General features: G+C 39.8%; 48 protein-coding genes, 9 tRNA genes, 4 rRNA genes and 1 pseudogene (2 of these 62 only partly in view). 30 read left to right on the forward strand and 32 right to left on the reverse strand.

All coding sequences use genetic code 11. The features are described from left to right. Positions 1–592, forward strand: the 3' portion of a protein-coding gene (locus tag AVFI_RS13220; protein WP_188863800.1) for a hypothetical protein. 977 nt of this gene lie to the left of the window's left edge; 592 of the gene's 1,569 nt are visible here — the last part of the coding sequence; its start codon lies beyond the left edge, outside the window; its stop codon occupies positions 590–592. A gap of 67 nt (positions 593–659) precedes the next feature. Here the strand turns inward: AVFI_RS13220 and AVFI_RS13225 are convergent, their stop codons facing one another. Next, on the reverse strand, positions 660–1,523 hold the full coding sequence (locus tag AVFI_RS13225; RefSeq protein WP_054775881.1) for a hypothetical protein: 864 nt from the start codon (positions 1,521–1,523) through the stop codon (positions 660–662). 227 nt (positions 1,524–1,750) lie between these two features. Between AVFI_RS13225 and AVFI_RS13230 the strand changes: the two genes are divergently transcribed. The 10 genes from AVFI_RS13230 (at position 1,751) to AVFI_RS13275 (ending at position 12,519) form a co-directional block, all read left to right on the forward strand. Continuing rightward, a complete protein-coding gene (locus AVFI_RS13230) occupies positions 1,751–4,522 on the forward strand; it encodes a hypothetical protein (protein WP_188863801.1) in 2,772 nt (923 codons plus the stop codon). Positions 4,523–4,847: 325 nt separating this feature from the next. Continuing rightward, positions 4,848–5,195: a transcriptional regulator gene (locus AVFI_RS13235; RefSeq protein ID WP_011262859.1), complete on the forward strand. Its 348-nt coding sequence runs from the start codon at positions 4,848–4,850 to the stop codon at positions 5,193–5,195. A 1-nt stretch (position 5,196) separates the two neighbouring features. Further along, positions 5,197–5,559, forward strand: a complete 363-nt coding sequence (locus AVFI_RS13240; RefSeq protein WP_005421476.1) for a glycine-rich SFCGS family protein — start codon at positions 5,197–5,199, stop codon at positions 5,557–5,559. 6 nt (positions 5,560–5,565) lie between these two features. Further along, the gene (locus AVFI_RS13245) at positions 5,566–5,862 is read left to right on the forward strand and encodes a DUF4312 family protein (protein ID WP_005421477.1); all 297 of its coding nucleotides are present in this window, start codon (positions 5,566–5,568) and stop codon (positions 5,860–5,862) included. Between the two features lie 56 nt (positions 5,863–5,918). After that, the gene (locus tag AVFI_RS13250; protein WP_005421478.1) at positions 5,919–6,695 is read left to right on the forward strand and encodes a DUF4311 domain-containing protein; all 777 of its coding nucleotides are present in this window, start codon (positions 5,919–5,921) and stop codon (positions 6,693–6,695) included. A gap of 18 nt (positions 6,696–6,713) precedes the next feature. Further along, complete coding sequence (locus AVFI_RS13255; RefSeq protein ID WP_012534360.1) at positions 6,714–7,364, forward strand: DUF4310 family protein; 651 nt, start codon at positions 6,714–6,716, stop codon at positions 7,362–7,364. Between the two features lie 57 nt (positions 7,365–7,421). After that, entirely contained in the window at positions 7,422–8,558 is a 1,137-nt protein-coding gene (locus tag AVFI_RS13260; RefSeq protein ID WP_188863802.1) for an amidohydrolase/deacetylase family metallohydrolase, read from the forward strand. Continuing rightward, positions 8,542–9,645 (forward strand): DgaE family pyridoxal phosphate-dependent ammonia lyase, encoded by a 1,104-nt coding sequence (locus AVFI_RS13265; protein WP_188863803.1) that lies wholly within the window; start codon positions 8,542–8,544, stop codon positions 9,643–9,645. The genes AVFI_RS13260 and AVFI_RS13265 overlap by 17 nt, the downstream gene beginning before the upstream one ends. Positions 9,646–9,657: 12 nt before the next feature. Beyond that, positions 9,658–10,398, forward strand: a complete 741-nt coding sequence (gene dagF / locus AVFI_RS13270) for a 2-dehydro-3-deoxy-phosphogluconate aldolase (protein WP_054775882.1) — start codon at positions 9,658–9,660, stop codon at positions 10,396–10,398. 198 nt (positions 10,399–10,596) lie between these two features. After that, positions 10,597–12,519 carry a BglG family transcription antiterminator gene (locus AVFI_RS13275; protein ID WP_065639772.1) on the forward strand — a complete coding sequence of 641 codons (1,923 nt, stop codon included), beginning with the start codon at positions 10,597–10,599 and terminating at the stop codon, positions 12,517–12,519. Positions 12,520–12,577: 58 nt separating this feature from the next. On the opposite strand, the gene AVFI_RS13280 is transcribed toward AVFI_RS13275, so the two are convergent. Continuing rightward, positions 12,578–12,850, reverse strand: coding sequence for a hypothetical protein (locus tag AVFI_RS13280; RefSeq protein WP_080562697.1), 273 nt, complete (start codon positions 12,848–12,850; stop codon positions 12,578–12,580). Then, on the reverse strand, positions 12,825–13,721 hold the full coding sequence (locus tag AVFI_RS13285) for an SPOR domain-containing protein (protein ID WP_054775883.1): 897 nt from the start codon (positions 13,719–13,721) through the stop codon (positions 12,825–12,827). Before AVFI_RS13285 ends, AVFI_RS13280 begins: the two co-directional genes overlap by 26 nt. A 175-nt stretch (positions 13,722–13,896) precedes the next feature. On the opposite strand from AVFI_RS13285, the gene AVFI_RS13290 reads away from it, so the two are divergent. Then, a complete protein-coding gene (locus AVFI_RS13290) occupies positions 13,897–15,777 on the forward strand; it encodes a DUF294 nucleotidyltransferase-like domain-containing protein (protein WP_005421488.1) in 1,881 nt (626 codons plus the stop codon). Positions 15,778–15,786: 9 nt separating this feature from the next. Continuing rightward, positions 15,787–16,503, forward strand: a complete 717-nt coding sequence (locus tag AVFI_RS13295; protein ID WP_012534398.1) for a 3'-5' exonuclease — start codon at positions 15,787–15,789, stop codon at positions 16,501–16,503. A gap of 90 nt (positions 16,504–16,593) precedes the next feature. Here the strand turns inward: AVFI_RS13295 and AVFI_RS13300 are convergent, their stop codons facing one another. The 10 genes from AVFI_RS13300 to AVFI_RS13345 all read right to left on the reverse strand — a co-directional run bounded on the left by AVFI_RS13300 (position 16,594) and on the right by AVFI_RS13345 (position 24,981). Further along, on the reverse strand, positions 16,594–18,174 hold the full coding sequence (locus AVFI_RS13300) for a BCCT family transporter (protein WP_012534348.1): 1,581 nt from the start codon (positions 18,172–18,174) through the stop codon (positions 16,594–16,596). Positions 18,175–18,412: 238 nt separating this feature from the next. After that, a complete protein-coding gene (locus AVFI_RS13305) occupies positions 18,413–19,354 on the reverse strand; it encodes an ABC transporter permease (RefSeq protein WP_005421492.1) in 942 nt (313 codons plus the stop codon). 2 nt (positions 19,355–19,356) lie between these two features. After that, positions 19,357–20,334: an ABC transporter permease gene (locus tag AVFI_RS13310; RefSeq protein ID WP_155662841.1), complete on the reverse strand. Its 978-nt coding sequence runs from the start codon at positions 20,332–20,334 to the stop codon at positions 19,357–19,359. A 144-nt stretch (positions 20,335–20,478) separates the two neighbouring features. Then, complete coding sequence (locus tag AVFI_RS13315) at positions 20,479–22,032, reverse strand: ABC transporter substrate-binding protein (protein WP_012534369.1); 1,554 nt, start codon at positions 22,030–22,032, stop codon at positions 20,479–20,481. A gap of 72 nt (positions 22,033–22,104) precedes the next feature. Beyond that, positions 22,105–23,820, reverse strand: a complete 1,716-nt coding sequence (locus tag AVFI_RS13320) for a dipeptide ABC transporter ATP-binding protein (RefSeq protein WP_054775884.1) — start codon at positions 23,818–23,820, stop codon at positions 22,105–22,107. Between the two features lie 558 nt (positions 23,821–24,378). Continuing rightward, positions 24,379–24,455, reverse strand: a tRNA-Pro gene (locus AVFI_RS13325). Between the two features lie 73 nt (positions 24,456–24,528). Beyond that, a tRNA-His gene (locus AVFI_RS13330) sits at positions 24,529–24,604 on the reverse strand. A gap of 41 nt (positions 24,605–24,645) precedes the next feature. Then, positions 24,646–24,722: transfer RNA gene (locus AVFI_RS13335), tRNA-Pro, on the reverse strand. A gap of 72 nt (positions 24,723–24,794) precedes the next feature. Continuing rightward, a tRNA-His gene (locus AVFI_RS13340) sits at positions 24,795–24,870 on the reverse strand. 34 nt (positions 24,871–24,904) lie between these two features. Beyond that, positions 24,905–24,981 (reverse strand) — tRNA-Arg (locus AVFI_RS13345). A 278-nt stretch (positions 24,982–25,259) separates the two neighbouring features. Here AVFI_RS13345 and AVFI_RS13350 point away from each other — a divergent pair. Further along, positions 25,260–25,667, forward strand: coding sequence for a c-type cytochrome (locus AVFI_RS13350; protein WP_017019818.1), 408 nt, complete (start codon positions 25,260–25,262; stop codon positions 25,665–25,667). A gap of 68 nt (positions 25,668–25,735) precedes the next feature. Here the strand turns inward: AVFI_RS13350 and rep are convergent, their stop codons facing one another. Further along, positions 25,736–27,751, reverse strand: coding sequence for a DNA helicase Rep (gene rep, locus AVFI_RS13355; protein WP_012534349.1), 2,016 nt, complete (start codon positions 27,749–27,751; stop codon positions 25,736–25,738). 187 nt (positions 27,752–27,938) lie between these two features. Between rep and AVFI_RS13360 the strand changes: the two genes are divergently transcribed. From AVFI_RS13360 to ubiK, 4 genes are all read left to right on the forward strand, one after another. Next, entirely contained in the window at positions 27,939–28,505 is a 567-nt protein-coding gene (locus tag AVFI_RS13360; protein ID WP_017019819.1) for a TetR/AcrR family transcriptional regulator, read from the forward strand. Positions 28,506–28,523: 18 nt separating this feature from the next. Then, positions 28,524–29,630, forward strand: coding sequence for an efflux RND transporter periplasmic adaptor subunit (locus tag AVFI_RS13365; protein ID WP_005421499.1), 1,107 nt, complete (start codon positions 28,524–28,526; stop codon positions 29,628–29,630). Between the two features lie 11 nt (positions 29,631–29,641). Beyond that, positions 29,642–32,713, forward strand: coding sequence for a multidrug efflux RND transporter permease subunit (locus AVFI_RS13370; protein ID WP_012534378.1), 3,072 nt, complete (start codon positions 29,642–29,644; stop codon positions 32,711–32,713). 110 nt (positions 32,714–32,823) lie between these two features. Continuing rightward, positions 32,824–33,075, forward strand: a complete 252-nt coding sequence (gene ubiK / locus AVFI_RS13375; protein ID WP_005421501.1) for a ubiquinone biosynthesis accessory factor UbiK — start codon at positions 32,824–32,826, stop codon at positions 33,073–33,075. A 130-nt stretch (positions 33,076–33,205) separates the two neighbouring features. Here the strand turns inward: ubiK and ilvC are convergent, their stop codons facing one another. Beyond that, positions 33,206–34,690, reverse strand: a complete 1,485-nt coding sequence (ilvC, locus tag AVFI_RS13380) for a ketol-acid reductoisomerase (protein WP_188863972.1) — start codon at positions 34,688–34,690, stop codon at positions 33,206–33,208. A gap of 126 nt (positions 34,691–34,816) precedes the next feature. Between ilvC and ilvY the strand changes: the two genes are divergently transcribed. After that, the gene (ilvY, locus tag AVFI_RS13385; RefSeq protein ID WP_011262877.1) at positions 34,817–35,701 is read left to right on the forward strand and encodes an HTH-type transcriptional activator IlvY; all 885 of its coding nucleotides are present in this window, start codon (positions 34,817–34,819) and stop codon (positions 35,699–35,701) included. A 47-nt stretch (positions 35,702–35,748) separates the two neighbouring features. Here ilvY and rrf (AVFI_RS13390) read toward each other — a convergent pair. The 8 genes from rrf (AVFI_RS13390) to AVFI_RS13425 all read right to left on the reverse strand — a co-directional run bounded on the left by rrf (AVFI_RS13390) (position 35,749) and on the right by AVFI_RS13425 (position 41,299). Next, a 5S ribosomal RNA gene (gene rrf, locus AVFI_RS13390) occupies positions 35,749–35,864 on the reverse strand. Between the two features lie 17 nt (positions 35,865–35,881). Continuing rightward, positions 35,882–35,958: transfer RNA gene (locus AVFI_RS13395), tRNA-Thr, on the reverse strand. Positions 35,959–36,021: 63 nt separating this feature from the next. Then, positions 36,022–36,137, reverse strand: a 5S ribosomal RNA gene (gene rrf / locus AVFI_RS13400). A 95-nt stretch (positions 36,138–36,232) separates the two neighbouring features. Next, positions 36,233–39,123, reverse strand: a 23S ribosomal RNA gene (locus AVFI_RS13405). A gap of 267 nt (positions 39,124–39,390) precedes the next feature. Then, positions 39,391–39,466: transfer RNA gene (locus tag AVFI_RS13410), tRNA-Val, on the reverse strand. 31 nt (positions 39,467–39,497) lie between these two features. Further along, a tRNA-Lys gene (locus AVFI_RS13415) sits at positions 39,498–39,573 on the reverse strand. A 2-nt stretch (positions 39,574–39,575) separates the two neighbouring features. After that, a tRNA-Glu gene (locus tag AVFI_RS13420) sits at positions 39,576–39,651 on the reverse strand. A gap of 95 nt (positions 39,652–39,746) precedes the next feature. Continuing rightward, positions 39,747–41,299 (reverse strand): 16S ribosomal RNA (locus AVFI_RS13425). The 16S, 23S and 5S rRNA genes sit together here with 4 tRNA genes alongside, the layout of an rRNA operon. Before the next feature lie 489 nt (positions 41,300–41,788). Between AVFI_RS13425 and AVFI_RS13430 the strand changes: the two genes are divergently transcribed. After that, on the forward strand, positions 41,789–42,331 hold the full coding sequence (locus tag AVFI_RS13430) for a gamma carbonic anhydrase family protein (RefSeq protein WP_026029196.1): 543 nt from the start codon (positions 41,789–41,791) through the stop codon (positions 42,329–42,331). On the opposite strand, the gene AVFI_RS13435 is transcribed toward AVFI_RS13430, so the two are convergent. The 3 genes from AVFI_RS13435 to AVFI_RS13445 all read right to left on the reverse strand — a co-directional run bounded on the left by AVFI_RS13435 (position 42,324) and on the right by AVFI_RS13445 (position 44,038). After that, the gene (locus AVFI_RS13435; RefSeq protein ID WP_017018070.1) at positions 42,324–42,587 is read right to left on the reverse strand and encodes a DUF1488 family protein; all 264 of its coding nucleotides are present in this window, start codon (positions 42,585–42,587) and stop codon (positions 42,324–42,326) included. The genes AVFI_RS13430 and AVFI_RS13435 overlap by 8 nt on opposite strands. Continuing rightward, complete coding sequence (aroE, locus tag AVFI_RS13440) at positions 42,587–43,408, reverse strand: shikimate dehydrogenase (RefSeq protein WP_065622375.1); 822 nt, start codon at positions 43,406–43,408, stop codon at positions 42,587–42,589. Before aroE ends, AVFI_RS13435 begins: the two co-directional genes overlap by 1 nt. Positions 43,409–43,480: 72 nt before the next feature. Continuing rightward, entirely contained in the window at positions 43,481–44,038 is a 558-nt protein-coding gene (locus AVFI_RS13445) for a Sua5/YciO/YrdC/YwlC family protein (RefSeq protein WP_012532755.1), read from the reverse strand. A gap of 199 nt (positions 44,039–44,237) precedes the next feature. On the opposite strand from AVFI_RS13445, the gene purE reads away from it, so the two are divergent. Continuing rightward, entirely contained in the window at positions 44,238–44,723 is a 486-nt protein-coding gene (purE, locus tag AVFI_RS13450) for a 5-(carboxyamino)imidazole ribonucleotide mutase (protein WP_005421516.1), read from the forward strand. A 2-nt stretch (positions 44,724–44,725) separates the two neighbouring features. After that, positions 44,726–45,837, forward strand: a pseudogene (locus AVFI_RS13455) (5-(carboxyamino)imidazole ribonucleotide synthase). Positions 45,838–45,874: 37 nt separating this feature from the next. Here the strand turns inward: AVFI_RS13455 and AVFI_RS13460 are convergent. From AVFI_RS13460 to AVFI_RS13475, 4 genes are read right to left on the reverse strand one after another with little or no spacing between them, the layout of a single operon-like run. Continuing rightward, complete coding sequence (locus tag AVFI_RS13460; RefSeq protein WP_005421518.1) at positions 45,875–46,444, reverse strand: DNA topoisomerase family protein; 570 nt, start codon at positions 46,442–46,444, stop codon at positions 45,875–45,877. Positions 46,445–46,454: 10 nt separating this feature from the next. Continuing rightward, positions 46,455–46,928, reverse strand: coding sequence for a DUF494 family protein (locus tag AVFI_RS13465; protein ID WP_188863544.1), 474 nt, complete (start codon positions 46,926–46,928; stop codon positions 46,455–46,457). A 2-nt stretch (positions 46,929–46,930) separates the two neighbouring features. Further along, positions 46,931–48,034, reverse strand: a complete 1,104-nt coding sequence (gene dprA / locus AVFI_RS13470; protein WP_188863545.1) for a DNA-processing protein DprA — start codon at positions 48,032–48,034, stop codon at positions 46,931–46,933. A gap of 14 nt (positions 48,035–48,048) precedes the next feature. Beyond that, positions 48,049–49,119, reverse strand: coding sequence for a LysM peptidoglycan-binding domain-containing protein (locus AVFI_RS13475; RefSeq protein ID WP_188863543.1), 1,071 nt, complete (start codon positions 49,117–49,119; stop codon positions 48,049–48,051). Between the two features lie 117 nt (positions 49,120–49,236). On the opposite strand from AVFI_RS13475, the gene def reads away from it, so the two are divergent. The 5 genes from def to AVFI_RS13500 all read left to right on the forward strand — a co-directional run bounded on the left by def (position 49,237) and on the right by AVFI_RS13500 (position 54,998). Then, positions 49,237–49,746, forward strand: a complete 510-nt coding sequence (gene def / locus AVFI_RS13480) for a peptide deformylase (RefSeq protein ID WP_130049249.1) — start codon at positions 49,237–49,239, stop codon at positions 49,744–49,746. A 70-nt stretch (positions 49,747–49,816) separates the two neighbouring features. After that, on the forward strand, positions 49,817–50,764 hold the full coding sequence (fmt, locus tag AVFI_RS13485) for a methionyl-tRNA formyltransferase (protein ID WP_188863542.1): 948 nt from the start codon (positions 49,817–49,819) through the stop codon (positions 50,762–50,764). A gap of 104 nt (positions 50,765–50,868) precedes the next feature. Then, positions 50,869–52,149 (forward strand): 16S rRNA (cytosine(967)-C(5))-methyltransferase RsmB, encoded by a 1,281-nt coding sequence (rsmB, locus tag AVFI_RS13490; RefSeq protein WP_054775570.1) that lies wholly within the window; start codon positions 50,869–50,871, stop codon positions 52,147–52,149. Positions 52,150–52,173: 24 nt separating this feature from the next. After that, positions 52,174–53,550 carry a Trk system potassium transporter TrkA gene (gene trkA / locus AVFI_RS13495; protein ID WP_005421528.1) on the forward strand — a complete coding sequence of 459 codons (1,377 nt, stop codon included), beginning with the start codon at positions 52,174–52,176 and terminating at the stop codon, positions 53,548–53,550. Positions 53,551–53,552: 2 nt separating this feature from the next. Continuing rightward, positions 53,553–54,998, forward strand: coding sequence for a TrkH family potassium uptake protein (locus tag AVFI_RS13500; RefSeq protein WP_005421530.1), 1,446 nt, complete (start codon positions 53,553–53,555; stop codon positions 54,996–54,998). A 51-nt stretch (positions 54,999–55,049) separates the two neighbouring features. Here the strand turns inward: AVFI_RS13500 and trhA are convergent, their stop codons facing one another. Both trhA and AVFI_RS13510 read right to left on the reverse strand, forming a co-directional pair. Further along, on the reverse strand, positions 55,050–55,697 hold the full coding sequence (gene trhA / locus AVFI_RS13505) for a PAQR family membrane homeostasis protein TrhA (RefSeq protein WP_005421533.1): 648 nt from the start codon (positions 55,695–55,697) through the stop codon (positions 55,050–55,052). Positions 55,698–55,795: 98 nt separating this feature from the next. Beyond that, complete coding sequence (locus tag AVFI_RS13510) at positions 55,796–56,584, reverse strand: sporulation protein (protein WP_012532874.1); 789 nt, start codon at positions 56,582–56,584, stop codon at positions 55,796–55,798. Positions 56,585–56,824: 240 nt separating this feature from the next. Here AVFI_RS13510 and AVFI_RS13515 point away from each other — a divergent pair, with 240 nt between their 5' ends. The 3 genes from AVFI_RS13515 to ccoG form a co-directional block, all read left to right on the forward strand. Beyond that, the gene (locus AVFI_RS13515; protein ID WP_005421537.1) at positions 56,825–56,992 is read left to right on the forward strand and encodes a hypothetical protein; all 168 of its coding nucleotides are present in this window, start codon (positions 56,825–56,827) and stop codon (positions 56,990–56,992) included. A 150-nt stretch (positions 56,993–57,142) separates the two neighbouring features. Then, a complete protein-coding gene (locus AVFI_RS13520) occupies positions 57,143–57,406 on the forward strand; it encodes a YihD family protein (protein ID WP_005421548.1) in 264 nt (87 codons plus the stop codon). 211 nt (positions 57,407–57,617) lie between these two features. Continuing rightward, positions 57,618–57,671, forward strand: partial view of a cytochrome c oxidase accessory protein CcoG gene (gene ccoG / locus AVFI_RS13525; RefSeq protein ID WP_188863540.1) — the start only. The gene runs 1,365 nt beyond the window's last position; 54 of the gene's 1,419 nt are visible here — the first part of the coding sequence; it begins with the start codon at positions 57,618–57,620; its stop codon lies off the right edge, out of view.

Here is a 57,671-nt window from a genome sequence, read left to right on the forward strand (position 1 = left end):
TGAATCTAGTTTTAATAAAGGTGAAAGCCTACTTACCACAATTCATAATGGAAAAGAGTTTGAGACCTACACAATATTAAAAAATAAACGAGCAATGGAGTCTCGTTTAAATGTCGTTACTGGGCAAACCCCTTATCAAATGGAAAAATTTGAATATTTCTTCCCTACAGACAAACAAGGAAACTACATTAAAGGCACAGCGGGAATGTATATGATGGATTCTAGGTTGGTTAATCCAAACTGGTTCGAGCTAGATTCTGATCTCAATATTCATTCAGATACGCATAACATGACGTGTGATTTTGTAGTCGCTTTTTATCAAAGTTCAACCATGGCTGGTCAAGGAGCAAGTGGTATAAGTATAACGTCGAGTTCCGTAGCTCCTAACTATATTGACCCACTAGAATGCGAAGAAAGAATTAATCCAGATAATGGCAAACGCTATGCGTACCTTGACTTAGATTACTCACCTTATGATGAGTTTGTTGATGGGGGGATCTATAGCTACATTTTAAAACCCAAACCAGAATACGCTCATTTAGTAGAAGAGTTTAAAGTTAACTTAATCTATCACGCACCAAATTTAAGTTAAAAATCATAGTGATAAAACAAAAAAAAGAGCGAAATGCGTCGCTCTTTTTTGTTTGGCCTGCGATAGGCTAAAAACTCCAGAGTGCCTGTAGACCGGTACTGAATATATGAGTATCTGCCTCTGGCAGCGTTGCATAGCCATTTTTGGTTTCGCGCTCTGTACAAACCCCATCCACCATGGTGACGCACGTTTCAACCAGCACCGCTTGCTTGTCTGTCTCAAAGCGTTTTTCATAACCTAGCATTGCATACCAACCAAGGTGTAACCCTTTCATGACTTCGTAGCTAATGGTTCCTTCAATTGAAGCTCTCATCCCAAAATCATTAAACGTATTATCTTCGAACTTAGTATTTTGAGTCACACTATAAATTGGAAGACCTAATACTGCACGTCCGCTCACTTTCCATTTCTTATCACTAAACAGTAAGCCATTATCGTAAGCCACACCCAAATCAACAAAAATATCGGTCGAGGTTTCTTCCCATGTGCCATAAAACGCTTTATTGGTGAACCCATTATGGTTTGTCATACCGTAGCGAGTATACGTTTGGTAAGTAAGGGCTGGGCCACCGATAACTCGCCACTCATCAGTAAGTTTGTAGTGCAGTTGAATGTTGGTCGCCGTTTTTAAATATTCAAACTTATTGGTTTGCATTAATTGACCATAATACTTCCAATCTTCTTGCGCACTTTGAGGAGAAAATGAAGCTAAGGCATCAATAGAAAAATCAAACTTATCGTTAATGTAATACAAGCCACCACTGTTCAAAACAGGGTTTGTGATCGTCACCTTAGATTGTGTTCCACCATAATATTCTTGATACGTTACGTTCTCTAAACCAAACGTAAAGTAAGAATACCCATAGTTTTTATCTCCCTCATGCGCCATTGCAAAACACGGCAATAAACCTAACCAGTATATTTTTTTCATTTTTCGTCCCTAGATGTATTTTTGGGTGCGAAATATGAGTGATTCATTCCAAAAAACCAATAGTGCTATTGATAAAAAAATAAAATAAATTTTACGGTTTTTTTCCTATTTTCCGTGTCTTGTTTTGTTTTTTGAACCAGCGTAAAAGTGTCGCACTTTTGAGTTTTACAAATAAATAAACACTTATTGAGGGAAAGGCTACCCTCATCAAAAAGGATTGAGACAGAATGAAAAAGGTAAGTTTATTAGCAGCGTCAGTGGCACTAGCATTAGTAGGTTGTGGCGGTTCTGATGGTGGTTCAGATACCAATACTGGTACACCTTCAGCTGGCGGTATTATTATTACTGGTTTTGATGGCTACTTTAAGAATGCGGTTGTGTTTGATGATATGCCTGTAGCAACACGCACATCAACAGTTGGCAAACTAGATTCTAATGATGTTATTTTTGGTTTAACTGATGGAAATGGTAAAATTACCCTTCCAAAAAATACTGAAATAAAAGGTACTCTGAGTTTACAAACCATTACTCCTAATGGCGATGTACAAAAGATGCTTATCGCTCGTGACCCAAGTAAATTTGCTGGCGTCTATACCATTGATATGGATCATCCAACTCAAGCAATGGCACACGAAGTTTCTTTCCGTACTCTTCCTGGTGAGAAAATCATCTCTCCTTTAACAGACCTTGTAGCAGCCAAAGCGGGTACAAATCCAACACAAACTCAAATAAAACAAGCTAAAAAAGAAGTAAATACAGCTCTTGGATTGGATGCAGAAAACACTGATGTATTTTCTGATGTCATTGCTGCTGGCGATCATGTTCTACACAAAACAGCACAAATCTTAACTGAATCAAAAGTAGAAGCAGGTAATAACTATACACCAGCAGCAGCTATCGCGATTGCCGAAAAAGCGACAGAAATAGTAAACGATCCTGAAAATGCAGATAAACTTGATCAACCTAACTTCAAACCAACGATTCCTGTAGACAATACAGGAACAGTCGGTGAAGTGATTATTAATAATAAGTTAGTCGTTAGCAAAACTATTTATGACAACCTTATCAAACAAGTAAATAGCGCAGATAAATTTACTGATGTTACAGAAATTTCTCTAATCGATTTACCTATCGCTGAACTATTTGTAGATGCTGATAATAAAAATGAAATTATCCCAGAAGTAAAAATCAGTACCGTAAATGGTAGCGATGTTACTGCAGAATTTAACATTACTAAAACAGCGACAGAGTTAACTATTTCAGCAAAAAATATCACAACTGTACGTGATACTTATATTGTGACATTAAGCTCTACAGATATTGCTGTTAATGATAAAAACATGGGGGTAGTCAGTACGACTTTTGAAATCAAAGTTGATCTAGAAAATTCAGCACCAACATTAAACCTACAAGTTAAAAGTACATTACAAGAGTGGTTAGGAAGTTTAGAACTACAACAAAATGTTGCTGTATTTGATGAAAAAATGCGTATCAGCGACTTATTTGAAGATGAAGACAAGTTAACTTATAGCGTTTATAGCTCTGTTGCAGGTTTAGAGTTTGCACTTGCTCCTTTTAATGATGGCGGTACTGAACTTGAAATATTAGGTAAGCCAAGCCATGCGTACCCAGCAGGTGAAACGATTACAATTTCTGCGACTGATGGTATTAATACTGTTTATGAAGAATTTACATTAGCTGCAATTGCAGAAGCCGGCATTACGATTAATGAAATCAAATATGTGGCACTACAAGAAAAAATTACTGATATAACCTTGAAAAAAGGTACCCCTGTAATAGAGGCTCAATTAAATATTACAGAACTGTTCAATACTGAAAGCGTAAACGGCTTAGGTGCTATTGAATATTATGCAGGCTTAGAAGATAAAGCTCCTGGACCTAATGGTGAGAACCTTCATGAAGGTTTCACTACTGTAGATGGTGTTAACGTTAGCGTTGATACTAATGGCACCCTTACTATTTCTGGTGAACCAAACGAGATTATTAAAGGTGGTTACTTCTACCTTATGGCAGGTGTAAATGGTGACACCTCAGACGAAATTTCATCTAAAATGGTGAAAATAACTTTATCTGATGTTCAACCTGCGGATGGTGGCGAAATAATTCCACCAGAGACAAGCCTTAACCTACAAGATAAATATTTATATAAAATAGAAAGCGGAAATTTCAATGGCGTATCAGGTTTATTCTGTGACATTCGCTATTATGATTCTTCTAATAAAAAGTTCTATATGAATATAAGAACAGAAATCAATAAAGAACTTTGTACTGTTGTAAACACAACTCTTTCACCAAGCAACCAACCAGAATTATTTGAAGAAGTTGCTGAATATACACTTCAAAATGGAGTTTTCACTTTTAGTTATAATGATGGTTCTGAGCAATTTACAACCACTCATTCACCTTTACAATTTGATATAGGTTATGACTCTCAAGTATCACCATTTAGCCACTATGTTGTTAGAGCTAATGAGGTTGGGATCGATAATGATGGTGAATATGAAAGTGCTGAACTTTACTCTCTATATCTTGGAGCAGAAGCAGTTGAGGAGGTTATTGCAGTAAAAACTACCCATCAAAGCGGCAATGACCATACAACTGAACCATCAAACTTCAGAAATCAACTGATACATTACACAGATAGCAATGAAGTGTCTGAATTCAAAGTCGAAGCTCAAATGCGATCTTTGGATTTCTGTGATGGAACTTTAGGTGGATCAATGTGCGAACAAGGTTTGGCTGATGCTGACCTTATTATCAAAGATATGAGCTGTTCTGAATTTCAAAATGCCTACAACACTCCATATGTGAACGGTGAACACTTCATTAATGAAGGTTATATTGAAAACGGTATTAATAAGTGTGGTATCGATTTTTATAGTGAGAGTGCTATTACATCAGGATTTTATACTTTCCGTGCTTCACCTAAAAATGAAAATACTCATGAAGAAATTAACTTCAGTTTCAAAAAAGACTAAATGTGATTAACTAACATCAAGCCCCGCAATCGCGGGGCTTTTTATTTTCCATTTCCACTTTCCTCCCCACTTCCAATTAAAATCCAACTCACATCACAAAAAACTCACCTCAAATTTCCATTTCCACTTTTATTTCCACTGTAGGCAAATCTGTAACCTTATAATAAGTAAGAAAATAACAAAAAAAGTATGATCTATATCTCCTCAAGTATTCCAATTTCCACTTCAAAGTGGAAAAACTCTCTCTGTTCACTTTTTCTTTCCACTTATATTCTTTCATCATCAAGTTACGTATTAAAAATATTATTTAGAGGGAATAAAAAACGTGAATAGTAATACTCTAGAAATAAATGAAGAGTTATTCACTGATGAAGTAGATTCAACGTTCAATAAAGTTATCGATATTTTACGAGCTGAGAATATATTTCCAGACAGTGTTCAAAAACAAATGCTTTATTCTCATTTAAAAGCAATGGTAATTCGTTCTCATACTAATGAACCATTACCAGAAGTTGAAATTGAAATGTTTGATGAAATATCTAAGTCATCACACAAATTAGCTGAAGATGTCGTGAAATGGTTTCCGGCATTAGCATACGAAGAAACATATTTATTATCTGTTCACTTTGAAGTGGCAAAAGAAAACGAATTAACTGAAGAATTAGGAGCTTAATATGGCTGATGTAAAAGTAGTTATCGGTGACCGTCTAGGTAAAGGACAAAAAGTAGGTATGGGTGTTGAGGCTGCAGGTGGTTCTGTAACAGTAATCCCAGGCATGGCAGCAGATATGAAGCTTGGTGACATCATGAAACAAGAAGAAGCTGACTTCGGTATCTCTTTTTGTGGCAGTGGCGGTGCTGGTGCTATCACGGCTCAAAATAAATACGGCTACAAAGCAAAATATGGTATGCGCTCTGTAGAAGAAGGCGTTACTGCAATTAATGAAGGTTATAACGTTCTTGGATTTGGTTTTATGGACCAAGAAGAACTAGGTAAAAAATTAGTTGAAGCCTTCGTTAAAAAATACAGAAGTTAATTATTTATGAAAGAATCTATTACAACAACCGTAACGGTCAGTGGTAATGGAAATACAAAACAATCAGCTTTCAGCTCTGCATTAAGTAATATTCAAAAAACCATTTTAAAAGATAACGAACAAGTTATTTTACGAATTGAACCTGTTGATGTGAAATTAATTAATGCAGAGAAAAAAGAAAGAATTGAAAAGTTTATGTTTTTCTTTTTACCAAGAAATAAAACAACCTACTCAGTCACAATTGATGTCACTGTTAATGTCACAGTAATTAATATTGACCAATTGGATTTTAAATCAATATAAACACCTATTTATTTAATTAGCACTTAATTAAATATACTAACGGAAGGTATATATAGATGTTCTTAATAATATTAATAAAGTCCCTCATTATTGGGGCTTTAGTTGGCGTCGGCGTTGGTGTCGGTGCAGCTCGAATGTTCCATGCTCCAACAGTTCAAGGGATGGGTGCATTCCGTACTCTTGGAGAGCTTAATTCTTGTGAAGGTGACCCTGCTTCTCACTTCTCTTTTGGTCTTGGTTTCTTCTTTAACGCATGGGCATCATCTGTTGCTGCTGGTGCATTCACTCAAGACGTTGATCACCGCATCATTCCTAACTGGGGTGCCGCTGCTCTAATGGTTAAAAACCGTGATGTAGCGACAACCATGCACGACCCGAAAAAAATGGGTATTGCTTGTGGCATCATCGGCATGATCGTTGTTGCTTTCTTAAATACAACAGCATCAGCCGTTCCAGAAAGCCTACAAATCACAGCCGTTAAAGTACTTGTTCCTGCAGCTAACCTTCTTGTAAACATCGCGATGCCGGTTATTTTCTGGCTTGCAGCTATTGATGCGGGCCGTCGTTCAGGTTTTTGGGCAACTATCTTTGGTGGTCTTGCTCATATGATCATGGGTAACGCCGTTCCAGGTCTTGTTCTGGGTATCTTAATTGGTAAAGGTGTTGAAGATGGTGGCTGGAACCGTGTAACCAAAACGATGTTAACTGCGGTAATTGCACTGTTTGTTCTAAGTGCCTTCTTCCGTGGATTTGACCTTGAGCTTCTAGAATCTTTCCGACTCACTATCCCTACATGGTTAGAGAGTGTTCATACAAGCATTAGTGGCAAATAGTAAGTCTGGAGTTTTAAAATGGATGACAAATTAAAGAATAACTTTTGGTACGCAGATTGGTCTTTTCCATTCTTCGTAGGTCTGCTTTCTTCAGGCGTATTTGCTGGTACTCACATGTATTACCTATACGGCATCGGCGCATTTAACGAAGTTGCTTTCGTTTCAATGTTACGAGCAGGTATGGACACAGGTGTTTATGGTGCGGTTGCTGCCTTTGGTGCGAGTTTCTTATTCGCTCGAATCATTGAAGGTTCACTAGTTGGTATCTTGGACATCGGTGGTGCAATTCAAACCGGTATTGGACTGGGTGTACCAGCTCTACTTCTTGGTGCTGGTATTGTTTACCCGCTAGAAAACTTTGTTGCCTCATTAATTGTTGGTTTCTTCTTAGGCGTGGCAATTGGTTACATCATCATTATTGCTCGTAAATATACCGTTGGCCAAAGTAACTCTACCTACGGTGCTGACGTCATGATGGGGGCTGGTAATTCATCAGGTCGCTTCTTAGGTCCTTTGATTGTTCTATCTGCAATTGGTGCTTCAATTCCAATTGGTATCGGTTCATTAATTGGTGCCCTAGCATTTTACCAATGGCAAAAACCAATCACTGGTGGCGCAATTTTAGGGGCAATGGTTTTCGGTTCATTATTCCCAGTAGCCATCGGCTAACCCATATTGGTAATGCTCTTCAATCAAGAAGAGCATTACATAACGCAGGTAAGAACTATGTATGACTTACTCATTAAAAATGGAAAATTAGTCAACGGTCATTTTGTTGATATTGCTATTCAAGCAGGAAAAATTGCCAAAATTAATACCAATATTATCGAAGATGCTGAAAAAGAAATTGATTTAAAAGGACTTCATTACATCAGTGCTGGTTGGATAGATTCTCACACTCACTGTTATTCCGCCTCCCCTATTTATAACGATGAGCCAGATTTAATTGGTGTCGCTCATGGTGTAACCACTGTTATCGATGCTGGTAGTGTTGGTGCGGATGATATTGATGATTTTTATCAACTAACTCAAAAAAGCTCAACTAACGTATACAGCATTCTGAATATTTCTCGAATTGGTTTATTACGACAAGATGAGCTTGCTGATATGAGTGATATTGATTTGGATATCGCTAAAGAAACCATCAACAAACATTCCAATTTTGTGGTTGGCATTAAAGCGCGAATGAGCGGCAGTGTTGTAAAAGAAAATGGATTAAAACCTTTGGTTAAAGCCAAAGAGATGCAAGCTCAAAATAACCACCTACCTTTAATGGTACATGTTGGAAATAATCCACCAAATTTAGATGATATTGCTGAATTATTAACAAAAGGCGACATCATTACACACTGTTATAACGGTAAACCAAATCGCATTCTAACTCCTGAAGGTGAGCTAAAAGAATCGATGAAAAAAGCCATTAAACGTGGCGTTATTTTAGATGTTGGCCATGGCGGTGCGAGTTTCAGTTTTGACGTTGCTGAACAAGCGATTAAAAAAGGGATTTACCCTGACACAATAAGTTCTGATATTTACTGTAAAAACCGAATTGCAGGACCGGTACGTAGCCTACCTCATATCATGTCCAAGTTTTTAACCATTGGTTTATCTCTTGAGCAAGTAATCAACTGTGTCACGATAAATGCTGCAAATGCACTGCAAATGGACACAAAGGGTCAATTAGAAGTGGGGAAAGATGCCGATCTAACCATTTTTAACATCCATCACGAACCATGTACTTTTGTCGATTCTGAACAAGGAAATCGTCAAGGTAACGAATCATTTTTACCTTTGGCAAGCATTGTTGCAGGTCAAATTATCACGACACAACACGGAGAGAACACTGATGTCTTCAATTCATGAGAAGTATGGTCTAACTGAAGTAATTAATGCATCTGGTCGCATGACGGCATTAGGGGTTTCAACGCCAAATGAAGACGTTGTAAATGCAGTAAAAGAAGGGCTTGGACAATATTTTGATATGAAAGATCTCGTTATCAAAACGGGTGAATATATTGCTAACCTTCTTAATGTTGATGCTGCAATTGTTGTCTCTTGTGCTTCTGCTGGCATCGCTCAGTCTGTAGCTGCAGTTATTGTTAAAGACAGCCAATACCGTTTAGAAAACCTACACGCCCATGCTCACGATGTTCCATCAGAAATTGTACTGCCAAAAGGCCATAACGTTAACTTTGGCGCCCCTGTTGGCACCATGGTAACTCTCGGTGGCGGAACCATTAAAGAAGCGGGATACGCGAATGAATGTTCAGCAGAACAACTTGAAGCCGCTATCACTAAAAATACAGCAGCGATTTTGTACATCAAATCTCACCACTGTGTTCAAAAAAGTATTTTAAACGTAGAGCAAGCGGCAGTTGTAGCTCAAAAACATAACCTACCATTAATTGTTGATGCCGCAGCAGAAGAAGATTTAAAAGGCTATTTTGCAATGGGTGCTGATCTCGTTATTTACAGTGGTGCAAAAGCCATTGAAGGACCGACAAGCGGATTAGTTGTAGGTAAAACTCAATATGTAGATTGGGTTCGCAAACAATCTCAAGGCATTGGCCGAGCAATGAAAGTCGGCAAAGAAGGTATCTTAGGTTTAACTCACGCTATCACTGATTACTTAACTGTTGAAAAAGAATCAGGCCAAGAAATGGTCGCGAAGATGGAAAAGTTCATCGCTGATATGAACACCATTCATGGCGTAACGTCACGAGTCGTATGGGACAGCGCAGGACGTGATATTGCAAGAGCTGAAATTGCTTTTAACCATGAATCCCTAGGTACAACAACCAATAATATCGTTAAGCAATTAAATAACGGCAATCCAGCGATTTACTGCCGTGGCTACAAAGCTAATGAAGGCATTATTGAGATTGATGTTCGCAGTGTTAACACCACTCAATTAAACACTATTTTCGAAAAAATTAACGCATTATTTTAAGAGAGATATTCCATGAGTTTAAAAGCTAACTTCTATAAAAACCGTGTATGCCTAAACGTATTAGCAGGCTCTGTTGATAATGCGGCTGATATTTATGACGCAGCAGAAGGTCATGTTCTTGTTGGTGTTTTATCTAAAAATTACCCAGATGTTGATACTGCAGTTGAAGATATGAAGAAATACAGCGAAGTAACAAATAATGCTGTATCTGTTGGCTTAGGTGCAGGGGACCCAAATCAATCAATGATGGTTTCGCTTATTTCACAACACGTACAACCGCAGCACATTAACCAAGTATTTACTGGTGTAGCAACAAGCCGAGCTTTAGCTGGGCAAGATAAAAGTATCGTGAATGGTCTTATTTCACCAACTGGCACTGTAGGAATGGTGAAAATCTCAACAGGTCCGTTAAGTTCTCGCTCTGAAGACGCAATTGTTCCGGTAGAAACAGCTATTGCCATGCTAAAAGACATGGGTGGTAGCTCTGTAAAATACTTCCCGATGGGCGGTTTAGAAACACGTGAAGAATTTGCTTGTGTTGCAAAAGCGTGTGCTGAACAAGATTTCTGGTTAGAGCCGACAGGTGGAATTGACCTTGAAAACTATGAGGAAATTATGCAAATCGCATTAGATGCAGGAGTTAGCAAAATCATTCCTCACATCTACAGTTCTATCATAGATAAAGCAACGGGAAATACTCGCCCTGAAGATGTAAAAACACTGTTAGACATGACAAAAAAACTGCTTAACTAAGTTTGCTCCAAAAGGCCAATTATTCGCCCCCGGATATTGGCCTTTTTTATTAAAAATAAGAAGGAAATTGTATATTTTTCAATAAAATAAATTACATCCACATATACATCACATATTGAATAAATACCATTACCCTAACGTTTTCGTTGGTTGATATTATTGTCAATATAAACACTTATTAACTGTTCTGGTTTTTCTATGATCCAACTGCCTTATCCTCGTCTTAATGTCATTTTTGAAGCGCTTAGATATGAAGCCCTTCCTCAACAAGAGCTTGCTCAACGTTGTGATATTTCAACACGAACAATTCGAACAGACATCTCTGCCTTGAATGATATTTTGGCCTCTTATGGTGCCCAAATTCAGCACCAGAGAGGAAAGGGCTATCACTTTGATATCTATGATGAGACCCGTTTCTTGGATATTGAAAAACAAACGAAAAAAATGAAATCCTCACCTCGTAACGCTAAAGATCGCATGGTGTATTTGATGATGCGTCTATTATCTCAAGAGGAAGAATGTAAGTTAGATGATCTTGCCAATCAGTGGTTTGTCAGTCGAACTTCATTACAAGCCGATATGGGAGAAATTCGAGAGCAACTTGAACAATATAATTTAGAGCTAATAAGCAAAGCACATTGTGGATTACGCCTGTTTGGTGAAGAGCAAGCTATTCGAGCTTGTATCGCCCATATTTTATTTCAATTTAAACCAAGCGATCATACGTTTATTGATGTATGTGAATATTTTTTCCCAGAGATTAACCACCCGTCCTTGAGAGCCGATTTACTTGAGCTAATTAATAAAAATCACATCAAGCTTACTGACGAAGGTTTGCATCATTTAGTCGTCTATTGTGGTATTGCCCTACATCGCTTAAAACAAAATGCGAGTATTCATCATGTGGATCAACCAAACCTCAGTGAAGAAGCACAAAAAACGGCAACAGAGTTAAGCCAAACCATAGAAAGTTTACTTGGTGCACCTTTACCTCAAGCAGAAATAGATTATCTAAGCATTCAAATTGCGGCACGTCGAGTTACTGGGGTTCCTGAAATCGACATTCAAAAACCAACAGAGCAATTAGAGCTAACTCAATATTTATTGAATTATGTTAATACGCATTACAACTACGATCTGCGTAATGATGAGCAATTAAAACGAGACTTACTCTGCCATATCACCACCATGATCTTACGAGTTAAGTATCAAATTACCATTCCAAATCCACTATTTGATCATATTAAACGCTATTACCCATTAGCCTATGATATGACTGTAGCTGCCGTTTCTCATTGGGGTAAGCATTTAATTCCAGACGGTGAGATCGGTTACTTAGTCATGCATATTGGCGTTGGATTAGAGCGTAATTTTTCACTTGAAGAGCAACTGCCACCAAAAGCGTTACTTGTTTGTGACTCAGGCACATCAATCGTGCGTTTACTTGAATCACAACTTATGCGCTCACTGCCTCAACTCACAATAGAGAAAGTAGAGAGTCTTAGAGATTATGAAGAACTATCAAAAGTAGATGCCGATTTCGTTATCTCGACAGAAAAAGTATCACAAAAAAACAAACCGACAATCACGGTATCTCCGATACCAACAAGCTTCCAATTAGAACAAGTAAATAAACTCATTCTAATGAATCGCTCACACCCATATATGTTGGATAAATTTTTTGATCACCGTTATTTTTCTGTTCTGGATGAACCAATGACTCAAGGAGAAGTGCTTAAAAAATTCAGTTCTCATTTTACAGAAGATAACATCACCCCTATTGAGTTTTACGACTCTGTTATTGAGCGAGAAAGCATTACATCGACGATTTTAGGGGAAGGCATTGCAATTCCACACTCGTTGGGATTACTCGCTAACGAAACAAAAGTATATACCATCATTTCTCCACACGGCGTAGATTGGGGGAATGGGAAAATAGCTCATGTGATTTTTCTTTTTGCTATTAATAAAGACGATTATGAAGAAGCGATGAGCCTTTACGATTTATTTGTGACCTTCATGAATGGCAAAGCCGTCGATACCATTTTAGGCTGCCACTCTTATGACGAATTTCAATATGTAGCTAAAGAATGTTGGTTTAATCGCAAAAAAGATTGGTAAATAAAAAACCCCGGAACATGCCGGGGTTTTACATATCAATTAAATTGAACAATAAAAATTATCCGCGAGGCTTAAACTCAAGCACTGGTGCTTTCTCTCCATCATTCACATCTTTTGGATTGTTAATAACTAAAAAATCCAAGGCGCGTCCTGTAGGACTAAGTAACGCAAGCTCTTCTCTATGTTCATCTTCCAAACAAATATTTAATGAGATATTTGAAAGCGCCTTAACACCAAATTCATCTTCTAATGTCTCTAGTGCTTCTTGTAGGTTTTCAGCAAGAGACTTACTGTCCCAGCGACCTTTAAATTGGATTTCCAACGACTTCATCCTCTACTTTCTTAGTACACATCACATTTAGCATGGAGGTGTTTTTTAATTTTCTGGCCGCACCATCTTTAAAGAGTCCCAAATTATCAGCACCCCAATAAGGCAATAATACAGGCCATTTGTCTTTGGTCATTATCGTTGAATCAAGCAAGATTTGCCATTGCTCTTTAGTAACCAAATCCATATCTATTTGCTGACAAATTTCTTGAGCATGTAGAGATGTAGCTCGAAGCCATGGCAAACTATTTTCCATATAAAAACCTTCACTAGTGTCATCTGTAAATGGAACTACAAAATGAAGATTATTTATCTTTGTTTGCTTGCGAATAGTAATAGGATCAGGTTCTGGCTCGCTTACCGCCTCAGGAGCTCTTTCAATCGGTTCTTCAACTTGAGGCAACAAAGCTAAGTTCACCTCCCTTAATGCTGCATGTTTAAATAACCGATCACTTTGTAAACGTCTTAATTGCTTTTGCGCTGTAGTGAAATCTTGATAAGGCCCAATCAAGCAACGCTTAGCTTCTCCCTCTAATTTAAAGTTAATCGAGGCATCCACTTTCTTTTGAATATGATTTACTTTTTCTTTCGTCAGATCTTGATTAAACACACCACATTGAATCCAAAACTCGCTCTTTCCTTTTTCTAATTTTGGTTGTTGATTTCCCCATAAACCATCACCAATTGGGCAAGCATCTAACAACACATTTTTCGCATCAGAATGCGCAGCTTTAGAAAAACAAATCGAGGTAAGTGCGCTTTCCTTTTTAACCACATCATCATTTGAAGCATCATTGGCATAAGCATGCGTCATAACAAGAACACTACTTAATACTCCCAATGAAATTTTTGTTATTTTTATTAATTGAGTCATCAAACTTCTCCAAACAAGCACTTACAATATTATCAGCATAGCAAAAGTTATGTTTCAAATCCGAGAACCTCATTCTAATGCGCTTATATTACTCATTTTCATAGAATAAAATGGCTATCCATAAGCCGATAAACTAAAATTATTTTTCCCCTTCTCTATTTATGTCGAGTAACACATGGAAGTTGAACTGTTAGAAATACAGCATTTTTTATCTCAATACCCTCCGTTTAATTTACTTCCAGAGGAAGCGATAAAAGAAGCGGCGCAAAGTGTTGAAATATCTTATTACCGAGCAGAAACCATGGTGATTGGCTTTGGTGATGAGATCAAAGATCTCTACATGGTTCGCAGTGGTATCATCGAAGTATATCGTCGAAATGGAGAGCTTTATAACCGTCTTGATGAAGGTAGTATCTTTGGCCAAATGGGACTATTAATGAACAATAAAGTTCGTTTCCCAGCCAAAGCCCTAAAAGATTCCCTACTTTACTGTATTCCTGAAGCCGTTTTTGATGATTTCTGTGAACGCTATGATGAGTTCTCTGACTTTGTTGAAGTAGAAGATGCCACTCGTCTAAAACAAGCGGTTGAAAACACAGAAGACGATGCAAACGACTTAACAACATCTAAAGTGAAAACGCTGATCACCCGTGAAGCCGTAATGATTGAAAAAAATCAAACCATTCAATCTGCTGCAAAAACCATGGCTGAAGAAAACGTATCAGCGGTATTAATCACAGATCCCGACATCGATATCGAAGAAGAAGATAATAACTTTGTTGGTATTATTACCGACCGAGATTTATGCACCAAAGTATTAGCGTGTGGTTTGGATTTTGAAACACCAGTGTCTGAAGTAATGTCGACAGAATTAATCTCTCTTGATCACAATGCTTATGTTTTTGAAGCCATGCTGATGATGCTACGCTACAACGTCCACCACCTTCCTGTACTAAGAAATAAACAACCTATTGGCGTTATTGAAGTTTCTGATATTGTTCGCTACGAATCACAAAACAGTCTGTTGTTTGTAAGCAGTATTTTCCAGCAACAAACCATTGAAGATTTAGTGATACTTTCCACTCAACTGAAAGACTGTTTCTTACGCATGGTCAACGAAGACGCCAACTCTCACATGGTTGGTAGCGCAATGTCTGAAATTGGACGTAGTTTTAAACAACGCTTATTAGAACTAGCAGAAGAAGAGCTTGGTGAACCTCCGGTACCTTATTGTTTCTTAGCTCTTGGTTCTATGGCTCGTGACGAACAATTAATTGTTACAGACCAAGATAATGCGATCATTTTAGATAATGAATACAACGAGAAAGAACATGGTGAATACTTCAAAGCGCTATCTGAATTTGTTTGTGATGGTTTAGCAGCTTGTGGCTATAAATATTGCACTGGCGATATCATGGCAACCAACCCTAAATGGCGTAAGACACAATCAGAGTGGGAAGAATGTTTTGCCGATTGGATTGATAACCCAGATCCTCAAGCACTATTAAATAGCTCTATTTTCTTTGATTTAAATGGCGTCTATGGTCGAACTAAATGGGCTGAACAACTTAATGGCTTCATTGTTCGACGTGCGAAAAAGAATAACCGCTTCTTAGCTTGTTTAGCACGAAACGGCTTACGTCGAACACCACCTCTGGGTTTCTTTAAAGACTTTGTAATGGAAAAAGATGGTCGTCATAATAATTCCATCAACCTAAAGCGTCGTGGTACAGCTCCACTAGCCGATTTAATTCGTGTTCACGCATTGGCCATTGGTTCTCATGCTCAAAACTCATTTGAACGTTTAGATGACATTATCGAAGCTGGTATTTTACCTAAATCCAAAGGCCAAGATTTGCATCATGCAATGGAATTAATCTCACTGGTTCGATTACGCCACCAAGCATTAGATGTCGAAGCTGGTATTGAACCTGATAACAATATCGAACCTGAAAACATGTCAGACTTTGAACGCCGTAATTTAAAGGATGCATTCCAAGTACTAAGTAACGCTCAAAATTTCTTAAAATATCGCTATAACGCGAATAAATTCTAGGAGCTAATGATGATCCCACATGCTCCTCAAGAAATTTTAAACTGGCCTTCCTTTTTCAAACATAAACAGGAGATCAGTAAAGATAAACGGCTAAAAAACTTCTACAAGACAGGAACGTACGAAGAAGAAACACCACTGAGTGACATTGAATTTGTAGCGCTTGATTTTGAAACTACAGGATTAGATGCGAACCAAAATAGTATTATCAGTATTGGTTTAGTACCTTTTACATTAGAACGTATTTTTTGCCGTCAATCGCAACACTGGTTTGTGAAGGCACAAGACAGCTTAGAAGAAAATTCAGTGGTTATTCATGGTATCACTCATTCTGATCTACAGGGTGCTCCAGATTTACGCCGGATTTTAGAACAGGTATTAGATGCACTCGCAGGAAAAGTCGTGGTTGTGCACTATCGTCGTATTGAGCGAGACTTCTTTGATACAAACCTTCGTAGTTTAATTGGTGAAGGGATCGTTTTCCCTGTCGTAGATACCATGCAAATTGAAGGGGATTATCAACAAGAACAAGCGAAAGGCCTTATCAATTGGCTTAAAGGGAAACGTCCTGAATCAATTAGATTGGCCAATACGCGGTTGCGTTATGGATTACCTTCATATCCTCCTCACCACGCATTAACCGATGCAATAGCGACGGCTGAATTGTTTCAAGCACAAGTGAGATACCACTTTTCAGCTAACGACCCAATTCGTAAATTGTGGCTATAACGCTTTTATTTATATTGCGATGAAATATAAAAAAGCCGATGAAGATAAAACTTCATCGGCTTTTATTTACCCGTAATAATCTAAAATAAATTAACTACGGTTATATTTTTCTGTTCTCATACCCATAACTAAACTTACACACATAGCAAGTAAAATCAGAGTAAATGGTAGAGCCGTTGAAATTGCACCTGCTTGTAATGCTTGGATAGCTTCAGTACCACCAACCCATAGTAGAGCAACAGCAATCGCACCTTCCATAAACGCCCAGAACACACGTTGTGGCATTGGTGCATCCACTTTACCACCAGCAGTAATACTATCGATAACCAATGAACCTGAATCCGATGAAGTGATAAAGAACACAAGCACCAGAACAACGGCAATCATAGAAAGAATATTACCCATAGGCAGAGCATCAAACATTTCAAACATAGCTAAAGAAACATCTGTCAGGCCTTTTGAACCTAATGTGCCAATGTTATTTACAACTTGATCAATCGCAACGCCACCGAAGATAGACATCCATAATACGGTAAATAATGTAGGTACAATCAATACCGCAGTAATAAACTCACGAACCGTACGACCGCGAGATACACGCGCAATAAACATACCTACAAATGGAGACCACGAAATCCACCAAGACCAATAAAACACAGTCCAACCATGCATCCATGCCTCATCTACACGACCATGAGGATTACTTAACGGAATAATATTTTCCACATATCCCATAATCGTTGTTGGAATCGTACCCATAGATATAGCGAAAGTAACAAGAGCAACAAAAGCCAATAGTACAATGGCAATTAGCATATTGATGTTACTAATGACTTTTACACCACCATCAATACCACGCATTACCGATACAACAGCAAGTAAAGTAACAACAAAAATAATCGCAACTTGAAGACCTAGACCACCATCCATACCAAATACATGATGGAAGCCACTCGCAGCTTGTTGAGCACCTAAACCTAATGACGTTGCTAGACCAAATAAAGTAGCAAGAACCGCTAAAATATCAACAACGTGGCCAGGCCATCCCCATGTACGATCACCTAAAATTGGATAAAAGATAGAACGCATTGAAAGAGGCAATCCTTTGTTATAAGCAAAGAATGCTAATGACAAAGCAACAACGCCATAAATAGCCCAAGGGTGTAAGCCCCAGTGGAACATAGTTGCACCGAGTGCTAATTTCGCAGCTTCTGGAGTATTTGCCTCAACGCCAAGCGGCGTTTCAAACCAACCAGTAAAATATGCGACAGGCTCAGCTACGCCCCAGAACATCAACCCAATACCCATACCTGCAGCAAATAGCATTGCTATCCAAGAGACCATTGAGTAATCCGGTTTGGCTTTATCACCACCCAGACGAATTTTGCCAAATGGCGATACAATCAATGCTAAACAGAAAATAACAAAGATATTAGCTGACCACATGAATAAACCATCAAATGCATTGATGATCTTCCATTTAAAACCATCAAGAACGGTTTTGGCGCTTTCGGGATCAGTTACTGCTACAGCAACTAAGAAGAGTGCAATCAGACCTGCGCTGATGCCAAAGACGGGATTATGTACATCGAATCCCCATTTCTGAACGTTATCCTGTCCAACAGTATAATCCGTATTATCTATACTGTACTTATCCTTATTTCTACTCATTATTCCTCACTTCGAGCCTTGGCTCTCTGTTTTGGTTTAATTCAAATACTCGCTTTAAAATATTTAAACACACCTAATGATCTTAACAACTGAGCATATAATTGCCAGTAAAAGCAGCGAATTAGCCTAATAAAACAACAAATAAAGGGGGATTATCCATATTGTGAAACACAATATCTGTTCTACAAACAAAAAAACGGTGAATAATTCACCGCTTTTTTATTGGTTAAAAAATAGATTATCCTTTATAAATTTTAGGATTAAACACATCCCTTAACCAGTCACCCAGTAAGTTAATCACTAAAACTAAGGTAACTAAAACAAGTCCAGGGAAAGCGGTTATCCACCACGAACCAGAGAAAATGTAGTTAAACCCGATACTAATTAACGAACCTAAAGAAGGTTGGTCAACCGGTAAACCCAATCCTAAGAAAGACAGTGCTGCCTCTGACATAATCGCATTAGCAATTTGAACCGTTGAGATAACCAAAATAGGCGATAAACAGTTAGGAAGTATATGGCGGAACATGATGCGAGGAGAACGGAACCCCATGACTTTTGCAGCCTCCACATACTCTTTTTTCTTCTCAGCAAGCACAGATGCGCGAATGGTACGAGCGTATTGTGGCCACTCTGCAACCCCGATGATCACGACAAGCATCACCACAGCATACTGACTGAAAAACTCAGTCCCAAAACTGGCTTTAAAAATAGCCGACACAATGATTGCCACCATCATTGTCGAAAATGACAACTGCACATCGGCAAATCGCATTAAGAAACTATCAATTCGACCACCAAAATAGCCTGCTGATAACCCAATAATGATGCCTAAAGTAAGCTGTACCGCTACCGCTAAGAAACCAATCGTTAATGACAAGCGCGAACCATAAAGAATCGTCGACAGCACATCTCGTCCTTGGTCATCAGTACCAAGAAGAAATCGTTCATCTCCCTCTTCCATCCAAGATGGAGGCAATTCCGAATCCATAATATCAATCGAACTTAAGTCGTATGGATTAGTTGGTGCAATAACAGGGGACAGCAGTGCTCCTAATACAAAAACCAAAAACACAGCAAAGCTGAACATCGCAACTTTATCGCGTAAAAAATAATACAGAAAATCAGATGATTTAAATCGTTCCCAGCGCGTTGGAACGTGAGTCGTTGTCGTATTCATGATTACGCTCCTTTACCTGTGATATCAACGGTTGGGTTAATTAATCCATATAACAAATCAACAATGGTGTTTGTTACTACGAAGATAAGACCAACAAAAATAACGTAAGCGGTAATTAATGGCGTATCGACACGGTTAATTGCTTCTAAAAATAAGAACCCAGTTCCCGGCCACTGAAAAACAGTTTCAGTAAGAATGGTATAAGCCACCATGGTACCGATTTGAACCCCACCAACCGTTAACACAGGTAACATGGTATTTTTTAAAGCATGTTGATAATAAATTTTATTGGTTGCGATCCCTTTTGCTTTTGAGAACTTGATGTATTCAGAACTTAATACTTCTAGCATTTCAGAACGAACCAAACGAATAAATAGAGGAAGCATAATTGAAGCAAGAGAAATACACGGCAAAATCAGATGCGCTAAGCCATCAACAGTAAAAAAGCCGGACTCCCAACCAAGTAAATTATACGTTTCTCCTCGCCCATAAGACGGTAACCAATTAAGTTCAATCGAGAAAACATACATCAGCATAATCGCGGTAAGGAAAACCGGTATTGAAATACCAATACTGCTGAATGCCATAATGGCTTTAGTAAAAATACTTTTTGGATTAATCGCAGAATAAACCCCAAGAGGTATCGATAAACAAACAATAATAATTGCTGCACCAAACACTAATTCTAGCGTTGCGACCAACTTATCAAGAATGACTTCTACCGCAGGTTTTTTAAAGAAATACGATGTGCCAAGATCACCTTGTAGCGCATTAGTTATAAATCGAGAATATTTGGTAATAAATGGGTCATTTAGACCTAAATCATCACGCAGAGCCTGACGCTCAGCTTCAGAAACCGACTGACCAACTAATTCACGTAACGGGTCACCCAAATTATCTTGGATGGAAAACGCAACCAGACTGATCACAAACATCACTATCAGTGCCTGAAACAGGCGCTTGACCAGAAACGTAAACATTCCTTGTCCCCTTTCTTTATCCTAAAAATGACATGAGAAAAGCATCTCTATGTCTAACAAATTGTTGGTATTACTTTTATTAAGAAATGAATGACATAAATGAGGTTGCTCTAACACCATAGAGCAACCTGTTCATTTATGTTTTTATTTAACCACTAGGTCACCAAAGTATGGATATTCCATTGCGTTTACGATTGGCTTGATATCTATGTTTGATTTTGCACCCCAAGCAAGGTTCTGCCAGTGTAGAGGAACAAATGCCGCATCATCATATAAGGTCTTTTCAACCGTTTTCAGGATTTGACTGCGCTTCGCAGGATCCGTTTCTACGTTAGCCGCTTCAACCATCTTATCTAGCTCAGGGTTAGAGTAATGACCACAGTTGTACTGACCTTTACCTGTTTCTTCATTACGCGTCATAGTTAGGAACTCAGAGAAGTTCGCTGAATCTTCTGTATCTGAGTGCCAACCAATCATCATCATGTCAGCAGCACATAGGTCAAATTCAGGCCAATATTGCGCTTTTGGTAGTGTTTTAAGATCAACTTTAATACCGATTTTCGATAGCATCGCAGCCGCAGCTTGCGCTACTTTTGCATCGTTAACATAACGGTTATTTGGCGCCATCATGCTAAGTTTAAAGCCATCTTTATAACCCGCTTCGGCCATTAGCTGTTTAGCTTTTTTCAAATCGTAACGAGGAACAAGCTCTGCATCATAACCTGAATAACCTGATGGGCCTTGTTGACCAGCGGTAGTCGCAAAACCTTTCATGATTTTTTTAACGATGCCTTCGTTATTAATAGCATGAACAATCGCTTGACGAACACGCACATCTTTCAGGGCTTCATTGCTGTTTTGGTTCATTTGGAATGTGATAATACGAGTACCAGGAAGTGTAACTAAATCAATACCTTTCGTATTTTTAACTCGCTTATGATCATTTGGCGCTACCGGAGCAATAATATCTACATCGCCAGAAAGAAGTGCCGCTACACGAGTCGCATTTTCTTTAATTGGTACTAACGTTAACTCATCTACGTTACCAGGCGAGCTCTTATCCCAGTAATCATCAAAACGATCAAATACCACTTTCACGCCTTGCTCACGTGATTTAACAACAAATGGACCAGTACCTGAGATGTGTGTCGATGCGAAAGAATTACCGTGTTTTACGATTTCAGACTTATCTTTACCGTCTTCAGTCTTACCCGTATAGAACTTGCTATCCATTGGGAAGATATAAGTAGCGGTTTGAAGTACAAGTGGGTAAGCACCTTTAGAAACCAGTTCAACCGTATAATCATCAATTTTAACTAGCTTTTCATACGGTTCAAAAATCGCTTTAAAATCTGGAGAATCCTTTAAACGATTGAATGTCCATACAACATCATCAGCCGTCATTTCATTACCAGAATGAAACTTCACGCCTTTACGTAAACTAAAACGGAAAGTCTTATCATCAATACGTTCCCATTTTTCAGCTAGACGAGGTTCAAAATCGAACGACTGCGTGTAACGCACTAGGGGGTCAAATACCATATGAGAAAGTTGTAGCGTACCGCCAGATAGCTGCTCATGTGGATCGAGTGATACTGGATCTGCATCATAGGCAACAGTAATATCTGCAGCTGCTGCACTAAAACTTAAACCTGCAGCCATCAATGCGATAGCTAATTTAGTCTTCATGGTTTTCATTGCATAACTCCTTATGCGGGACTGTATCCCTAGTTTGTTGTTTTGTTGTGTTTGTATTTATTATTTGATGGTTTATACCGATGTGGTGTGTTCCCTTAAACCCTTAAATTCCGGCATAAGAGAAATTAACTGTTTGCTGTATTCATGCTGAGGATTGGTATAAAGATTCTCTGTTGGTGCTACTTCTAGTAACGTTCCCATCTGCATTACACCAACACGATCACACATCTGACGAATCACAGGTAAATCATGACTGATAAACAACATGGTTAAATTCAATTCATCCTGTAAATCTTTCAATAAATTGAGAATTTGAGCTTGAACCGATACATCTAAAGCAGAAGTTGGTTCATCACAAATCAATAAACGTGGACGTGTTGCTAATGCACGAGCGATAGAGATACGTTGACGTTGACCTCCAGAAAACTCATGCGGATACTTCAAGGCTGCCATTCGCCCCAAACCAACGTGATCTAAAAGATCATTAACGATCTGTTGCGTTTCTGATTCTGAGCGTGTGAGTTTATGAAAACGAATCGGCTCAGCAATAATGTCGAAGATTTTCATGCGCGGATTCATTGATGTATATGGGTTTTGAAATACCATTTGCATTTGACGACGCATCGGACGACGCTCTTTTTCCGATTTTAGAGCCGTAAGATCAATGCCTTCAAATGTCACTGAACCAGAGTTTGGCGGGTATAAGCCTGCGATAACACGAGCAATGGTTGATTTACCTGAGCCAGATTCCCCCACCAAACCAAAAGTTTCACCTTCATGAATTTCAAAGCTTACATTATTAGAAGCTTGGACATATTCACGACGGCTTTCAAAAAAAGAATCTTTGGTTACGAAGCGAAGATTTACGTTCTCAACTTTCAATAAAGGGCCAGCGTACGCACGCTGATCTTGGCTTTGACCTAACCAGTGATTTTTTACATCAATAGGTTCATGTTCAACCGCTTCTTCGATATAACTTACTAATGGAAAACGATCTAATTTAATGTCCGATCGGGGAACCGCAGAAATTAAGCTACGGGTATAAGAATGGTCAGGGTCACCCAACACTTTTTCTGTTTTTCCAAACTCTACAAGATCTCCACGATACATCACTGCAACTTTATCTGTCACATTAGATACCACACCCATATCGTGAGTAACCAACATGCAACCAACGTTATTTTTAACACACAGTTCGCGAATTAGATTTAGAATTTGATCTTGAATCGACACATCCAGTGCCGTTGTTGGTTCATCAGCAATGATCAGATCGGGTTCACCAGCTAATGCGATAGCAATAACGACACGTTGACGCATACCACCTGAAAATTGATGCGGAAACTGTTTTAATCTATTTTCTGGCTGAGGGATGCCAACTTGTTCCATTAAAGATAATGCACGAGCATAAGCTTCTTCAGGAGAAACAGATAAATTAGCATGAATGGTTTCCGTTAATTGCTGCTCAACGGTAAATAGAGGATTTAATGAGGTCATTGGGTCTTGGAAGATAAAACCAATTTTAGAACCTCGAACCTTACGCATTTCTTCAGCGGTTAATCCTGATATTTTTTCTCCATCAAGAAACACCTCACCATCAGCAATAACGCCAGGAGGGCTTAATAAATCAATAACAGCATTACCTACTGTTGATTTACCTGCACCTGATTCACCAACAACGCCTACAATTTCACCACGCTCAATTGAAAATGACAGTGATTTAACAGCGGCATGAACACCATGACGTGACGGATATTCAATACGTAAATTTTTAACTTCTAAAAGTGACATTCTCAGACTCCGACTACTCGGCAGCATCCTGCCCTGTCTGCACATTGATTCCATTCGTAACAATTTATGTAACTGTTACTTGTTTAGGACACCAATGTAGTCAATTATTCACATAAAAGCAACAATTAAAGAGCAATAAGCTGTTTAATGCTTTTTAAGTGCATAAAAAATCATAAAATGGCAAATGAATATAAAGTCTCATTTTTTAAAATAAAGTTTAAACCAATAAAAAACATAAACTTATAATTAACAAGAGATTAAAAACATGACCATCATCACCATTGGTAATAATGTAAATAAAACATAAATAATCTTAACATTTATACCAGCGTAAAATATCGATAAAAAAAGATTAACAGGTCTATTGTTTGCCTAACCAAGCAATAAACCACGATAAAATCAGACAACCAGATAAAAATAGGATTAAACACTAAGGTAAATTAGAAAAATAAAAAGAAAGGTAAAACCAGATAAAATGATGATAATGTGATGAGGATAAGAAGATTCTATTATTCAGAAATGAAAAAAGCCTCGTCATTTCTGACGAGGCTTTAAATGTGGTCGGTGAAGAGGGATTCGAACCCCCGACCCTCTGGTCCCAAACCAGATGCGCTACCAAGCTGCGCTATTCACCGATGTTTTATTTTAACTCTTGGGAAAAATGAGTTAAAAATGGAAACCTAAACAATGAGGTTACCCGCAAATTAATGGGGTGGCTAACGAGATTCGAACTCGCGACCACCGGAATCACAATCCAGGGCTCTACCAACTGAGCTATAGCCACCACAAATTTGGTATTTACTGCCTTAGCAATAAATGAAATAGTGGTCGGTGAAGAGGGATTCGAACCCCCGACCCTCTGGTCCCAAACCAGATGCGCTACCAAGCTGCGCTATTCACCGACTTGTTTTCGTTTCAATTCTTGGGATGTTGCTTGAATCAAAACTGGAAACTCATACAAGTTACCAAAATAATGGGGTGGCTAACGAGATTCGAACTCGCGACCACCGGAATCACAATCCAGGGCTCTACCAACTGAGCTATAGCCACCACTACTTTTTGTGCCTTTAATTTATATTCCGGATGGCACGCCCGAAAGGATTCGAACCTTCGACCTTTGGCTCCGGAGGCCAACGCTCTATCCAACTGAGCTACGGGCGCATACCCTATCGGCGGAGAGGAATAATACGGATCTGTGTGACTCACGTCTAGTGTTTTTTTTACTTTTTTTGTTGTTTGGTCTCTTTTTCAACAATTCCTTAGTGTTTATCCGCATTTTCTTTAGGCTTAGTGGTTTATTGCAACAATTTAAGCAGATATAATCACTCAATATTTACACGATATTAACGTTCTAGTTTTATCAGTTCGTTAAAAACTCGGTAAATACAATAAAATCGGCTGAAGCCAATAATAATAACTGGGAGTGTAAAGTGAACTTTATGGAAAAATCTGTTCGTAACATCATCATTGCAATAGTTGCTGTATTAACTTTTTCAACCACCTCTTTTGCAGCCAATAACTCTGATGATGCTATTGCTGAGCGAATTAAGCCAGTTGGTCAAGTTTATCTTGCGAGTGATGTTCCTGTGGTTGAAGAGCCAACAGGCCCTCGTTCTGGTGAGCAAGTTTATAATACTTTCTGTATTGCCTGCCACGCAACAGGAGCTGCTGGTGCACCAAAAACACAAAACGCTGAAGATTGGGCCCCTCGAATAGCAAAAGGCATGGACACACTAAAAGATCATGCTCTTAATGGCTTTAATGCAATGCCGGCAAAAGGATCTTGTATGAATTGTTCAGATGATGAAGTTATCGCAGCGGTAGAGCATTTAATTAAAGGTTTATAAAAATAACCTACTTACTAAATAAAAATGCCCATAGAATTTTCTACGGGCATTAACGTTATCTATAAACTCTATTTTTTGAGCATCGCTCTGAGGTTTGCAATATTCGCTTTTCCTCTCTCCATTCGCTCTTCTTGGGTTGGTTTAGGTTTCTTCATTTCCCAATCCAAATCATCATGAGGCAACTCTTCAAGAAAACGACTAGGCTCTGGACGAATTAACTCTCCATACTGACGACGCTCTTTACATAATGTAAAGGTCAGCTCTTTTTGAGCTCGCGTTATCCCCACATAAGCTAATCGGCGTTCTTCTTCTACATTATCTTCATCAATACTCGTTTGGTGAGGAAGAATTCCTTCTTCTGCTCCAATTAAATAAACGTATGGAAACTCTAGGCCTTTAGAAGCGTGTAAGGTCATTAATTGAACTTGGTCAGCACCATCTTCATCTTCTCCACGCTCCATCATGTCACGTAAAGTCAACTTCTGAACCACTTCTTTTAATGTCTTCTCTTCATTGTCATAGTTATCCCCCTCTAAATCGGCAACAATCCATGAATAAAGGTCTGAAACATTTTTCATTCGCATTTCAGCAGCTTTAGCACTAGTTGATGTCTCATACAGCCAGTCTTCATAATGAATGTCCTTTACTAGAGAACGAACCGCTTCAACGGTATTGCCTCGCTCAGCATTCTCAGAAATAGACACAATCCAATGACAGAAACGGCGAAGAGACTCTAGCCCTCGTCCAGAAAGCGTTTGCTCTAAACCTATTTCAAAACTGGATTCAAACAAACTCTTTCCACGCATATTGGCATAACTACCGAGCTTCTCTAGCGTCACAGGACCAATCTCACGACGAGGCGTATTCACTACACGTAAAAATGCGTTATCGTCATCTGGATTAGTTAATAAGCGTAAATAAGCCATAATGTCTTTAATTTCTGCACGAGCAAAGAAAGAAGTTCCCCCAGAGATCTTATAAGGCACTCGGTTTTGCACTAAAGATTTTTCAATCAAACGAGATTGATGGTTGCCACGATATAAAACCGCGTAATCTTTATAATCTGTTCGATTCAAGAAACGATGTGCAATCAATTCACCTACAACTCGTTCTGCTTCATGTTCATCGTCTTTGGCTGTTAAAATTTTTATTTGCTCACCATCAGGAATTTCAGAAAACAGACGTTTTTCAAACGCGTGAGGGTTATTCGCAATAAGAATATTCGCTGCACGCAGAATTCGACTGGTTGAACGATAGTTTTGTTCAAGCTTTATGACACGTAAGTTTGGGTAATCTTCATTCAATAACACTAAGTTTTGTGGTTTTGCCCCACGCCATGAGTAAATTGATTGGTCATCATCACCCACCACGGTTAATCGACCTCTTTCACCCACCAATAGCTTAACGAGTTCATATTGACTCGTATTGGTATCTTGATATTCATCGACAAGTAGATAACGGATTTTCATCTGCCAACGTTCACGCACTTCTTGGTTGGTACGCAGCAGCAATACAGGCAGTGATATCAAATCATCAAAATCAAGTGCGTTATACGCCTTCATTTGGTTTAAATACATTTCATAGCAAAAAGCAAAAAGCTGATCTTGCTCCGAACGAGCAAACCCTTTGACTTGTGCCGGCGTTAACATGTCATTCTTCCAATTAGAAATACTACTTAGAAGTTGACGTAATAAATCTTTATCACCATCAATCTGTTTTTCTGTTAACTCTTTTAACAGTGCCAGTTGGTCTTGATCATCAAATAATGAAAAACCAGCCTTTAGACCAAGAACCTTATATTCACGACGAATAATATCTAAACCCAATGAGTGGAAGGTTGATACCATCAACCCACGAGACTCTTGCTTACCTAATGTTTGTCCAACACGCTCTTTCATTTCACGAGCCGCTTTATTGGTAAAGGTTACAGCTGCGATGTTTCTCGCTTTATAACCACATTGCTGAACTAAATAAGCTATTTTATTAGTGATTACACGCGTTTTACCCGACCCTGCACCAGCCAATACTAAACACGGCCCAGAGACAAATTTAACGGCCTCATCTTGCTGTGGATTAAGTTTCATGAATCACCTATAAAATCGATAATGAATTATTTGCGTCTATAATAAAGCTGTCAGGTAATGAATACCATGCAAACGATAAAGTAAAAAATGTGATCTTTACGTTTCTTGACACAAAAACAGATTACATTTCAAACAGAGTCACCTAAAATAATGAATGAACGTTCATTCATTTCATAAGGACACATTTATGAAGGAGAAACGTCAGCTTATTTTAGAATCGGCCGAAAAACTATTAGCAACTGATGGCTTTCATGGCTTATCAATGCAAAAAGTTGCCAATCAAGCAGGCGTCGCAGCGGGTACTATCTATCGCTACTTTGATGACAAAGAAGCATTGATTGAAGAAATCAAGCTGAACATTATGCAACGTGTAGCAACTGCCATTCAAAAAGACATAGATGATAGCGATCCTATCAAGGTTCGATTTAGAGCTATGTGGCTAAATATTTGGCACTTTGCTATTTCAGAAAAAAATACTTTTTTAAATCGAAATCAATATGAAGCACTCCCGTCTTCGAATTTAATTAAGTTAAAGGAACTAGAGAAAAAAATATTTGCCCAAGTGAATCAACTCTTTATTGATGGACTTGAACAAGGCGTATTTAAACCTCTCAGTGTAGAAATCCTTATAGGGTTAAGCTTAGAAGCAAGTGTTTGCTTAGCAAAAAAACATTCTCAAGGCTTTTTTACATTAACAGATGATGATCTCAATTCGGCGATTGAAGCCAGTTGGGACGCAATTATTAAACACTAATTTGGAGTTCTAATCAGAATGAAAAAGTGGACTTTCTTTATGTTGCTTCTTGCACTACTTCTTTTTGGTAGCGTAATTGGTTTCAACATGTTCAAACAACAAAAAATAGCTGAATACATGGCTAACCGCCCTGAAGCTGAATTTCCAGTCACTGTAGAAACAATTAAACCGACACTTTGGACTCCAACCATTGAAGCAATCGGTTTTATTGAACCTAATCAAGGTGTAACGCTAACAACTGAAGTTAACGGCATTATTGATAAAATTTCATTTGATTCGGGTAGCCAAGTTAAAAAAGGCCAAGTGTTAGTTTCTCTTGATTCAAAAGTAGAAAAAGCAAACTTGAAGAGTACTCAAGCTCGCTTACCTGCAGCAGAAGCAAAATATAAGCGTTATAAAGGCCTATACAAAAAAGGCTCGATTTCAAAAGAGGCTTACGATGAAGCTGAAGCTAATTATTTCTCTTTAGCTGCTGATATTGAAAGTATGAAAGCATCTATTGATCGTCGTGAAATCAAAGCTCCTTTCTCTGGTGTTATTGGTATTCGTAATGTTTACCTAGGTCAATATTTACAACCAAGCACTGATATTGTTCGTTTAGAAGATACAAGTATTATGCGTCTACGCTTTACTGTTCCTCAAACGGATATTTCTAAGATCAACATTGGTCAAGAAATTGATATTTCTGTGGATTCATACCCAGAAGATACTTTCCGAGGTTCTATCAGTGCAATTGAACCTGCAGTAAACATTCAAAGTGGTTTGATCGAAGTTCAAGCAGATATTCCTAATAATGGCGGTAAGCTGCGCAGTGGTATGTTTGCACAAGCAAAAATCATTCTTCCAACTTTAGAAAACCAAGTAGTTATCCCTCAAACAGCAATTACTTTCACTCTATATGGTGACAATGTTTATATCGTTTCTGAAAAAGATGGCGTAAAACGAGTTCAACAACATGTAGTTAAAGTAGGTGAGCGAACTCAAGATATTGCACACATCTTAGAAGGCGTTAAAGCTGGCGATATGGTTGTAACAACTGGCCAAGTTCGTCTAAGTAACGACGCTAAAGTTCGTATTGTGGAAAGTAATGCCACAACACCACCTGCTGAAACACCAATGCTGTAATCGGAGGCATTATGCGCTTTACTGATGTTTTTATTAAACGTCCAGTTTTAGCGGTATCGATCAGCTTTTTGATAGCTTTGCTTGGTATCCAAGCAATTTTCAAAATGCAGGTTCGTGAATACCCTGAAATGACAAATACCGTTGTTACGGTAACAACAAGCTACTATGGTGCGAGTGCCGACTTGATTCAAGGCTTCATCACTCAACCCTTAGAGCAAGCGGTCGCACAAGCCGATAATATTGATTTCATGACATCTCAATCAGTAATGGGTCAATCGACTATTACTGTCACTATGAAATTAAATACGGATCCTAACGCTGCACTTTCTGACATATTGGCAAAAACTAACTCTGTTCGTTCTCAACTTCCTAAGGAATCTGAAGATCCAACAGTAACCATGTCAACTGGCTCTACTACGGCGGTTCTTTATATTGGTTTTACAAGTGATGAACTAGTATCAAGTCAAATCACCGATTACCTTGAGCGAGTGGTTAACCCACAATTGTTCACTGTTAATGGTGTATCAAAAGTTGACCTTTATGGTGGTATGAAATACGCGCTTCGTATCTGGTTAGATCCTGCACGTATGGCTGCTATCAAAATGACTGCAACTGATGTTATGGGTGTACTTAATGCCAATAACTTCCAATCAGCAGCAGGCCAAGCTACAGGGGAATTTGTTCTCTACAATGGTAGTGCTAATACACAGGTTTCTGATGTTGAAGAACTAGAAAACCTAGTGATTAGAACTAATGATGGTGAAGTTGTTCGTTTAAGTGATATAGCTAAAGTATCACTAGATAAGAGCCACGATGTATACCGTGCAAGTGCAAATGGTCAAGAAGCCGTTGTTGCTGCGATCAATGCCGCACCAAGTGCAAACCCAATCAACATTGCAGCAGATGTTCTTGAGTTACTTCCTCAATTAGAGAAAAACTTACCAAGCAACATCAAAATGAACGTAATGTATGATTCAACGATTGCTATCAATGAATCCATTCATGAAGTAATCAAAACGATTCTTGAAGCGGCTTTAATCGTATTAATCGTTATTACATTATTCCTAGGTTCATTCCGAGCAGTTATCATCCCAATTGTCACTATTCCACTATCACTTATTGGTGTGGCAATGGTAATGCAAGCAATGGGATTCTCTTGGAACTTAATGACCTTACTTGCCATGGTACTTGCTATCGGTCTTGTAGTGGATGATGCCATCGTTGTTTTAGAAAACGTTGACCGTCATATCAAGTTAGGTGAAACCCCATTTCGCGCTGCGATTATAGGTACTCGTGAAATCGCTGTCCCTGTTATAGCAATGACACTGACACTCGGTGCGGTATATGCTCCAATCGCAATGATGGGTGGTATTACAGGTTCTCTATTTAAAGAGTTTGCATTAACACTAGCAGGTTCGGTATTCGTATCAGGTATCGTTGCACTAACACTGTCTCCAATGATGTGTTCAAAAATGCTCGTGGCAAATGAAGAGCCAAATCGTTTTGAGAAAAAAGTTCATCACATACTAGATGGTATGAGTGAACGTTATGAACGTATGCTTAACGTGATCATGACTCGTCGTCCTGTCATCATTGCTTTTGCTGTTATTGTTTTTGCAAGTCTACCGCTATTGTTCAAGTTCATTCCAAGCGAACTAGCACCATCGGAAGATAAAGGTGTTGTTGTACTTATGGGTACCGCACCATCAAACGCGAACTTAGACTACATCCAAAATACAATGGATGATGTAAACAATATTCTGTCAGCACAGCCTGAAGTTGAATATGCTCAAGTATTTAATGGTGTTCCTAACTCAAACCAAGCGTTTGGTCTAGCAACACTTAAAACTTGGAGTGAGCGTGAAGCAAGCCAAGCAGAAGTAACTAAACGAGTTGGTGGATTAGTTTCTGATATCCCTGGAATGGCGGTTACTGCCTTCCAAATGCCAGAGCTTCCAGGTGCTGGCTCAGGCTTACCAATTCAATTTGTTATTACTACACCAAATAGCTTTGAGAGCTTATTCCAAATAGCAACCGAAGTATTAACTGGTGTTAAAGGCAGTCCATTATTTGTTTATTCAGATCTAGATTTGAACTTCGATTCAGCAACAATGAAGATCAATATAGATAAAGATAAAGCAGGTGCTTATGGTGTTACGATGCAAGATATCGGTATCACACTAAGTACGATGATGGCTGATGGTTATGTAAACCGAATTGACCTTAATGGCCGTTCATATGAAGTAATTCCTCAGGTTGAACGTAAATTCCGTTTGAACCCTGAATCAATGAATAACTACTATGTACGCTCAGCAAATGGTGAAGCAGTACCTCTTGGTAGCTTGGTTTCGATTGATGTGATTGCAGAGCCTCGCTCATTACCGCACTTTAACCAATTAAATTCAGCAACAGTTGGTGCTGTTCCATCACCAGGTATCGCTATGGGTGATGCAATTAATTGGTTTGAAGATGTAGCAAACAACAAGCTTCCAAGTGGTTACAATCACGATTACATGGGTGAGGCTCGTCAATATGTAACGGAAGGCAGTGCATTATATGCAACTTTCGGTTTGGCTCTTGCTATCATCTTCTTGGTTCTTGCGATTCAATTTGAATCAATCCGAGATCCATTAGTAATCATGGTATCTGTTCCATTGGCTATTTGTGGCGCGTTAATTGCCCTTGCTTGGGGAGCAGCATCAATGAACATCTATTCACAAGTAGGTCTTATTACCTTAGTTGGTTTGATTACTAAACATGGTATCCTTATCTGTGAAGTGGCAAAAGAAGAACAGCTGCACCATCAAAAAAGTAAGATGGCTGCGGTAACAGAAGCAGCCAAAGTACGTCTACGTCCAATCTTAATGACAACAGCAGCAATGATCGCAGGTCTAATCCCGCTATTATATGCAACTGGTGCAGGTGCTGCTCAGCGCTTCAGTATTGGTATTGTAATTGTTGCAGGTCTAGCGATTGGTACATTATTTACCCTATTCGTACTTCCTGTTATATACAGTTACTTAGCAAGTGAACATAAACCATTACCTGTCTTCGAAGAAGGTAAAGAGATTAAAGAATCTTAATGGTGGAATAAAATTAAAGGCTACTTCGGTAGCCTTTTTTTTATTTGGATAGCGACAATTGGAAAGGCTTTACTTAGAATAAGGAAAAAGTATTCAATTAAGGGTAAATAATGTTTGATCCAAAAAAGTTAGAGCAAGTAGCAAAACAGATTCATGAATCAATGCCACAGCCAGTAAAAGAACTTGGTAGTGATGTTGAACAAAAAGTTCGTCAAGTTATTCAAGGACAGCTAAATAAGCTTGATGTTGTTAGCAGAGAAGAATTTGATGTCCAAACACAGGTTCTTTTACGTACTCGCCAAAAGCTAACTGCGATGGAACAAAAACTTGCTGAACTAGAAGAGAAACTTTCAGAAAAATAAAACAATAACCAACAATACAATCTGAAGTATCCAATTTTGAACTGATTATTGTATGTTATTAATTTATCCAGATTACGATAAAAAAAGGCTTGGTCATAAACCAAGCCTTTTTATTTAATTACAAATTAAATTAACCACCAACAGCAATTCGCTTCATATCGCTCATGTAGCTACGTAGCTCTTCACCAATATATTCAACTGGATGATTACGAATCGCATCATTAACAGCGATTAGCGTTGCATTATCCACTTGATTTGATGACTCACCTAATCCACGTCCAATAACATCTGTTTCAACAGAAGGCATGAATTTCTCACGAAGAAGTGGCGTTGCTACATTTGCAAATAGGTAGTTACCATATTCAGCAGTATCAGAAATAACTACGTTCATTTCGTACAAACGCTTACGTGCTACAGTGTTAGCAATCAGTGGTAATTCGTGCAGCGACTCATAGTAAGCAGATTCGTCAATAATACCTGATGCTGTCATAGCTTCAAATGCTAATTCAACGCCGGCACGAACCATTGCAACTAGTAAAATACCGTTATCAAAGTATTCTTGTTCAGAGATATCCACATCAGACTCAGGGTAGTTTTCAAACGCAGTTTGACCTGTTTCTTCACGCCAGCCAAATAGATTAACATCATCATTAGCCCAATCAGCCATCATTGTACGAGAAAACTCACCAGAAATAATGTCGTCCATATGTTTGTTATAAAGTGGACGCATTAGCTCTTTCAGTTCTTCTGAAAGCTCAAAAGCTTTTACTTTAGCTGGGTTTGAAAGGCGATCCATCATATGCGTAACACCGCCAAACTTTAAAGCTTCAGTAATTGTTTCCCAACCGTACTGTAGAAGTTTACCTGCATAACCAGGCTCAATACCGTCAGCAATCATCTTCTCGTAAGATACGATAGAACCTGCTTGTAGCATGCCACAAAGAATCGTTTGTTCACCCATAAGGTCAGATTTAACTTCAGCGACAAAAGAAGACTCTAGACAACCCGCACGGTGACCACCTGTGCCAGCAGCCCAAGCCTTAGCAATATCCCAACCTTCACCTTTAGGATCGTTTTCTGGGTGAACTGCAATTAGAGTTGGAACACCAAAGCCACGTTTATATTCTTCACGAACTTCTGTTCCTGGACACTTAGGTGCAACCATCACAACCGTCAGATCTTTACGGATTTGCATACCTTCTTCAACAACATTGAAACCGTGCGAATAACCTAAAGCTGCACCTTCTTTCATAAGAGGCATCACAGTTTCAACTACATTAGTATGTTGTTTATCAGGAGTAAGATTAATAACTAGATCAGCTTGCGGGATCAGAGTTTCATAGCTAGCTACTTCAAAACCATTTTCTTTTGCATTTTTATATGATTGTCGTTGTTCATCAATAGCGGCTTGACGCAGTGCATAAGCCACATCTAAACCTGAATCACGCATATTAAGGCCCTGGTTTAAACCTTGAGCACCACAACCAACAATAACCACTTTTTTACCTTTAAGGTAATCAGCTTCTGTTGCAAATTCTTCACGCTCCATAAAGCGACAACGACCTAGTTGATCTAATTGTTCACGTAAATTGAGCGTATTAAAGTAGTTAGACATGATAAAACTCCGTAAATATCGTTTAATCCATTGGGATGATTCTGTGTATGAATTTGATAATAACGAAAGATTAACATTGTAAAAAGTGATATATTGGCAACACATGATTGCAATAAACACAACATTATGAATATAAAATTACTACAAACGTTTTTGCATTTATGCGAAAGCCATAGTTTCACACATACGTCTAAAGCTATGCACTTGAGCCCATCAGCTTTAAGCCGACAAATACAAAAATTAGAAGACGACATCGGTCATCCACTGTTTATTAGAGATAACCGAAGCGTCGAATTAACCAGTGCCGCAAAGCAACTGATACCTATAGCACTGAATATATGCTCCGAATGGAGTGGATATAAAGCCAGTTCGAACGTCGTAAACAATGCCTTAAAAGGACAATTAAAATTATTTTGCTCCGTTACTGCAAGCTACAGCCATCTTCCTCAATTATTAAATGACTTCAAAGTTAATTACCCACATATAGATATTAAGCTATCTACGGGCGATCCTGCTCAAGCAATAGAAAAGATTGAATCCTCTGAAGTAGATATCGCTATTTCAGCGGTACCAGAAAAACCTTCAAATAAGCTCGCTTTTGAAATTATTAGTGAGATTCCACTTTCAATTATTGCTCCCTTAGGTAACAACCAATTTATTAGTGAAATAAACAAAGAGAATAGTAATTGGGAGTTACTCCCCTTTATATTGCCCGAATCAGGTACTGCTAGAAATCGAGCTAATCAATGGTTTAAAGAACAAGGAATCAAACCAACTATCTATGCTCAGGTTTCAGGCCATGAAGCAATTGTGAGCATGGTTGCATTAGGGTGTGGGATAGGAATAGCGCCAGATGTTGTAATAAACAACAGCCCAGTAAAAGATAAAGTACAACGTTTAAATACGTTACCAATTGCGCCATTTAAACTAGGTTTATGCTGTAAAAAATCAAAGTTAAATGATTCTGTTATTCAGGCGCTTTGGCAAGTTGCTGAAAATACATTTATTTAGTTCTGAAACGAAAAAAGGCTTCCCAATGGGAAGCCTTTTAAATTTGAGCCTAGCGATGTCCTACTCTCACATGGGGAAGCCCCACACTACCATCGGCGCTATTACGTTTCACTTCTGAGTTCGGCATGGGATCAGGTGGGTCCATAACGCTATGGTCGCTAAGCAAAATCTGTCAGTAAATGGTGCTGATACCCAGACTTGAACTGGGGACCTCACCCTTACCAAGGGTGCGCTCTACCGGGCTGAGCTATATCAGCAATATTTTTACTTAATTTAATCAAAAAAAGCCATCCGATAGGATGGCTTCTTTTTAAATTCAAGCCTGGCGATGTCCTACTCTCACATGGGGAAACCCCACACTACCATCGGCGCTATTACGTTTCACTTCTGAGTTCGGCATGGGATCAGGTGGGTCCATAATGCTATGGTCGCCAAGCAAATTCTTTAATTCGGAAAGCTTATTGTGTTCTTAATCACATTCAAATTCGTTTCTTGCAACTTTAAATCCGCTCAAAACCCCTTGGGTGTTGTATGGTTAAGCCTCACGGGCAATTAGTATCAGTTAGCTCAATGCCTCGCAGCACTTACACACCTGACCTATCTACGTCGTAGTCTCCAACAACCCTTTAGGATACTTAAAGTATCAGGGATGACTCATCTCAGGGCTCGCTTCACGCTTAGATGCTTTCAGCGTTTATCGATTCCGAACTTAGCTACCGGGCAATGCCACTGGCGTGACAACCCGAACACCAGAGGTTCGTCCACTCCGGTCCTCTCGTACTAGGAGCAGCCCCCTTCAATCATCCAACGCCCACGGCAGATAGGGACCGAACTGTCTCACGACGTTCTAAACCCAGCTCGCGTACCACTTTAAATGGCGAACAGCCATACCCTTGGGACCGACTTCAGCCCCAGGATGTGATGAGCCGACATCGAGGTGCCAAACACCGCCGTCGATATGAACTCTTGGGCGGTATCAGCCTGTTATCCCCGGAGTACCTTTTATCCGTTGAGCGATGGCCCTTCCATTCAGAACCACCGGATCACTATGACCTGCTTTCGCACCTGCTCGAATTGTCATTCTCGCAGTCAAGCGGGCTTATGCCATTGCACTAACCTCACGATGTCCAACCGTGATTAGCCCACCTTCGTGCTCCTCCGTTACTCTTTGGGAGGAGACCGCCCCAGTCAAACTACCCACCAGGCACTGTCCGCAACCCCGATAAGGGGCCAACGTTAGAACATCAAGCATACAAGGGTGGTATTTCAAGATTGCCTCCACAAATACTGGCGTACTTGCTTCAAAGGCTCCCACCTATCCTACACATGTAGGGTCAATGTTCAGTGCCAAGCTGTAGTAAAGGTTCACGGGGTCTTTCCGTCTAGCCGCGGGTACACTGCATCTTCACAGCGATTTCAATTTCACTGAGTCTCGGGTGGAGACAGCGTGGCCATCATTACGCCATTCGTGCAGGTCGGAACTTACCCGACAAGGAATTTCGCTACCTTAGGACCGTTATAGTTACGGCCGCCGTTTACTTGGGCTTCGATCAAGAGCTTCGACCGAAGTCTAACCCCATCAATTAACCTTCAAGCACCGGGCAGGCGTCACACCGTATACGTCATCTTACGATTTAGCACAGTGCTATGTTTTTAATAAACAGTTGCAGCCACCTGGTATCTGCGACTCCCGGCAGCTTAGAGAGCAAGTCTCATCACCGCTAGGAGCGTACCTTCTCCCGAAGTTACGGTACCATTTTGCCTAGTTCCTTCACCCGAGTTCTCTCAAGCGCCTTAGTATTCTCTACTCGACCACCTGTGTCGGTTTGGGGTACGATTCCTTACAATCTGAAGCTTAGAGGCTTTTCCTGGAAGCATGGCATCAATGGCTTCACTACCGTAGTAGCTCGACATCGTATCTCAGCCTAGTGTATTCCCGGATTTGCCTAAGAATACAGCCTACATACTTGAACTTGGACGACCGTCGCCAAGCCCACCTAGCCTTCTCCGTCCCCCCATCGCAATTGTAAGAAGTACGGGAATATTAACCCGTTTCCCATCGACTACGCCTTTCGGCCTCGCCTTAGGGGTCGACTTACCCTGCCCCGATTAACGTTGGACAGGAACCCTTGGTCTTCCGGCGAGCGGGTTTTTCACCCGCTTTATCGTTACTCATGTCAGCATTCGCACTTCTGATACGTCCAGCACGCTTTACAACGCACCTTCAACCGCTTACAGAACGCTCCCCTACCCAATACAGTAAACTGTATTGCCGCAGCTTCGGTGTATAGTTTAGCCCCGTTACATCTTCCGCGCAGGCCGACTCGACCAGTGAGCTATTACGCTTTCTTTAAATGATGGCTGCTTCTAAGCCAACATCCTGGCTGTCTGAGCCTTCCCACATCGTTTCCCACTTAACTATAACTTTGGGACCTTAGCTGGCGGTCTGGGTTGTTTCCCTCTCCACGACGGACGTTAGCACCCGCCGTGTGTCTCCCGGATAGTACTTACTGGTATTCGGAGTTTGCAAAGGGTTGGTAAGTCGGGATGACCCCCTAGCCTTAACAGTGCTCTACCCCCAGTAGTATTCGTCCGAGGCTCTACCTAAATAGATTTCGGGGAGAACCAGCTATCTCCAGGTTTGATTGGCCTTTCACCCCTAGCCACAAGTCATCCGCTAATTTTTCAACATTAGTCGGTTCGGTCCTCCAATTGATGTTACTCAATCTTCAACCTGCCCATGGCTAGATCACCTGGTTTCGGGTCTATATCCAGAGACTGAACGCCCAGTTAAGACTCGGTTTCCCTACGGCTCCCCTAAACGGTTAACCTTGCCACTGAATATAAGTCGCTGACCCATTATACAAAAGGTACGCAGTCACACCACGAGGGTGCTCCTACTGCTTGTACGTACACGGTTTCAGGTTCTATTTCACTCCCCTCACAGGGGTTCTTTTCGCCTTTCCCTCACGGTACTGGTTCACTATCGGTCAGTCAGTAGTATTTAGCCTTGGAGGATGGTCCCCCCATATTCAGACAGGATATCACGTGTCCCGCCTTACTCGTTTTCACTGATGATGAGATGTCGGTTACGGGGCTATCACCCTGTATCGCGGCACTTTCCAGAGCCTTCACCTGTCTCATTAAAAGCTTAAGGGCTAACCCAATTTCGCTCGCCGCTACTTTCGGGATCTCGGTTGATTTCTCTTCCTCGGGGTACTTAGATGTTTCAGTTCTCCCGGTTCGCCTCGCTACGCTATGTATTCACGTAGCGATACGTGCTTATGCACGTGGGTTTCCCCATTCAGAAATCCCAGACTCAAATGGTTTTTACTACCTAATCTGGGCTTATCGCAAGTTAATACGTCTTTCATCGCCTCTGACTGCCAAGGCATCCACCGTGTACGCTTAGTCACTTAACCATACAACCCCAAGAGGTTTCGTATGGCATAAACAACCAAGGTGAACTCGTCATTGCGAGTTCTGGTTTTTCGCCGGATTCAAAATACAAGAACACTTGAATGTGTTGTTCTTCGTTTTACATAGTAAAACAAAGGATATTAAGAACTTTTAAATTTTGATTTAGATAACTCGTAAGTTATTTAAATCAGTCAGCTTTCCAAATTGTTAAAGAGCAATGTTTCTTTCGAAACCATTTTTAAAGACTCTCAAGTGAGAATACTTAAAGATGGTGGGCGATACCGGGCTCGAACCAGTGACCCCCTCCTTGTAAGGGAGGTGCTCTCCCAACTGAGCTAATCGCCCACGAAAGTTTTAATTCCTTCGTGAGAAAGAATGGTGGGTCGTGCAGGATTCGAACCTGCGACCAATTGATTAAAAGTCAACTGCTCTACCAACTGAGCTAACGACCCAATGGTATCCCGTAGGGGAGTCGAACCCCTGTTACCGCCGTGAAAGGGCGGTGTCCTAGGCCTCTAGACGAACGGGACACTGGATATTTGAAGATGTTGGGCATCTTCATTGCTTCTTTACGTTTTTAACCTAATCAATCTGTGTGAACACTCATAAATCGTAATCTATCGTTTAAGGAGGTGATCCAGCCCCAGGTTCCCCTAGGGCTACCTTGTTACGACTTCACCCCAGTCATGAACCACAAAGTGGTGAGCGTCCTCCCGAAGGTTAAACTACCCACTTCTTTTGCAGCCCACTCCCATGGTGTGACGGGCGGTGTGTACAAGGCCCGGGAACGTATTCACCGTAGCATTCTGATCTACGATTACTAGCGATTCCGACTTCATGGAGTCGAGTTGCAGACTCCAATCCGGACTACGACGCACTTTTTGGGATTCGCTCACTATCGCTAGCTTGCAGCCCTCTGTATGCGCCATTGTAGCACGTGTGTAGCCCTACTCGTAAGGGCCATGATGACTTGACGTCGTCCCCACCTTCCTCCGGTTTATCACCGGCAGTCTCCCTGGAGTTCCCACCATTACGTGCTGGCAAACAAGGATAAGGGTTGCGCTCGTTGCGGGACTTAACCCAACATTTCACAACACGAGCTGACGACAGCCATGCAGCACCTGTCTCAGAGTTCCCGAAGGCACTAAGCTATCTCTAGCGAATTCTCTGGATGTCAAGAGTAGGTAAGGTTCTTCGCGTTGCATCGAATTAAACCACATGCTCCACCGCTTGTGCGGGCCCCCGTCAATTCATTTGAGTTTTAATCTTGCGACCGTACTCCCCAGGCGGTCTACTTAACGCGTTAGCTCCGAAAGCCACTCCTCAAGGGAACAACCTCCAAGTAGACATCGTTTACGGCGTGGACTACCAGGGTATCTAATCCTGTTTGCTCCCCACGCTTTCGCATCTGAGTGTCAGTGTCTGTCCAGGGGGCCGCCTTCGCCACTGGTATTCCTTCAGATCTCTACGCATTTCACCGCTACACCTGAAATTCTACCCCCCTCTACAGCACTCTAGTTCACCAGTTTCAAATGCGGTTCCGAGGTTGAGCCCCGGGCTTTCACATCTGACTTAATGAACCACCTGCATGCGCTTTACGCCCAGTAATTCCGATTAACGCTCGCACCCTCCGTATTACCGCGGCTGCTGGCACGGAGTTAGCCGGTGCTTCTTCTGTAGGTAACGTCAAATGCTGCAGCTATTAACTACAACACCTTCCTCCCTACTGAAAGTACTTTACAACCCGAAGGCCTTCTTCATACACGCGGCATGGCTGCATCAGGCTTTCGCCCATTGTGCAATATTCCCCACTGCTGCCTCCCGTAGGAGTCTGGACCGTGTCTCAGTTCCAGTGTGGCTGATCATCCTCTCAGACCAGCTAGAGATCGTCGCCTTGGTGAGCTCTTACCTCACCAACTAGCTAATCTCACCTGGGCTAATCTTAGCGCGAGAGGCCCGAAGGTCCCCCTCTTTGGTCCGAAGACATTATGCGGTATTAGCTATCGTTTCCAATAGTTATCCCCCACACTAAGGCATATTCCCAGGCATTACTCACCCGTCCGCCGCTCGACGCCCTTAACGTCCCCCGAAGGTTCAGTTAAGTCGTTTCCGCTCGACTTGCATGTGTTAGGCCTGCCGCCAGCGTTCAATCTGAGCCATGATCAAACTCTTCAATTAAAGTTTTTTGGTTTGTTTCAGCAGAAACAAAACCGACTCAATGATTAATACTGATTGTTACATAAAAGTAATTTTGTGTAGTCACTCAGTTCATTGATAATTTGTTGATTATCAATTCACAAGTGCCCACACAGATTAATAGGTTTCTAATTTTTAAAGAGCTTTTCTTCTACTTTCAAAGCGTTTCCGCTTTTCTGTGAAGAGGACGGTCATTTTATCGATTTAAGTTTCAGTGTCAAAGTGTCAAGCACTTATTTGAAACTAAATTTTTAATTGCCGTTCTGACCTTGGTTGCTAACCCCTTATGGGATGGGCTCTCCGTGTCAGTGAGGTCGCATTATAGAGAGTTAGATCACATTAGCAAGCCCTTTTTTCAAAAAAAATCGTTTTTTTGTTTTTATGGTTAAAGTCCATACAAATCGGTGCTAAATTATCTTTTATAACGCATATTATTAACACTAAATTATCATTTTTGAGGTTTATTCTATGATTTCTTCATTACGACGCTATAAATCAAACTTTCCTTCAATCAGCTCTAATACTTATATAGATGCCTCTTCTGTATTAATTGGAGAAATTACTATTGGTCAAGACTCTAGTGTTTGGCCTTTGGTTGTTGCTAGAGGTGATGTAAATAGTATTTCTATTGGCGATAGAACAAATATTCAAGATGGTTCAGTTTTGCATGTTACCCATAAAAACCCTGAGAACCCAAAAGGTGCACCTTTAGTTATTGGCAATGATGTCACTATTGGTCACAAAGTTATGTTGCATGGTTGCGTAATTGAAGACCGAGTTCTTGTTGGAATGGGAAGCATTATTCTAGACAACGCTTATATTGAGGCTGATGTAATGATTGGTGCAGGCTCTCTTGTTCCACCAAACAAGCGTCTTGAAAGTGGCTACCTTTATATAGGTAGCCCAGTAAAACAAGTTCGCCCTCTATCTATAGAGGAAATTGCATCACTTAAAAAATCTGCATTAAATTACGTTAATTTTAAGAATGACTATATAGAAGAAGAAATTAATTAATTTCAATCTCTCCTGAAGCATTGAATTCTTCATCTTCAATCAATGCTTCAGCTTTCTCTTCTATATCAAAGCGTAACTGGTTAAAAACCTCATTCGCTTTATCATGATGGCAAATAGATTCACCACTTTCTTCTTCAAGCCATGAGAATGAAACTGAACAGTTAATTAAGCTTCCCATTTGTTGTGCTGAAAAACGCACACGCTGCTTTTCTAGTTCTACGGTTAAATCGTCTGAAAAGAGAATCGACTGATTCATTACATACCTTCTAAGTTCTTTCGTAATTCACGCAAAATTTGTTTACTACCTGGGCGTAGCCCTCTCCATACAGTAAAGCTTTCTGCAGCCTGACCAACTAGCATTCCTAATCCATCATAAGCTTGGTAAGCATCATTTTCTAATGCCCATTGATTAAAGATGGTTTTACCAGAGCCATACATCATGTCATAGCTAATCGCACCACCTGAGAATATGACAGGATCAATCTGAGGAAGCTCCCCAGATAAGCTTGCTGATGTTGAATTGATAATGACATCAAACCCTTTATTAATGTCACTCATCTCTTTTGCTTCTATCCTTCCATAAGAAGAAAACAACCCTGCAAGTTGTTTTGCTTTTTCATAAGTTCGATTAACAAGCGTAATGGAAGCTGGGTTTTGCTTTAATAAAGGAAGAATGACACCACGAGCTGCGCCACCAGCACCAATTAATAAAATGTGTTTATCTTCTAAAGGTACTTGGTACTGCAATAAGTCTTGAACTAATCCTTCGCCATCGGTGTTATCACCTAAAATAATGCCATCATCCAATTTTTTAAGTGTGTTTACCGCTCCTGCGAGTTTTGCTCTTTCTGTTAATTGATCAGCAAACTGAAACGCTTCCTCTTTAAAAGGGACTGTTACATTGCAGCCTTTTCCTTGTTGAGAAAAAAACGCTGTTACTGACTCAACAAAACCGTTTATTGGTGCTTCAATTGCTGAATATTCTAAATCCTGCATTGTTTGACGAGCAAATAGGGTATGAATAAAAGGTGATTTGCTGTGTTTAATCGGATTACCAAAAACGGCATACTTGTCCATGTAAAAATATTTCCTGCAATGAAAGAACTAAAATGATGTGAGTAACCTTACCTTAAACCAATCATTGATGCATTACCCCTGACGCAGCGTATTACCTGTTTTCGCATCACGAATTTCAGTAGGTTGAGTCCGATTACCTACTTCACCTTGAAAAATGACTACCCCCGTATCCCCTAGTTGAGCTTCAACTTCAGCAACACTTCGACAAGGTTCCAATCCTGAAAGGTTAGCACTCGTTGAAGTAATAGGTTTACCGAATGCGTTACAAATAGCTTTTACTTGAGGATGAGCTGTTACTCTGACAGCAATACTATCAAATTGCCCAGTAACTAAAGGTAATGTGCTTGTTTTCACTGGAACAATCCAAGTCACAGGGCCAGGCCATGATGCTTTAATGGTATTTACTTGCTCTTCTGTTAATTGTTCTAAATCGATATAAGGTAATAATTGCTCTATAGATGCAGCAATCAAAATTAATCCTTTTTCTTTTGGTCTCTTTTTTACATCCAATAAATTCAGTAACGCTTGTTCGTTATCAGGATCACAACCAACACCAAAAACGCCTTCTGTTGGATAAGCGATAACATTCCCTTGCTTCAAGGCATCTACGACTTGATTTAGATTCTTCACATTAATACCACTCTCTTCTATATATAGTATCTATTCTATTGATCTACTCAAATCACACAACCGCTTTCCTTTTTTGAATTGTCATCATTCATTAATAAGTTTAGCTTTTCCTTACGCAAACGTTTTCCTTAATAAAAAATAACCGTATAATGCGGATAACTTTTCTATATTGCCAATATCTTTATTTAAGGAGTTCACAATGAAAGTCGGTATTATCATGGGTTCAAAATCAGACTGGCCAACAATGAAACTAGCCGCTGAGATGCTTGACCGCTTTAATGTGCCTTATGAGACAAAAGTGGTTTCTGCTCATAGAACACCTCAGTTACTTGCCGATTATGCAACTCAAGCAAAAGATCGTGGCATCAAAGTAATTATCGCAGGTGCGGGTGGTGCAGCACACCTTCCTGGAATGGCAGCAGCATTCACAAGTGTTCCTGTTTTAGGTGTTCCAGTACAATCTCGAGCACTTAAAGGTATGGATTCATTACTTTCAATTGTACAGATGCCAAAAGGTATTGCTGTTGGTACTCTTGCGATAGGTGAAGCGGGAGCGGCTAATGCGGGTATCCTTGCAGCTCAAATCATTGGAACATCAAACGAAGAAGTAATGGCTGCGGTTGAAGCTTTCCGTAAAGAACAAACTGAAATGGTGTTAGAGAACCCAGATCCATCAGAGGATTAATCATGAATGTTCTTATTTTAGGTTCAGGTCAATTAGCACGAATGATGTCTTTAGCTAGTGCTCCATTAAATATTGATGTGATCGCTTATGATGTTAATAGCCAACAAATTGTACATCCATTAACTCAACAGCCGATTGATTTATCATTAGAACAAGCCATTAAACAAGTCGATGTTATTACGGCTGAGTTTGAACATATTCCTCATCATATTCTAGATATTTGTAGTGTAAGTGGAAAATTTCAACCAACACCTGATGCAATAAAAGCAGGCGGTGATCGCCGCCTTGAAAAAAGTTATTAGATAACGCGCATGTTGCAAATGCCAAATACCATAATATCAATACTAAACAGGACTTTTTGAATGCCATCGATACCGTTGGGATCCCTATGGTATTGAAGAGTGCGTTAGGCGGTTATGATGGAAAAGGTCAATGGCGCTTAAAAGACGTATCACAAGTTGATTCTATTTGGGAAGAAATGGATGAGTTAATTAAAAGCTCTCCAAATCAAGCAATAGTTGCAGAACAATTTATTCCATTTAACCGTGAAGTTTCACTCATTGGAGCTCGTAATAAAAACGGTCAAATGGTGACTTACCCACTGACTGAAAATGTTCATGTCGATGGTGTTCTTGCTTTATCAACCGCTTTAGAAGGGACAAGTAATTTACAACAACAAGCCGATGAAATGTTTACCGCTATCGCTGATGAACTGAATTATATCGGAGTGCTTGCTATTGAGTTTTTCGATGTAGACGGAAAATTACTTGTAAATGAAATTGCTCCTCGTGTACATAATTCAGGGCACTGGACTCAACAAGGGACCGATATTTGCCAATTTGAAATGCACATTCGAGCGGTATGTAACTTACCATTAACGGGTAATCAATTACTTCGCTCAACTGCGATGATTAATATTTTAGGTGAAGATAGATTACCAGATGAAATATTAACAATGCCGAATTGCCATATTCATTGGTATGGAAAAGAGAAGCGAGCGGGTAGAAAAATGGGACATATTAACGTGTGTGCCGACTCCCCTGAAATGCTACAAAAAGAGCTTTCTAAACTTGCAAATATTTTAGATAAACAAGCCTTTAAAGCTCTTTCTTAAATCTCAAGGTATGAGTAACTTAATACTTGTGATTAAGTTACTCTGATTGGCTCTGAACTTCTGCACATTTTTTATCTGCACAGATTAAACGAGTTCCTGCCGCTGTTTCTTTTTTTAAAAGCAACTCAAAACCACATTTTTGACAACACCCTTGCTGTGGCTCTAAATTAACCGCAAAACGACAAGCAGGGTAAGCATCACATGCGTAAAATGATTTACCAAAACGAGATTGTTTCTCTTGTAGATGTCCTTTATGACAACTAGGGCAAACCGTTTCTGTCTGCGACGACTCTTTCTTTTGTTCTAAAGATTCAATATGAGTACATGATGGATATGCAGAACAACCGATAAACATTCCATATCGACCTTGTCTCAACACCAATTCACTTTCACATTGAGGGCATGGGATCCCTAACTCTTTCACTACATGACCATCATTACTTTTTAATGGACGAATATAGTCACATTCAGGGTAATTTTGACAGCCTAAAAATGGACCTCTTTTTCCATAACGGATACTTAGTTCACCGCTACATTGAGGGCATATTTCATGCTCTAACGCATGCTCATGCGCTTGAAATAATTCTTTATCAATCTTTCCAGACATTCTCTCAGCCTTAGTGAGTCAAGCCTACATCAGAGGTATACAATAACTCTTCCATCTGTGTATAAGCGCTTTCCTGTCCTGGAACATTAAACAATACCATTAGAACAACCCACTTTAGATCATCTAATGACAGTTCATCCGTTTCTAAAGCCATTACTTGCTCAATCACCATTTCACGAGTTTCGCTAGTAAGTACTTTAATTTGTTCTAAGAAAAGTAAAAAACCACGACATGCCGTATTTATCCCATCAATTTCTTGTTGAGTATAAATTCGCATTGACGTTGACGTTCCTGTTGCAACACGAGCGTGCTCGTCCGTATCTTGTAAACGAGCCAGATCTTCTAACCAATCTAACGCTTTATATACTGCTTCTTGGTGAAAGCCTGCTTTTAATAATTCTTCTTCAAGTTTTTCTTGTTCTACGTTTAGTTCAACATCACTATGGATATATGTTTCAAATAGATACATAAGAACATCCATCATGGCTAGCCCCTCCGCTTTTTAATGTAACCCCCTGGGACTGCAGCGATGAAACCTTGCAACTCTAATTCAAGTAATTGCATCATGATTTCATGTACAGGCATCTGACACCGCTCTGCGATTATATCAACAGGCGTCGCCTCACTGCCTACGGTAGCGAACACTTCAGGAAATGGCAATTGTTCTGTGATAACTTCTTGATCGAATAAGGACGGTTGGTGAGATATTGCACATTCAGTTAAAGCCCCAATTTCATCAAAAATATCTTCTGGTGATGAAACCAGTTTTGCTCCTGCTTTAATTAAGCTATTTGATCCTTGAGCTGTAGGGTTTTGAATCGACCCTGGAAGCGCAAAGACTTCTCGACCTTGTTCATTAGCATACCTTGCTGTAATCAGCGATCCTGAACGCTCAGCAGCTTCAACAACCAATACCCCCGTCGAGAGTCCACTAATGATCCTATTTCGCCTGGGGAAATTATCAGCTCTTGGTGGTGTGTCAGGTCTAAACTCAGAAACCAAGGCGCCATTTTCACTCACTCGCTGAGCCAAGGCTCGATGCTTAGCTGGGTATATCTTTTCTAGTCCAGAACCAAGAACTGCAATGGTTTTTCCTTTTGCTTCTATTGCACCATGATGTGCATACCCATCCACACCTAACGCAAGACCACTGGTTACAACATAATTATGTTGAACAATTGAGCGAGCAAATTCTTTAGAGCAATCTAATCCTTCAAGACTGGCATTTCTACTCCCAACTATCGCAACTTGTGGTTCAGACAAACACAACGCATCGCCCTTAACAAAAAGTACAGGAGGTGGAGCACTAATCTCAGACAACAACTTAGGGTATCTAGGGTCGGTTAATGGCAAGATAGTATGATCAGAACTCTTTGCTTGCCAAGTCAAGCAGGCCTCAACTTGCTTATTCCCCATCTGTTTTAAATAAGTAATTTGAGATGAAGATAAGCCTAAAGCTTGTAACTGCTCATTATTGTATTGCAGAATATTTTCAACTGAATCGACACTGAGTAAACGAGACATTACCTTCCCACCTACTCTAGGACAAAAGCATAAAGTTAACCAAGCCGATAGATGATCTTCAGAAATGGGCATAACTTTATTTATTCCTCATTAGGAGACACCGCTATAACGCCTTTGTGTATTGGCATTTCACTTTTTGTGATGAGTGCTAAGCTAAATTTTTCATAAGGTCTAATAACGATTAACTCACCAATTTCAGTCTGGGGCAATTGAATACCTTTTTTCTTGGTGTCTTTATCCGTCTCATAGTAATACTCGCCTTTATTACCATTAACAATATTTCCTTCCTCTCTCAAAGAAAACATACTTCCTTGTAATAAGCCGTCATTACTTCCTTTATCGATCACCGCGACTTGATTAACCGCTAAGTATTCTCCACCATCAATTGAACCTAATATGGATACATCAATATCTATTGGTGCAGGCTGGGGATAAAAAGTTGTTGTTAATTCTGTTTTTATTTCATCAGAAGAAATAGGTAAAACCACATCGTTAATTGCAATTTCTTGCTGCTGTTTAATGATTTTTAACCCGCTCATTCCTTCATTTCTTTCAGCTAACTCTGCAACACCTACAAGACGAAGAGCGTAAGATGAAGCTTTGTCATCCTGACGAGAAAACTCATTAACGACTCGGTATATGCCCCATTCTTTATGTGATAACTCGGCATCCACATACACTCTTTCACTCGCACTTAAAAATTTACGACCGTCACTGGTTCCTAGCACTCTGTATGACGTTTCATAATTTATGTCGTCGATTAAACGATCGGACTGTAAATAAGGCACAACTAAACTCGTCGGTAATGTAGGGACAGGCTCTTTCACTACCTTACGCACTTTAGGCGACAATTTCTTAAGCGGCTTAATACTTAATACTGGGCTTCCATTATGCCAAGTTAACGTTAATTCATCCCCTGGGTAAATTAAGTGAGGATTATTTATACCAGGGTTAATTTTCCATAGTTTTGGCCAAAACCAAGGACTATCTAAGAATAACGCCGAAATATCCCAGAGAGTATCCCCTTTCTTAACGGTGTATTGTTCCGGGTAATCTTGTTTTAAAACCAGTTTATCGTCACTTGATATTGATGGTGATGAAAATAAAATAGCGCTAATTAATGATGAAAAAATGAGTGTTTTTTTTAACATGGTCCGCTTTCCTTGTCAGACATACCAACCGATGCTGTCATTTGCTCAATAAAATGTCTAGAATTGGAGCTATTAGGTTTATGCCGTTTTCGGCGCAGTTCAACATTTAGAGTAATTATGGCTTTATTAGAAGTTTTAACGTTTCCGGACGATCGTCTACGCACCGTAGCAAAACCGGTAGAAGCAGTAACACCTGAAATCCAAAAGTTTGTCGATGACATGATTGAAACCATGTACGACGAAGAAGGTATTGGCCTTGCTGCTACGCAAGTTGATTTCCACCAACGTATTGTTGTGATCGATGTATCTGACACTCGTGACGAACCAATGGTATTAATCAACCCTGTTATCACACAAAAAAGTGGCGATGATGGCATAGAAGAAGGTTGCTTATCTGTTCCTGGCGCAAAAGGAATGGTTCCTCGTTCTGCTGAAGTATCAGTAACAGCTCTTGATCGCGATGGTAAAGAATTTAGCTTTGATGCTGATGATTTATTAGCTATCTGTGTTCAGCACGAACTGGATCACCTTGATGGCAAGTTATTCGTTGATTACTTATCGCCTCTAAAGCGTAAGCGTATTAAAGAAAAACTAGAGAAGATTAAAAAATTCAACGCTAAAAACTAACCATCGTAAGCCCAAATAAGCAGTAAGTAACTGCCTTATTTGGGTTGATATTAGAGACTCCGAGGTCAACTTGAATAAACCATTACGCATTATTTTTGCGGGCACGCCCGATTTCGCGGCTCGCCATTTGTCAGCACTTATCGACTCTCACCATGAAGTGATTGGCGTATATACTCAACCAGATCGCCCTGCGGGTCGTGGTAAAAAGCTAACGGCAAGCCCAGTAAAAGAACTGGCGCTTGAGCACAATATCCCAGTGTTCCAGCCTGAAAACTTTAAGAGTGACGAAGCAAAACAAGAACTGGCTGACCAAAATGCAGATTTAATGGTTGTGGTTGCTTATGGCTTATTGCTACCACAAGCGGTGTTAGATACACCAAGGCTGGGTTGCATTAACGTTCATGGTTCTATTCTTCCTCGCTGGCGTGGTGCTGCACCTATTCAACGCTCTATTTGGGCAGGTGACGCCGAGACTGGCGTAACCATCATGCAAATGGATATTGGTTTAGATACTGGCGATATGCTGAAGATTGCAACTTTGCCTATCGAAGCAACCGATACAAGCGCCTCAATGTACGACAAATTAGCTGAACTAGGTCCAATCGCTTTAGTTGATTGTTTATCTGATATTGCTGATGGCTCTGCTATTGCACAAAAACAAGATGATGAACTGGCTAATTACGCGAAAAAACTAAGCAAAGAAGAAGCAAAGATTGATTGGACAATGGATGCAATTGCTATTGAACGCTGTGTTCGTGCTTTTAACCCATGGCCAATGAGTCACTTCTCTGTTGAAGATAAAGCCATTAAAGTATGGCAATCTCGTGTTGAAAGCTATACCGGAGATGCAACACCAGGCACCATTATCCAAGCGGATAAAACGGGCATTTATGTTGCGACAGGTTCAGATGCAATTGTCTTCGAACAATTGCAAGTACCTGGAAAAAAAGCAATGGGCGTTCAAGATATTTTGAATTCTCGCAAAGAATGGTTTGAAGTGGGTAATACCCTTAACTAATTCTTCAAAAATATAAAAAGGTGGCATAATTGCCACCTTCGTTTTTAAATGGCAAATATCGTATTTGCCTTTTTATTTTTGCCAACCATATTTTAGGTGATGACATGAACGTTCGTGCTGCGGCAGCCAAAGTTATTTATCAAGTTGTCGATCAGGGTCATTCTCTCTCTTCAGCGCTTCCAAAAGCTCAATCTGAGATCAAACCTCGTGACCAAGCTTTACTGCAAGAGATCTGCTATGGCGTACTGCGCTTTCTTCCTCGTTTAGAGTCTGTTGCTCAATCATTAATGGATAAGCCATTAAAGGGAAAACAACGAGTATTCCATCATCTAATTCTTGTGGGTATTTACCAACTGAGTTTCATGCGTATTCCTGCACACGCAGCAGTAGCGGAAACTGTTGAAGGTACAAAGAATTTAAAAGGTCCAAAACTACGTGGACTGATCAACGCGGTATTACGTAATTATCAACGTAGCCAAGAAGAATTGGATGCAAAATCAGTAAGCCATGACTCAGGTAAATATGGTCATCCGGGCTGGTTATTGAAAATGCTACAACAAGCCTACCCAGAACAATGGGAAACTATTGTTGAAGCCAATAATAGTAAAGCACCAATGTGGCTACGTGTTAATAGCCAACACCACACTCGTGATGAATATATAGCTCTACTTGAAAAAGAAGAAATCAGCGTTACGCCACACAGCCAAGCAACAGATGCTCTGTTATTAGATAAAGCGCGTGATGTATATACTCTTCCTGGCTTTGAACAAGGTTGGGTATCGGTACAAGATGCAGCAGCTCAATTATCAGCAGAGTACCTACAACCTCAAAATGGCGAATTAATTCTTGATTGCTGTGCGGCTCCTGGTGGTAAAACAGCGCACATTTTAGAACGCACACAAGATACAAATGTGGTTGCTATTGATTGTGATGAAACACGTTTAAAACGAGTTTATGAAAACTTAGAGCGTTTAAACCTTAAAGCACAAGTTATTTGTGGTGATGCACGCCACCCAGAAGAATGGTGGAAAGGCGAACAGTTTGACCGCATTTTATTGGACGCACCTTGTTCTGCAACAGGGGTTATTCGTCGTCACCCAGACATCAAGTGGTTACGTCGCTCTGAAGACATTAAAGCATTGGCTGAACTGCAAAGTGAAATCTTTGATGCCATGTGGTTACAGTTAAAATCTGGCGGCACCATGGTTTATGCGACTTGTTCAATTACGCCTTTAGAAAACTGCGATCAAGTAAAAACGTTTTTAGCACGTACAAGTGATGCAACATTAATTGATAATACAGATCCTGAAAAACCAGGACGTCAAATTCTTCCAGGTGAAGAGAATATGGACGGCTTCTATTACGCTGTTCTACAAAAAGCCTAATCGGAATACGAGCGAGCAAACGGTATGAAAATCATCATCTTAGGTGCAGGTCAAGTAGGCGGCACATTAGCTGAGAACTTGGTGGGCGAAAACAACGATATTACGGTTGTAGATAAGAGTTCTGAACGACTGCGTGAGTTGCAAGATAAATACGATTTACGTGTAGTTCAAGGGTTTGCTAGTCACCCAGATACATTAAGAGAAGCCGGTGCACAAGATGCCGATATGTTAGTTGCCGTCACTAATTCCGACGAAACGAACATGATCGCCTGTCAAATTGCATTTACTGTATTTAATACACCAAACCGTATTGCTCGTATTCGTTCTCCTGAATATTTAAGAGAAAAAGAGCGCCTTTTCCAATCTGATGCGATTCCTGTTGATCATTTGATCGCACCAGAAGAACTAGTAACAGGATACATCGAACGCTTAATCGAATACCCAGGCGCGCTTCAGGTAGCCAGCTTTGCTGAGAAGAAAGTAAGTCTTGTTGCTGTTAAAGCCTATTATGGTGGCCCTCTAGTTGGTAATGCATTATCCGCACTTCGTGATCACATGCCTCATATTGATACTCGTGTTGCGGCTATTTTCCGTCAAGGCCGACCAATTCGTCCTCAGGGAACGACCGTTATCGAAGCTGACGATGAAGTATTCTTCGTTGCAGCAAGTAACCATATCCGTGCAGTAATGAGTGAGTTACAACGTTTAGAGCGCCCATACAAACGAATTATGATTGTTGGTGGCGGTAATATCGGCGCAGGTCTTGCGAGACGCTTAGAACAAAACTACAGCGTTAAACTGATTGAACGTAATATGAAACGAGCAGAAGAGTTATCTGAACTGCTTGAAGAAAGCATTGTATTTTGTGGTGATGCTGCAGACCAAGAGCTACTCAGTGAAGAACACATAGATCAAGTTGATGTGTTCATCGCTGTCACTAATGAAGATGAAGCCAATATCATGTCAGCCATGCTAGCAAAACGCATGGGTGCTAAAAAAGTCATGGTATTGATTCAACGTGGCGCTTATGTGGATTTAGTACAGGGTGGCGTTATTGATGTGGCTATCTCACCACAACAAGCGACAATTTCAGCGCTATTAACGCATGTTCGTCGTGCTGATATCGTTAACGTATCATCTCTTCGTCGTGGTGCAGCCGAAGCGATTGAAGCCATTGCACATGGTGATGAAACCACATCAAAAGTCGTTGGTAGAGAAGTTCAAAACATAAAACTACCACCGGGCACAACCATTGGTGCAATTGTTCGAGGTGAAGAAGTATTAATCGCCCACGATAAGACCGTGATAGAGCAGGATGATCACGTTGTTATGTTCCTAGTGGATAAGAAATACGTTCAGGATGTAGAACGCTTATTCCAACCGAGTCCGTTCTTCTTATAATTATGGTTAACTACAAACCGATCCTATTTGTAATAGGGCTTGTTTTATCAAAACTCGCCCTATTTATGTATATCCCGACACTCGTAGCACTGTTTACAGGTACTGGTGGTTTTATCGAATTTGGACAAGCGGTTGCCATTACTCACATAGTGGCATTTGCTTGTTTAACTTTGGGCCGCAGCAAACAGTTTAAAATGAACGTGCGGGATATGTTTTTAATAACAACACTTGTGTGGACCATTGCAAGCGCTTTTGCCGCACTCCCTTTTGTGTTTATTAACCACATCAGCTTTACCGACGCTTACTTTGAAACCATGTCAGGCATCACAACGACAGGTTCAACGGTGCTCAGTGGGTTAGATGATATGGCACCAAGCATTTTATTATGGCGTTCAACGCTACAGTGGCTAGGTGGTGTAGGCTTTATTGTAATGGCAGTAGCCATCTTACCTATGCTCAATGTCGGTGGTATGCGACTGTTCCAAACGGAATCTTCTGATTGGTCAGATAAAAGCGCCCCAAGAACCAAATATGTCGCCAAATACATAGTGAATGTATATTTAAGCTTAACGTTGCTGTGTTTCTTAAGCTATTTAGTGACAGGAATGACGCCGTTTGAAGCCATAAACCACGCATTTACCACGCTATCCACAGGAGGATATTCCACCTCAGATAGTTCAATGAATCGTTTTTCAAATAGCACTCACTGGGTAGCATCATTCTTTATGTTTGCAGGTGGTTTGCCTTTCTTACTCTTCATTCAAGTACTTAAAAAGCGCGATCCCAAAGTTCTCTTTAAAGATGCTCAGGTCGTTGGTTTTCTAAAATTAGTATTAATCACCAGCTTATTAGTTGCGATTTGGTTAGTGATTCATAATGACTATGCCATTATGGATGCGTTACGTGTCTCTGTGTTTAATATTGTTTCTGTTGTGACTACAACGGGTTTTGGTTTGGATGACTTTACATCGTGGGGGGCATTCCCTGCCATCATCTTTGCTTTTGTTATGTTAACAGGTGCATGTTCAGGTTCCACTGCAGGTGGTATAAAAATCTTCCGATTCCAGATTGCATCAACCATGTTGAATAAACAGATGATGAAACTGATCCACCCATCAGGGATCTTTGTTCAACGTTATAATGGCCGTCCAGTAACCGATGACATTGCACGTTCGGTTGTCGCTCTTGTCTTTACCTTCCTATTAACCATCATCATTATCTCTGCGTTATTAGGTAGCTTAGGGCTTGATCCCGTAACGAGTATCACCAGTGCCGTTACTGCTGTTGCTAACGTAGGTCCAGGTATGGGGCATATTGTTGGCCCAACAGGTAACTTTGCAACACTACCAGATACAGCAAAATGGATACTCAGCATTGGAATGTTGATGGGGCGATTAGAAATTTTAACCGTATTGGTTTTATTCTTCCCAGCCTTTTGGAAGGGTTAACGCAGTAACAATGAAAAATGGCCTAGTATTTCTACTAGGCCATTTTTATTTCTAAACTGGCTTTACGTAATAATAAATCGACAAGAATTGAGTAACACAGCCACCTAATACAAATAAGTGCCAAATAGCATGGTTGTATGGGATCTTTTTAGCGACATAAAAAATAACCCCTAAAGAATAAATTACGCCACCAAGTCCCAATAAAATCACGCCATTAATATCAATATGAATAACCAATTGATACACAGCAATCACTGATAACCATCCCATTATGAGATAAGTAATTAGCGACAATTTTTTAAATCGATATACAAATACAATTTTTCCAATAATGCCAATAAGCGCAATAGCCCAAATCACACCCATCAACCAGTAGGCTAATGGTGTTCTCAAGCTCACCAATAAATAGGGCGTATAGCTACCCGCAATCAAAAGAAAAATCGCACAATGATCCAAGGTTTTTAATAATCTTTTCGCTTTAGGTGCGGCAATAGAATGGTAAAGCGTCGACGCTAAAAAAAGTAAAATAATACTCGCACCATAAACAGACATACTGGTTATGGTTAGCCAATCCGCATTAGCTGCATTGGCTTTTAAAAGCAATAAGATTAAAGCAACAACACCAAAAACCATCCCTAAAGCATGGCTTAAACTGTTCGCTAATTCTTCTTTTTTGGAATATGGAGCGGAGGTAGGCATAATTATCTCATAGAGTGATTACTCGATAAGATCAGTATGACACATTTAAGCGTACAGTTGTAAGCTTAAATGTGTCATTTTTTCATCAAATTTATCAATTAAGTGGTTTGATTTAAGAAATCAATTACTTGCTTTCCTGCTTCTTCTGGCGTTAAGCGGGTTGGTAGGCTTAATTTTCTTTTTAACTCACCACGTCCAAGCATTGAGGATAATAAACCTAACGCACCACCTTTATGCCTTCTGTCTATCTCAAACCATAATTGCAGCTCATCCGCTGTTCTATGAGCAATCATTTCAAGTTCTCGCCAACTACCATGATAAGGGCCATCAAAAGGCACAAACTCAAACTCTTGCACAAAAGGTAAATCAAACCCTTTAACGTGCTCACATTCAACCTGACGGATCCGCAAGCCTTCAGTTTCTAAAGCGGTTAATACACCATCAAAGATATCATCAGGACGAACAGTAATAGGGTCTTTATCTGTTGGATCTAAACCAAGAGAAATATCTAACCCTGTTTGAACCCACACTTTGGCATCCCCAATCGTAATTGGTGTATTTAGTGGGAGATCCAATTCCAATTCAAATTTACGTTCTTGCTTTGGCTCTATCGTAAATGCATAAGGCAAACTCCAATCCGCCAGCACATGAGTTTGCTTAATAATTTGGGTTTGTGAGCCATTTTCACTTTTACGATGAACTTCTTTTTTGTACTGACAACATAATTTCAAATCAATATTATCAATATCTTGAGCCGTTGCACCGCCAGTAACTTCAATAGTTACTTGAGCTTTTTGCCCTGGTATCAAAACTTCATGGTGAATGATCGTATCCACATTTGCAGAACCAATGCCTAATGACGCTAACGTTTTTTTAAAAAAAGACATTTTTATCTCCTAACCAATCCATGTTTTATACTCTTATTATTGCTCAGTTATCATAATTACGCTGAGATGCACCTCGACTAATTGACAGTTTATGTTACCCTTATAGGGTGTTTTTTAAACACATAATCCTGACTATTTATTTGGATTGGCGAAAGCTAAAAAGAGTTTCACCTTGATGTAACTCATAAATAGTTAGGTCATTAATTTGGCCAAGGAAGTGCCTGACTATAGAGATAGATAATGCGTCCTATGACTGTCAGGTTCTCACGCTCTGCTTCAACACATAGCGTGGATCGTCGTCGCAGCCACTTTGTAAAAGTAGCTGTTGCGAAAAAGAACGTACCTGAAATGACTTTAGTGGTTTCAGAAAAAACAGAAACTGAAAAAGAAGTTTCATGTGCGGCATAATTTAAAAGCGTAGCCTATTGGTTGCGCTTTTTCTTTTTTAAAAAGCACTTTTTTCTACATGAGAATCCGATCATTTACTTACTCTAACTGGTATTAACATCCCTTATAACTGATATATACTAACCCTAATAATTATAAGGAGAATGCTCAATGAAATGTCACCGCGTAAATGAATTAATCGAATTAATTCACCCTGAATGGAAAAAAGAACCAGAACTCAATCTTATGCAGTTTATTGTAAAACTTGCAGAAGAAACAAAATATGAAGGTAAGTTAGAAGACCTTACTGATGATGTTCTAATCTATCATCTAAAAATGCGAAATAGCGAAAAAACAGAAATGATCCCAGGTCTTGCTAAAGACCAAGAAGATGATTTTAAAACCGCAATTCTAAAAGCTCGTGGGATTTTATAAGTAACTCACCATGCTATGATCTGGTTTGTCACCGAACCAGATCGGTTTCATATCAAATAAAACACACTTTTTTAACTAAATTTGAACCTTCTTACGTATTCCTTTTAGTCATCAGGCTATAATTCATCCGCAATGTCATCTAGTTACCAAGTAAAAAATAATGCTCAACATTACTCACTTGGTACCATAATAATAATATTTAGGAAGAATAATGAGTCAGGAAAAAATAGACATCAAGGATGTGACTCCAAAGCAATTTAACCCT

This window comes from Aliivibrio fischeri ATCC 7744 = JCM 18803 = DSM 507 (genome assembly GCF_023983475.1).
In the GTDB taxonomy this organism is placed as follows: Bacteria; Pseudomonadota; Gammaproteobacteria; order Enterobacterales; family Vibrionaceae; genus Aliivibrio; species Aliivibrio fischeri.

Coding starts and splice junctions, on each gene's coding strand:
- AVFI_RS13225 (WP_054775881.1), bottom strand. CDS start 1,523: ATGAAAAAAATATACTGGTTAGGTTTATTGCCGTGTTTTGCAATGGCG.
- AVFI_RS13230 (WP_188863801.1), top strand. CDS start 1,751: ATGAAAAAGGTAAGTTTATTAGCAGCGTCAGTGGCACTAGCATTAGTA.
- AVFI_RS13240 (WP_005421476.1), top strand. CDS start 5,197: ATGGCTGATGTAAAAGTAGTTATCGGTGACCGTCTAGGTAAAGGACAA.
- AVFI_RS13245 (WP_005421477.1), top strand. CDS start 5,566: ATGAAAGAATCTATTACAACAACCGTAACGGTCAGTGGTAATGGAAAT.
- AVFI_RS13250 (WP_005421478.1), top strand. CDS start 5,919: ATGTTCTTAATAATATTAATAAAGTCCCTCATTATTGGGGCTTTAGTT.
- AVFI_RS13255 (WP_012534360.1), top strand. CDS start 6,714: ATGGATGACAAATTAAAGAATAACTTTTGGTACGCAGATTGGTCTTTT.
- AVFI_RS13260 (WP_188863802.1), top strand. CDS start 7,422: ATGTATGACTTACTCATTAAAAATGGAAAATTAGTCAACGGTCATTTT.
- AVFI_RS13265 (WP_188863803.1), top strand. CDS start 8,542: ATGTCTTCAATTCATGAGAAGTATGGTCTAACTGAAGTAATTAATGCA.
- dagF (WP_054775882.1), top strand. CDS start 9,658: ATGAGTTTAAAAGCTAACTTCTATAAAAACCGTGTATGCCTAAACGTA.
- AVFI_RS13275 (WP_065639772.1), top strand. CDS start 10,597: ATGATCCAACTGCCTTATCCTCGTCTTAATGTCATTTTTGAAGCGCTT.
- AVFI_RS13280 (WP_080562697.1), bottom strand. CDS start 12,850: ATGAAGTCGTTGGAAATCCAATTTAAAGGTCGCTGGGACAGTAAGTCT.
- AVFI_RS13285 (WP_054775883.1), bottom strand. CDS start 13,721: ATGACTCAATTAATAAAAATAACAAAAATTTCATTGGGAGTATTAAGT.
- AVFI_RS13290 (WP_005421488.1), top strand. CDS start 13,897: ATGGAAGTTGAACTGTTAGAAATACAGCATTTTTTATCTCAATACCCT.
- AVFI_RS13295 (WP_012534398.1), top strand. CDS start 15,787: ATGATCCCACATGCTCCTCAAGAAATTTTAAACTGGCCTTCCTTTTTC.
- AVFI_RS13300 (WP_012534348.1), bottom strand. CDS start 18,174: ATGAGTAGAAATAAGGATAAGTACAGTATAGATAATACGGATTATACT.
- AVFI_RS13305 (WP_005421492.1), bottom strand. CDS start 19,354: ATGAATACGACAACGACTCACGTTCCAACGCGCTGGGAACGATTTAAA.
- AVFI_RS13310 (WP_155662841.1), bottom strand. CDS start 20,334: ATGTTTACGTTTCTGGTCAAGCGCCTGTTTCAGGCACTGATAGTGATG.
- AVFI_RS13315 (WP_012534369.1), bottom strand. CDS start 22,032: ATGAAAACCATGAAGACTAAATTAGCTATCGCATTGATGGCTGCAGGT.
- AVFI_RS13320 (WP_054775884.1), bottom strand. CDS start 23,820: ATGTCACTTTTAGAAGTTAAAAATTTACGTATTGAATATCCGTCACGT.
- AVFI_RS13350 (WP_017019818.1), top strand. CDS start 25,260: ATGGAAAAATCTGTTCGTAACATCATCATTGCAATAGTTGCTGTATTA.
- rep (WP_012534349.1), bottom strand. CDS start 27,751: ATGAAACTTAATCCACAGCAAGATGAGGCCGTTAAATTTGTCTCTGGG.
- AVFI_RS13360 (WP_017019819.1), top strand. CDS start 27,939: ATGAAGGAGAAACGTCAGCTTATTTTAGAATCGGCCGAAAAACTATTA.
- AVFI_RS13365 (WP_005421499.1), top strand. CDS start 28,524: ATGAAAAAGTGGACTTTCTTTATGTTGCTTCTTGCACTACTTCTTTTT.
- AVFI_RS13370 (WP_012534378.1), top strand. CDS start 29,642: ATGCGCTTTACTGATGTTTTTATTAAACGTCCAGTTTTAGCGGTATCG.
- ubiK (WP_005421501.1), top strand. CDS start 32,824: ATGTTTGATCCAAAAAAGTTAGAGCAAGTAGCAAAACAGATTCATGAA.
- ilvC (WP_188863972.1), bottom strand. CDS start 34,690: ATGTCTAACTACTTTAATACGCTCAATTTACGTGAACAATTAGATCAA.
- ilvY (WP_011262877.1), top strand. CDS start 34,817: ATGAATATAAAATTACTACAAACGTTTTTGCATTTATGCGAAAGCCAT.
- AVFI_RS13435 (WP_017018070.1), bottom strand. CDS start 42,587: ATGAATCAGTCGATTCTCTTTTCAGACGATTTAACCGTAGAACTAGAA.
- aroE (WP_065622375.1), bottom strand. CDS start 43,408: ATGGACAAGTATGCCGTTTTTGGTAATCCGATTAAACACAGCAAATCA.
- purE (WP_005421516.1), top strand. CDS start 44,238: ATGAAAGTCGGTATTATCATGGGTTCAAAATCAGACTGGCCAACAATG.
- AVFI_RS13460 (WP_005421518.1), bottom strand. CDS start 46,444: ATGTCTGGAAAGATTGATAAAGAATTATTTCAAGCGCATGAGCATGCG.
- AVFI_RS13465 (WP_188863544.1), bottom strand. CDS start 46,928: ATGATGGATGTTCTTATGTATCTATTTGAAACATATATCCATAGTGAT.
- AVFI_RS13475 (WP_188863543.1), bottom strand. CDS start 49,119: ATGTTAAAAAAAACACTCATTTTTTCATCATTAATTAGCGCTATTTTA.
- def (WP_130049249.1), top strand. CDS start 49,237: ATGGCTTTATTAGAAGTTTTAACGTTTCCGGACGATCGTCTACGCACC.
- rsmB (WP_054775570.1), top strand. CDS start 50,869: ATGAACGTTCGTGCTGCGGCAGCCAAAGTTATTTATCAAGTTGTCGAT.
- trkA (WP_005421528.1), top strand. CDS start 52,174: ATGAAAATCATCATCTTAGGTGCAGGTCAAGTAGGCGGCACATTAGCT.
- AVFI_RS13500 (WP_005421530.1), top strand. CDS start 53,553: ATGGTTAACTACAAACCGATCCTATTTGTAATAGGGCTTGTTTTATCA.
- trhA (WP_005421533.1), bottom strand. CDS start 55,697: ATGCCTACCTCCGCTCCATATTCCAAAAAAGAAGAATTAGCGAACAGT.
- AVFI_RS13510 (WP_012532874.1), bottom strand. CDS start 56,584: ATGTCTTTTTTTAAAAAAACGTTAGCGTCATTAGGCATTGGTTCTGCA.
- AVFI_RS13515 (WP_005421537.1), top strand. CDS start 56,825: ATGCGTCCTATGACTGTCAGGTTCTCACGCTCTGCTTCAACACATAGC.
- AVFI_RS13520 (WP_005421548.1), top strand. CDS start 57,143: ATGAAATGTCACCGCGTAAATGAATTAATCGAATTAATTCACCCTGAA.